Annotated in this window: 52 protein-coding genes and 1 tRNA gene; 24 read left to right on the top strand and 29 right to left on the bottom strand. The window is 59.9% G+C overall.

Annotation, left to right across the window (positions count from 1 at the left end):
- Positions 1-521 precede the first annotated feature (521 nt).
- Entirely contained in the window at positions 522-971 is a 450-nt protein-coding gene (locus tag BN1129_RS22945; protein ID WP_084204728.1) for an antitoxin Xre/MbcA/ParS toxin-binding domain-containing protein, read from the top strand.
- Between the two features lie 71 nt (positions 972-1042).
- On the opposite strand, the gene BN1129_RS22940 is transcribed toward BN1129_RS22945, so the two are convergent.
- A complete protein-coding gene (locus BN1129_RS22940) occupies positions 1043-1360 on the bottom strand; it encodes an addiction module antidote protein (RefSeq protein ID WP_084204727.1) in 318 nt (105 codons plus the stop codon).
- A gap of 63 nt (positions 1361-1423) precedes the next feature.
- Positions 1424-1675, bottom strand: coding sequence for a plasmid stabilization protein (locus tag BN1129_RS21330; protein WP_042039297.1), 252 nt, complete (start codon positions 1673-1675; stop codon positions 1424-1426).
- A gap of 416 nt (positions 1676-2091) precedes the next feature.
- Here BN1129_RS21330 and BN1129_RS21325 point away from each other — a divergent pair, with 416 nt between their 5' ends.
- Complete coding sequence (locus BN1129_RS21325; RefSeq protein ID WP_042039296.1) at positions 2092-2310, top strand: hypothetical protein; 219 nt, start codon at positions 2092-2094, stop codon at positions 2308-2310.
- 75 nt (positions 2311-2385) lie between these two features.
- Here the strand turns inward: BN1129_RS21325 and BN1129_RS24420 are convergent, their stop codons facing one another.
- Complete coding sequence (locus BN1129_RS24420; protein WP_098981751.1) at positions 2386-2508, bottom strand: hypothetical protein; 123 nt, start codon at positions 2506-2508, stop codon at positions 2386-2388.
- A 452-nt stretch (positions 2509-2960) separates the two neighbouring features.
- Between BN1129_RS24420 and BN1129_RS21320 the strand changes: the two genes are divergently transcribed.
- The 4 genes from BN1129_RS21320 to BN1129_RS21305 all read left to right on the top strand — a co-directional run bounded on the left by BN1129_RS21320 (position 2961) and on the right by BN1129_RS21305 (position 7350).
- Positions 2961-3839: a cation diffusion facilitator family transporter gene (locus tag BN1129_RS21320; protein WP_042039295.1), complete on the top strand. Its 879-nt coding sequence runs from the start codon at positions 2961-2963 to the stop codon at positions 3837-3839.
- A 170-nt stretch (positions 3840-4009) separates the two neighbouring features.
- A complete protein-coding gene (locus BN1129_RS21315; protein WP_011899186.1) occupies positions 4010-4294 on the top strand; it encodes a YjbD family protein in 285 nt (94 codons plus the stop codon).
- Between the two features lie 493 nt (positions 4295-4787).
- Positions 4788-5000, top strand: coding sequence for a transcription antiterminator/RNA stability regulator CspE (cspE, locus tag BN1129_RS21310; RefSeq protein WP_005316548.1), 213 nt, complete (start codon positions 4788-4790; stop codon positions 4998-5000).
- Between the two features lie 406 nt (positions 5001-5406).
- Positions 5407-7350 carry a ligand-gated channel protein gene (locus BN1129_RS21305; protein ID WP_157013515.1) on the top strand — a complete coding sequence of 648 codons (1944 nt, stop codon included), beginning with the start codon at positions 5407-5409 and terminating at the stop codon, positions 7348-7350.
- Between the two features lie 46 nt (positions 7351-7396).
- On the opposite strand, the gene BN1129_RS21300 is transcribed toward BN1129_RS21305, so the two are convergent.
- The 3 genes from BN1129_RS21300 to BN1129_RS21290 form a co-directional block, all read right to left on the bottom strand.
- A complete protein-coding gene (locus BN1129_RS21300) occupies positions 7397-8797 on the bottom strand; it encodes a diguanylate cyclase domain-containing protein (protein WP_042039291.1) in 1401 nt (466 codons plus the stop codon).
- 174 nt (positions 8798-8971) lie between these two features.
- Positions 8972-10357 (bottom strand): ATP-binding protein, encoded by a 1386-nt coding sequence (locus tag BN1129_RS21295; RefSeq protein WP_042039314.1) that lies wholly within the window; start codon positions 10355-10357, stop codon positions 8972-8974.
- A gap of 10 nt (positions 10358-10367) precedes the next feature.
- Complete coding sequence (locus BN1129_RS21290) at positions 10368-11090, bottom strand: response regulator (protein ID WP_042039288.1); 723 nt, start codon at positions 11088-11090, stop codon at positions 10368-10370.
- 615 nt (positions 11091-11705) lie between these two features.
- Here BN1129_RS21290 and BN1129_RS21285 point away from each other — a divergent pair.
- On the top strand, positions 11706-12047 hold the full coding sequence (locus tag BN1129_RS21285; RefSeq protein ID WP_042039286.1) for a hypothetical protein: 342 nt from the start codon (positions 11706-11708) through the stop codon (positions 12045-12047).
- 163 nt (positions 12048-12210) lie between these two features.
- Here BN1129_RS21285 and BN1129_RS21280 read toward each other — a convergent pair whose 3' ends face one another.
- From BN1129_RS21280 to BN1129_RS21235, 10 genes are all read right to left on the bottom strand, one after another.
- Positions 12211-12630 carry a hypothetical protein gene (locus tag BN1129_RS21280; RefSeq protein ID WP_042039285.1) on the bottom strand — a complete coding sequence of 140 codons (420 nt, stop codon included), beginning with the start codon at positions 12628-12630 and terminating at the stop codon, positions 12211-12213.
- Between the two features lie 154 nt (positions 12631-12784).
- On the bottom strand, positions 12785-13786 hold the full coding sequence (locus BN1129_RS21275; protein WP_042039284.1) for a sensor domain-containing diguanylate cyclase: 1002 nt from the start codon (positions 13784-13786) through the stop codon (positions 12785-12787).
- A gap of 262 nt (positions 13787-14048) precedes the next feature.
- Positions 14049-14528, bottom strand: coding sequence for a GNAT family N-acetyltransferase (locus BN1129_RS21270; protein WP_042039283.1), 480 nt, complete (start codon positions 14526-14528; stop codon positions 14049-14051).
- Positions 14529-15096: 568 nt separating this feature from the next.
- Complete coding sequence (locus BN1129_RS21265; protein WP_042039282.1) at positions 15097-15849, bottom strand: hypothetical protein; 753 nt, start codon at positions 15847-15849, stop codon at positions 15097-15099.
- 92 nt (positions 15850-15941) lie between these two features.
- Entirely contained in the window at positions 15942-18005 is a 2064-nt protein-coding gene (recD, locus tag BN1129_RS21260) for an exodeoxyribonuclease V subunit alpha (RefSeq protein ID WP_042039281.1), read from the bottom strand.
- Complete coding sequence (gene recB, locus BN1129_RS21255; protein WP_042039279.1) at positions 18002-21637, bottom strand: exodeoxyribonuclease V subunit beta; 3636 nt, start codon at positions 21635-21637, stop codon at positions 18002-18004. The genes recD and recB overlap by 4 nt, the downstream gene beginning before the upstream one ends.
- Positions 21637-25026, bottom strand: coding sequence for an exodeoxyribonuclease V subunit gamma (gene recC, locus BN1129_RS21250; protein ID WP_042039278.1), 3390 nt, complete (start codon positions 25024-25026; stop codon positions 21637-21639). The genes recB and recC overlap by 1 nt, the downstream gene beginning before the upstream one ends.
- 231 nt (positions 25027-25257) lie before the next feature.
- Positions 25258-25650 carry a DoxX family protein gene (locus tag BN1129_RS21245; RefSeq protein WP_042039277.1) on the bottom strand — a complete coding sequence of 131 codons (393 nt, stop codon included), beginning with the start codon at positions 25648-25650 and terminating at the stop codon, positions 25258-25260.
- Between the two features lie 40 nt (positions 25651-25690).
- Positions 25691-26377, bottom strand: coding sequence for a pirin family protein (locus tag BN1129_RS21240; protein ID WP_042039276.1), 687 nt, complete (start codon positions 26375-26377; stop codon positions 25691-25693).
- A 30-nt stretch (positions 26378-26407) separates the two neighbouring features.
- A complete protein-coding gene (locus tag BN1129_RS21235; RefSeq protein ID WP_042039275.1) occupies positions 26408-26734 on the bottom strand; it encodes a hypothetical protein in 327 nt (108 codons plus the stop codon).
- A gap of 263 nt (positions 26735-26997) precedes the next feature.
- Between BN1129_RS21235 and BN1129_RS21230 the strand changes: the two genes are divergently transcribed.
- Entirely contained in the window at positions 26998-27912 is a 915-nt protein-coding gene (locus tag BN1129_RS21230; protein ID WP_042039274.1) for a LysR family transcriptional regulator, read from the top strand.
- Positions 27913-28350: 438 nt separating this feature from the next.
- Positions 28351-29115 carry a helix-turn-helix domain-containing protein gene (locus BN1129_RS21225; RefSeq protein ID WP_042039272.1) on the top strand — a complete coding sequence of 255 codons (765 nt, stop codon included), beginning with the start codon at positions 28351-28353 and terminating at the stop codon, positions 29113-29115.
- A gap of 151 nt (positions 29116-29266) precedes the next feature.
- Here the strand turns inward: BN1129_RS21225 and BN1129_RS21220 are convergent, their stop codons facing one another.
- Complete coding sequence (locus BN1129_RS21220) at positions 29267-30097, bottom strand: UTRA domain-containing protein (RefSeq protein WP_084204726.1); 831 nt, start codon at positions 30095-30097, stop codon at positions 29267-29269.
- Positions 30098-30280: 183 nt separating this feature from the next.
- Here BN1129_RS21220 and BN1129_RS21215 point away from each other — a divergent pair, with 183 nt between their 5' ends.
- The 6 genes from BN1129_RS21215 to BN1129_RS21190 all read left to right on the top strand — a co-directional run bounded on the left by BN1129_RS21215 (position 30281) and on the right by BN1129_RS21190 (position 35653).
- A complete protein-coding gene (locus tag BN1129_RS21215; RefSeq protein WP_042039269.1) occupies positions 30281-31327 on the top strand; it encodes an ABC transporter substrate-binding protein in 1047 nt (348 codons plus the stop codon).
- 9 nt (positions 31328-31336) lie between these two features.
- Complete coding sequence (locus BN1129_RS21210; protein WP_042039268.1) at positions 31337-32170, top strand: alkaline phosphatase family protein; 834 nt, start codon at positions 31337-31339, stop codon at positions 32168-32170.
- A complete protein-coding gene (locus tag BN1129_RS21205; protein ID WP_042039267.1) occupies positions 32170-33069 on the top strand; it encodes an ABC transporter permease in 900 nt (299 codons plus the stop codon). The genes BN1129_RS21210 and BN1129_RS21205 overlap by 1 nt, the downstream gene beginning before the upstream one ends.
- Before the next feature lie 68 nt (positions 33070-33137).
- Positions 33138-33914, top strand: coding sequence for an ABC transporter permease (locus tag BN1129_RS21200; protein ID WP_042039313.1), 777 nt, complete (start codon positions 33138-33140; stop codon positions 33912-33914).
- Between the two features lie 6 nt (positions 33915-33920).
- The gene (locus tag BN1129_RS21195) at positions 33921-34928 is read left to right on the top strand and encodes an ABC transporter ATP-binding protein (RefSeq protein WP_042039266.1); all 1008 of its coding nucleotides are present in this window, start codon (positions 33921-33923) and stop codon (positions 34926-34928) included.
- 65 nt (positions 34929-34993) lie between these two features.
- Positions 34994-35653, top strand: a complete 660-nt coding sequence (locus BN1129_RS21190) for an HAD family hydrolase (protein ID WP_042039264.1) — start codon at positions 34994-34996, stop codon at positions 35651-35653.
- A 60-nt stretch (positions 35654-35713) separates the two neighbouring features.
- Here the strand turns inward: BN1129_RS21190 and BN1129_RS21185 are convergent, their stop codons facing one another.
- Entirely contained in the window at positions 35714-37279 is a 1566-nt protein-coding gene (locus tag BN1129_RS21185; protein ID WP_042039263.1) for a sensor domain-containing diguanylate cyclase, read from the bottom strand.
- Between the two features lie 109 nt (positions 37280-37388).
- Between BN1129_RS21185 and BN1129_RS21180 the strand changes: the two genes are divergently transcribed.
- Together BN1129_RS21180 and BN1129_RS21175 are read left to right on the top strand one after the other, a co-directional pair.
- Positions 37389-37829, top strand: a complete 441-nt coding sequence (locus tag BN1129_RS21180; RefSeq protein ID WP_042039262.1) for a DUF2214 family protein — start codon at positions 37389-37391, stop codon at positions 37827-37829.
- 167 nt (positions 37830-37996) lie between these two features.
- Positions 37997-38896: a DMT family transporter gene (locus BN1129_RS21175; RefSeq protein WP_042039260.1), complete on the top strand. Its 900-nt coding sequence runs from the start codon at positions 37997-37999 to the stop codon at positions 38894-38896.
- 115 nt (positions 38897-39011) lie between these two features.
- On the opposite strand, the gene BN1129_RS21170 is transcribed toward BN1129_RS21175, so the two are convergent.
- On the bottom strand, positions 39012-39869 hold the full coding sequence (locus tag BN1129_RS21170; protein ID WP_042039259.1) for an AraC family transcriptional regulator: 858 nt from the start codon (positions 39867-39869) through the stop codon (positions 39012-39014).
- Positions 39866-40351 carry a GNAT family N-acetyltransferase gene (locus BN1129_RS21165; protein WP_042039258.1) on the bottom strand — a complete coding sequence of 162 codons (486 nt, stop codon included), beginning with the start codon at positions 40349-40351 and terminating at the stop codon, positions 39866-39868. The genes BN1129_RS21170 and BN1129_RS21165 overlap by 4 nt, the downstream gene beginning before the upstream one ends.
- A gap of 158 nt (positions 40352-40509) precedes the next feature.
- Here BN1129_RS21165 and BN1129_RS21160 point away from each other — a divergent pair, with 158 nt between their 5' ends.
- Positions 40510-41958: a catalase gene (locus BN1129_RS21160; RefSeq protein WP_042039257.1), complete on the top strand. Its 1449-nt coding sequence runs from the start codon at positions 40510-40512 to the stop codon at positions 41956-41958.
- A gap of 640 nt (positions 41959-42598) precedes the next feature.
- On the opposite strand, the gene BN1129_RS21155 is transcribed toward BN1129_RS21160, so the two are convergent.
- The gene (locus BN1129_RS21155; RefSeq protein WP_084204725.1) at positions 42599-42916 is read right to left on the bottom strand and encodes a YnjH family protein; all 318 of its coding nucleotides are present in this window, start codon (positions 42914-42916) and stop codon (positions 42599-42601) included.
- A 222-nt stretch (positions 42917-43138) separates the two neighbouring features.
- Here BN1129_RS21155 and BN1129_RS21150 point away from each other — a divergent pair, with 222 nt between their 5' ends.
- Complete coding sequence (locus BN1129_RS21150; protein WP_042039255.1) at positions 43139-44101, top strand: hypothetical protein; 963 nt, start codon at positions 43139-43141, stop codon at positions 44099-44101.
- Between the two features lie 111 nt (positions 44102-44212).
- Positions 44213-44986: a substrate-binding periplasmic protein gene (locus tag BN1129_RS21145; protein ID WP_042039253.1), complete on the top strand. Its 774-nt coding sequence runs from the start codon at positions 44213-44215 to the stop codon at positions 44984-44986.
- A gap of 54 nt (positions 44987-45040) precedes the next feature.
- Here BN1129_RS21145 and BN1129_RS21140 read toward each other — a convergent pair whose 3' ends face one another.
- Positions 45041-45421: a hypothetical protein gene (locus BN1129_RS21140; RefSeq protein ID WP_042039252.1), complete on the bottom strand. Its 381-nt coding sequence runs from the start codon at positions 45419-45421 to the stop codon at positions 45041-45043.
- 194 nt (positions 45422-45615) lie between these two features.
- Here BN1129_RS21140 and BN1129_RS21135 point away from each other — a divergent pair, with 194 nt between their 5' ends.
- Positions 45616-46995 carry a bifunctional NUDIX hydrolase/phosphatase PAP2 family protein gene (locus BN1129_RS21135; RefSeq protein WP_042039309.1) on the top strand — a complete coding sequence of 460 codons (1380 nt, stop codon included), beginning with the start codon at positions 45616-45618 and terminating at the stop codon, positions 46993-46995.
- The gene (ydiK, locus tag BN1129_RS21130) at positions 46992-48080 is read left to right on the top strand and encodes an AI-2E family transporter YdiK (protein ID WP_042039250.1); all 1089 of its coding nucleotides are present in this window, start codon (positions 46992-46994) and stop codon (positions 48078-48080) included. The genes BN1129_RS21135 and ydiK overlap by 4 nt, the downstream gene beginning before the upstream one ends.
- 312 nt (positions 48081-48392) lie before the next feature.
- Here the strand turns inward: ydiK and BN1129_RS22935 are convergent, their stop codons facing one another.
- The gene (locus tag BN1129_RS22935; protein ID WP_084204724.1) at positions 48393-48974 is read right to left on the bottom strand and encodes a cold shock domain-containing protein; all 582 of its coding nucleotides are present in this window, start codon (positions 48972-48974) and stop codon (positions 48393-48395) included.
- Positions 48975-49517: 543 nt separating this feature from the next.
- Between BN1129_RS22935 and dhaR the strand changes: the two genes are divergently transcribed.
- Entirely contained in the window at positions 49518-51419 is a 1902-nt protein-coding gene (gene dhaR, locus BN1129_RS21125) for a dihydroxyacetone kinase operon transcriptional regulator DhaR (RefSeq protein ID WP_042039308.1), read from the top strand.
- Positions 51420-51513: 94 nt separating this feature from the next.
- Here the strand turns inward: dhaR and BN1129_RS21120 are convergent, their stop codons facing one another.
- The 5 genes from BN1129_RS21120 to BN1129_RS21100 form a co-directional block, all read right to left on the bottom strand.
- A complete protein-coding gene (locus BN1129_RS21120) occupies positions 51514-52596 on the bottom strand; it encodes a glycerol dehydrogenase (protein ID WP_042039249.1) in 1083 nt (360 codons plus the stop codon).
- A 159-nt stretch (positions 52597-52755) separates the two neighbouring features.
- Positions 52756-53472, bottom strand: coding sequence for a dihydroxyacetone kinase phosphoryl donor subunit DhaM (gene dhaM, locus BN1129_RS21115; RefSeq protein ID WP_042039247.1), 717 nt, complete (start codon positions 53470-53472; stop codon positions 52756-52758).
- Between the two features lies 1 nt (position 53473).
- Positions 53474-54103: a dihydroxyacetone kinase subunit DhaL gene (dhaL, locus tag BN1129_RS21110; protein ID WP_042039246.1), complete on the bottom strand. Its 630-nt coding sequence runs from the start codon at positions 54101-54103 to the stop codon at positions 53474-53476.
- Between the two features lie 9 nt (positions 54104-54112).
- Entirely contained in the window at positions 54113-55183 is a 1071-nt protein-coding gene (dhaK, locus tag BN1129_RS21105; RefSeq protein WP_042039245.1) for a dihydroxyacetone kinase subunit DhaK, read from the bottom strand.
- A 230-nt stretch (positions 55184-55413) separates the two neighbouring features.
- Positions 55414-56772, bottom strand: a complete 1359-nt coding sequence (locus tag BN1129_RS21100; RefSeq protein ID WP_042039244.1) for an NCS2 family permease — start codon at positions 56770-56772, stop codon at positions 55414-55416.
- Between the two features lie 227 nt (positions 56773-56999).
- On the opposite strand from BN1129_RS21100, the gene BN1129_RS21095 reads away from it, so the two are divergent.
- Complete coding sequence (locus BN1129_RS21095) at positions 57000-57332, top strand: cupin domain-containing protein (RefSeq protein ID WP_042039243.1); 333 nt, start codon at positions 57000-57002, stop codon at positions 57330-57332.
- A gap of 150 nt (positions 57333-57482) precedes the next feature.
- On the opposite strand, the gene BN1129_RS21090 is transcribed toward BN1129_RS21095, so the two are convergent.
- Positions 57483-57559: transfer RNA gene (locus tag BN1129_RS21090), tRNA-Asp, on the bottom strand.
- Between the last annotated feature and the right edge of the window lie 112 nt (positions 57560-57671).

The following is a 57671-nucleotide window of genomic DNA, read 5'->3' as shown; positions in this document are numbered from 1 at the left end:
GCTAAAGACGGCTACGTTCCACCCACAAGCACCACTCTGTGCACCATACGGGAGATCAAGTATGGGAAACACCTAAAGTTCTTAGCCTCCGACAAAACCCATAGGGAACGTCTGATGTAGTGCGTAGCCAAGATTTCCGGTCAAAACGATGGATCTATGGGGAGGCCACTGTTGGAAATGGCTAAAGTTGTGGGAAAGGCAGTATGGGAAATACCTAAAGTTCTTAGCCTCCGGCAAGGCCCGTAGGAAAAGGCTATTGTAGTGCGTAGCCAAGAAGAACAACGGATCTATGGGAAGGCCACTGTGGGAAATAGCTAAAGTTGTGGGAAAGGCAGTATGGGAAAGGCCTAAAGTTTAAACTATTGTTTTTAAAGAAAATTACTTGGAAGTAGATGGAGGTGTATGGAAAGCACCTAAAGTTCTGCGCATCATCCGGCCCTAATGCCCCTCCATAGCCTTCCCGCAAGATCTTTTTATGGTTATTTTTAAAGCTATCTCTGGATAGTTGGAGCACAACCATCATGACTTTCTCGGCACGATCTAACAACCCACGCTCAACGGCCCATAGCCTTACTCTATCCCTAGGAATTCCGAGCGACCCATTGGGCATTCACTCGTGGATTGTGGCAGGTATCGCACCAGGCATTCTCGTTAGACTCATTGAGTCAGTCAGGTCTGATATGAAAACGATTTGCCATCTAACCGGGATTAGTCAGAGTACCGTAAACCGCAAGCTGAGGCATGGAACCCCTCTAACTCTTGTGCAAGGAACTAGGGTATACGGTGTTATACAAGCCCTTGATGCGGCAATTTCGCTACACGATGGTGACCTTGCTATGGCGATGTCATGGTTACATTGTTCGGCAAAAGGGCTGGGGGGTGAGAAGCCTACCGATGTCTTAGCGACGCCGATGGGAGTTCAGGCGGTGGTCGAGCTCATTGGTCGGATCGAACATGGTATTGTGCCATAAATCCTGACTACATATCAGTTAGACACCGTCTTATAGAGGACATGGCACAAAAGTGCTGGAGTAGCTAAAAGTTATCGTTCCACAGGCCGACTAACTGAGTTTTGCATTAGCTCTATCCGAAATCCCATTACATTTGCCAGTTTTGCTATTGTGGCGAAATTTGGGCTCCCTTGACCTGACAAAACGTCAAGGATGCTATCTCTGCTCATTTTGGCATCCATCGCAAGTTGGCTAACGCTCCGAGAACGGGCGATATTGCCGAGAGCAACACCAATCATCGAAGGATCACCATCCTCTAATACAGCTTCCAGATAAGCTTTTATGTCTTGCTCATTTCGCAGATAAACCGCTGCGTCATAACGGCTAAATGTTAAATCTTTGCCTCTCATTACACCCCCTCTACACTTTAGCTAAGACATTTGTAAACAAGTTGTGAAAATGTGCAATTGTCGTCATAGGTCATCCAGCGAGACGTTGACCCTGTCGAGTGAGGCCATGCGTTCCTCAACTATCCGGTTAAGCTCGGCGTCTTCGACCAGCTCGACATAGCAGGCAAAGAGTTCGGGGGGCACACAGTAGAAGGCTGGTTCGTTGCGGTCGAGGATGGCAACGGCAGAACCATTGCCCTTCTTGAGTGTGCCCATCGGGTTGCGTTTCAGTTCGGTGATGCTGGCCGCAGTCGCGGAGAGAATCTGATTGCTCATAGTCGGGGCCTGATGGTTTGGGTACCAATTACAGCACTGCTAATTGCACCTTCACAGGCGCCTTTTAGTGTACTCGTAGTGTACTTGCCCTGCCTCGCTACGCTTGGCAGCCAAAAAATGGATGACAGATGATGTTAGGCAGTCCCTGTGCATGTCAGTATACAACACTGATTGTTAGAGACAGGAATTGTGTAAACAACTCCCCAGTAATTGAATGTTTGTTTACACAAAGGAATGTTAAGCTTGCAAAATAATCCAATAAACCATTGATTTACAAAGAAAATTTATTTTATTTACATGGGCTTGGTATATGCAACCTTTTTGATCGGCAACGCATTCCCAGAAGGCCCTGTTGATTCAGGGCTTTTTTTTGCCTGTTATTGACACAGGCTCGCCATAGAGAAAGAGAACAGCGGGTGTTTTACCACTATCTGGTGCAATTGGCCGACAGCAAATATGGCGCCGATATCTATGCCCCCGACCGGGTCAGGCAATATGATCGGTTTGCCCCTACCCAGTATCACTTTACCTTTCGCCTGGCGGTACACCAGCGCTGGTTTGATCGCCAGCTGAACGCCATGCGGGCTGATGGCCGGTATCAGAAGATCGTCGATACCTATGGCGCCACGCCTTAAGCCAGAAACATAAAAGCCAGCCTGTGACAGGCTGGCTTGATACTGGCTCCGGAGGAACGACAGCGTGGAGGAGCGTTACTTGATCGCGCTGCCGTTTTTCAGATCTGCTTTCTGACGTTTGGCTTCGCGTTTCTCTTTCAGTGACAACTGCGGCTTTTTCTTGGCATCTTTGCCGTTGTGATGTTCTTTGTTACTCATCATCAAACTCCAAAAATGTTACCCAGACAGTTGGAACCCAGGTTCCAGCATGCCATCCGAATCGTAGACTTCAGTACGCTTTCAGTGACGACCTGTTGATCGCACTCACTCCAGCATACCCTCAATCTTGTGCAAGAATCCACCCTCATCCGTCAGGCTTCATTCTGGGCCAGGAGCGGGCGATCTCAAGGCGTGACGAGCAAGGGTATGAACGGCCGGAAAATCTGGATATTCCTTATAAAATTCGGCCCCTTTCGATTTATTTAATCACCAACTGAAATAAAAAACCAAAATCAGAAGAAAACTATTAATTAAATGAGGAGAGATAATTTAGATAAGCATTCTCACTCTCGCCAGAAACAAAACGTTACAACCTGCCGCAGCCGTTTAATTTTCAAGCTGATATTATCCAACCCTATTTGTGAAAATATTATATAAAAATAGGATATCCCATGACCAGAAAAAGCAGAGCGGCCTTGGTCTCAGTTTTCTCCAATATCACCTTGATTATCATGAAGATATTTGCCGGGGCCTTGAGTGGCTCCGTCAGTATTATTTCCGAAGCCATCCACTCAGCAATGGACCTGGTTGCATCGCTCATCGCGCTGTTTGCGGTACGTCGGTCGGATATTCCACCCGATCAACGCCACCCCTATGGTCATGACAAGATCGAAAACGTCTCCGGCGTCATAGAAGCCCTGTTAATCCTGCTGGCTGCGGGCTGGATCATCTTCGAAGCCATCGGCAAGTTGATCACACCCACACCGGTCGAAAGTGTGGGCTTTGGCGTGCTGGTCATGCTGATCTCGGCGCTGGTCAACAGCGGTGTTTCCACCTATATCTACCGGGTGGCGAAAGAGGAAGAGTCCATCGCGCTGGCCGCCGATGCCTTGCACCTCAAGGCAGACGTACTGACCTCTCTCGGGGTCGCAGGCGGCCTGCTCGGTATCTGGATCGCCGACGGGCTGGGCTACAACCTCTATTTGCTCGACCCCATAGTGGCCATCTGCGTGGCAATATTCATTCTCCGGGAAGCCATCGCCATGCTCAATCAGGCCTTTCAGCCCCTGCTGGATCACAGCATGAGCGAGGAGGAGCTAGCCATCACCACTCAGGTGATCGAGCAGTGCTGCCCCGAGCATGGTGGCTTTCACGCCCTGCGTAGCCGTCAGGCCGGACGCCGTCGTCATATCGATTTCCACCTGACCCTGCCCAAGGAGATGAGCATAGAGCTCTCCCATGCCATCTGTGATCAGATAGAGCAGGGCATCATGCACCACCTGCCCCATGCCATAGTGCTGATCCATGTCGAACCGAACGGCCACGGTTGAGAGACGTGCCATGCAACCCGGAAAATGCGATAAATCTGTAGTGAACAGGCAGATAAATAACGAAAAAAAGCGTGGAACCCGCACTTTTATGGCCGTGGAGCACATTGCGTAAGAAATAGTCGACGAAAATGTGTTAGGGTATCCCATCCCCCAGCCGCCAGGAGCGCGCCGTGAAAAAGTTGGAAATGAAAGACCTCACCGAGGCCGAAAAGGCCGAGATAACCCTGTTGCTCCAAAAAGCCCAGGCCAATGCTGACCATCAGCTGACCAACGCAGAACGTAACAGGATCCGTGAGGAAGGCCGGCTTAAAATCGTGGCAGATCGTGCAGAGGCAGCCAAGGTGGCCTCCAAACTGGCTCGGGAAAAGGCCAAAGAGCGGGCCAGAAATCAGGTGCTGCCAGAAACCTTCAGCTGGATCGACTCCGTCAGCAACAAGTTCCGCAGCAAGCGCTGAGTTCGCTCACTCTTGATGAACGCCCGCCCACACAGCGCTGTGTGGGCGGGCGTTGATCGTTATGGCTCTCTCTACTTGATGAGGGCACCATCTGTACAAGCCCGACCGGCAAACGCTCATCATGTTCACCAAGAACACGTGACTGAGACAGGCCAAACACCTGTCCCGGCAAGGAGATACGCCCAACCCCGCCCCACATACCCGATGGTTCACATGGCAATATGAGTAGGTAGCACTTGGCTAACCGAAAATTAATATTGAGATAAAGTTTGCTTTAAAAAAGAGAGCGTGTTTTAATCTCTCTCGATGGTTCGGTAGTTCAGACCTGATTATGTTAGGCAGTCATTTTAGTAAAGCAGTGATTAGCATAAGAGTTATCTAAGGATAGTTCTTATTAAATAATTCTCCTTCTTTAGTGCTCCCCATACGTATTGCTGACGAAAAATCATAGATTGCCATTTTGGCACTTCAAATACTATTCAAGGAAATTATTATGTCTAACAAAATGACTGGTACCGTTAAGTTCTTCAACGCTGAGAAAGGTTTTGGCTTCATCTCCCCGGCTGACGGCAGCAAAGATGTGTTCGTACACTTCTCCGCTATCCAGTCCACCAGCTTCAAAACCCTGGACGAAGGTCAGCGCGTTGAGTTCACCATCGAGCAAGGCCAGAAAGGCCCGGCTGCTGCCAACGTAGTTGGTCTGTAATTCAAGCAAGAAAGCCTTCACGCTCGCTAACGCCTGCTGAGAAGACCTTCTGCAAGAATTAAAAAAACCCGCCTAGGCGGGTTTTTTGTTGCCTGAGATTCAGCATTTCCCCTCCCCCAGACTCTTTTTACCTCTCCTTCGCCATTCCGCCTCACCCCTTTTTCTTCCGTTCTCTCCTTCTGTATCTCCTGGTTGGCGATAGCATGACCACACAACTGTAATGATATTGATTATCATTTGCATATAATCTCGTGATCATTACAATGCCTGCCGGCAAACGGGAGGATTGTCCTACTGAACCTGCCCGAGCCCGATTTCACGCAGGATGCGGTGAAACCACCCCATAGATTGACACAAAGGATGAATGCATCTTCTTACTCAAAGAGTTCAGGCCAACATGATAAAAATGCACCGCAACAAGCTGACCACGTTCGTTCTCGCCGCCCTCACCCCTCACGCCTATGCCATCGAACAGGAGGTCATGGTCGTGACCGCCTCCGGCTTCCAGCAGAAGATCGAGGATACCGCAGCCTCCATCTCGGTGGTGACTCGCGAGCAATTGGAAAAACGCGCCTATCGCGACGTGACCGATGCCCTGAAAGACATACCGGGCGTGGTGATCACCGGGGGTGGCAGCAGCAGCGACATCAGCATTCGTGGCATGGGCTCCAAATACACACTGATGCTGGTGGATGGCAAGCGGGTCGACAGCCGTGGCACTCGTCCCAATAGCGATGGGCCGGGCATCGAGCAGGGTTGGTTGCCTCCGTTGCAGGCCATCGAACGGATTGAGGTTGTACGCGGCCCCATGTCATCCCGTTATGGATCGGATGCCATGGGCGGCGTGATTAACGTGATTACCCGCAAGACCACCAGTCTGGACTGGCAGGGTGCTGTTCACGCTGATTCGACCTTCCAGGAGAACAAGGATGCCGGTAACAGCTTCCAGACCAACGCCTATACCGCAGGTTCGCTGATAGATGGCGTGTTGGGGCTGCGCGTCAATGGCCAACTGGCTCATCGTGGCGAAGACCAATTTCCCCAGGGCTTTGCCGAGCAGGAGACCCGCAGTGGCACGGCGGTGCTCAGCTTCAAGCCCGACGACCATAACCGCTTCGATCTGGAGGCCAGCCGCAGCCTGCAGGATCGGGATCGCACGGCAGGCAATTCGCTGGATGCCAAGGCAAAAGACAATCTCAATCGTTATGAGCGGACCAACTTCGCGCTGACCCATGATGGCCAGTATGATTTCGGCTCGTCCAGCAGCTATCTGCAGCAGGAGACCAATACCAACCCCGGTCGCAAGATGGAGCTCACCAACACCATCGCCGATACCCACACCCAATTTATGCTGGGGGATCACTATCTGAGTGTCGGTGGCCAGTATCGCTATGAGGATCTGCACGATCAGGGCAATACCCTGAAAGTGGCCAATCCTGCTGAGCAGTTGACCCGCTGGAGCTGGGCGATGTTTGTCGAGGATGAGTGGTCGCTGACCGACAGCTTTGCCCTGACGGGTGGTGCCCGCATGGATCGGGATCAGAACTACGGATCTCACTGGAGTCCACGTCTCTACGGTGTCTGGCATCTGGACCAGAGCTGGACCCTGAAAGGGGGCGTCTCGACCGGTTATCGGTCGCCGGACTTGCGGATGTCTGCGGCCAACTGGGGTCAGGCCACCGGCGGTGGCAGCCTGGATGGCATGCTGGTCGGCAACCCGGATCTCAAACCTGAAACCAGCGTGAGTAAAGAGATCGGCCTGCTGTGGAATGGCCATCAGGGCTTTAACACCGGGGTTACCCTGTTCAATACCGACTTCAAGAACAAGATCTCCGAAGTGCGTCGTTGTACCAGCAAGAGCGATCCGGCCTGTACCCTCAATGGTCACAGCTATGACTTCATCAGTGACCGCGTCAACATCGACAAGGCGAACATGCGCGGGGTCGAGGGGATGATGGATTGGACCATCAGCGAGGATTGGTCGGTCGGCTCCAGCTACACCTTCCTCCAGTCCGAGCAAAAGAGCGGCCCGCTGGCAGGCAAGGCACTGAACCAGATGCCGCGCCACATGTTCAACACCACGGTCGACTGGCAGACCACAGAAGCGGTCAGCCTCTGGTCACGGGTCAACTTCCGCAGCAAGACCTCTGATTACCTGAGCCGGGTCAAGATGGCAGAAGGCACACCTTCTTACACCTTCTTCGACACGGGTCTGGTCTACAAGGCCAACAAGCACCTGAATGTGACAGCCGGCATCTACAACCTGTTCGACAAGACGGTGGATTACACCAGCTTCGGCACAGTGCTGGATGGTCGTCGCTACAACCTGGGGATGACCTACAACTTCTGATGACGAGCCGCCGCCCCCCCGGGGCGGCGGCCTACGCTTCTGCTGCCTAATCCTCTTCCTCGGCATAACACGCCACCTGCCAGGTATTGCGCCCCAGCGACTTGGCGCCATACATCAACCTGTCTGCCTGCAACAACAGTTGTCTGCCATCGGCTCTGATGCCATCCGGCACCCAAACGGCCCCAGTACTGATAGAAAACCCCAGCTCCCCGGCACTGGTCTGCAACTTGCGCAGACTCACTGCCCGGCCGATCCGGCTGGCCCACTCCTGCAGCGCCGCCATATCCGCCATTGGCAGGCAGATGCAGAACTCCTCCCCCCCGATACGGGCAAACAGCGCCCCGGCTGGCAACACCAGCCGCACCCGTTCGACCAGAGCCGAGATCACCTCGTCACCCACCCCGTGACCGAAGTGATCGTTGATCCTCTTGAAGCGATCTATGTCGAACAGCAGCAAGGCCGAAGCCTGCCCACAGGCCAGCCGCTGTTCAAACTCGGGTAGAAAGGCGCGCCGATTCCGGATCCCCGTCATGGCGTCGGTGCCGGCAAGGCGCTCAAGCCGCGCATTCGCCTGGATCAACTCGGCGGTGCGGCTCGCCACCGCCCGTCGCAGCTGCACTATGTAGACCAGCAGCACCATGCCCCCCAGCGCCAGTAACCAGGGCCAGAGGTGACGTGGATAGACGGTCTCGATATGCATCCACTTGTGGATGATCCGCTCCCTATCCGCCGCACCCAGGCGGGAAAACCCCTTCTCCAGCTCCTGCAACAGAGCCTGATTGCCCTTGGCGACCGCAAAGCGGATCTCGTCGCTGTAGAGGTGACGCATCGGGATAAAGCGGCTGGGATCCGCCGAGGTGTAGATATAGAAGTTCGCCACTTGCAGATCGGCGATGAAGGCACCCAACTTGCCACTGAAGGCGGCACGCATCATGGCATCGTTGTCCGTGAAGGTTTGCAGGTGCGTGGTGGGGAAGTGCTTGCGGGCGTAGTACTCCTCATACCCCCCTGCCACCACCCCCACACTCTCGTGCAGCAGGTAGTCGTTCACATCCGAGCCGCGCAGGGCGTTGGCAAAGAACAGCTGGGCATCGAGACGGGAGAGCCCCTGACCATAGTCATAGAGCAGATTGCGCTCCGGCGACCAGAGCAGGCCGCCGTGGACATCGGCCTTGCCGGTACGCATCAGGTCCAGCGAGGTCTGCCAGTCCACCAGTTTGAACTCGACCGGGCGACCGGTGACACGGCCATACTCGCGCCAGAGATCGATCAGCAGGCCATCCGGCTGCCCCTCCTCATTGAGGTAGGAGAAGGGCTGCCAGGCCTTGGAGTTGGTCACGATCAAAGGTTTGGGGGCTGGCGAAGCCCTGGCGGGCAACCACAGCAAACAGAGCAGGAGGAAGCATCCACTGCACACCCGCCATCCAAAACCAGAAGAGACCACCATTCCTGTACCAACCTTCCCATTAGCCGTCTACACGGCCATTTATTATCGCCATCTTCAAGCTGGAAGAACAAGCATGACCGAGTATGAAATTGGCGTGATGTCAGTCAGATAACGGCAAAATAAACATGAGAAGGGCGCCTCGTCGGCGTCCTCCCCACACAGATCTCATCAGGCTCACAGCGGCAGGCTGATCCTGGCCTCCAGCCCACCCTGCGCGCGGTTGTGCAGGGTCAGCTCGCCACCGTGCTGGTGCACCAGGGTGCGGGCGATGGAGAGCCCCAGCCCCACGCTGCCGGATTCGGTATTGCGGGCCTCATCGAGCCGTACGAAGGGTTTGAAGACATCCTCCAGCCGCGCCGGATCTATCCCCGGTCCGTTGTCACAAACCCGGATCAACAGCTCTTCTTTGGTACGCTCCAGCGATACCTCGGCACTGCCGGCATATTTGATGGCGTTGCCGATCAGGTTCTGCAGTACCCGGCGCAGGGTATTGGTCCGGCAGGCGTAAACCTCTTTGCCCTCCGCCAGACAGGTGACCGGCTGGCCGGTGTCGGCATAGTCATCGCACAGGCTGACCAGCAGGCTGACCAGATCCAGCTCGCGGGTCGCCTCCTGCTGACCTTCCTCCCGGGCAAAGCTGAGGGTGGCGGCCAGCATCTGCTCCATCTGCTGCAGAGTCTGCTGGATACGCTCCTTGTCCTCGCCATCGGCCAGAAACTCGGTGCGCAGCCGCAGGCTGGTGATAGGGGTGCGCAGGTCGTGAGAGATGGCCGCCAGCATTCGGGTTCTGTCCTGCACGAAGCGATCTAGCCGGGTATGCATGCGGTTGAAAGCCTGAATCGACTCGCGGATCTCGGTCGGCCCCACCTCTCGCAGCGGCTCTATGTCTTCCCCACGTCCCAGTCGCTCGGCATTGCCTGCCAGTTGCTTGAGCGGGCGAGTGGCGCGGCGAAACAGCAGCACCATCAGCCCGATCACCAGGCTGGCGACCAGCATCAGGTTAAGCGTGGTCTGCCACGACCAGCTGCCCACCTCCTTGTCGACCAGCGAGCTGAACTGTAACCAGCCCCCCTGAGGCAGCTCGATGGAACCATAGAGCCGCATATCCCGTGGCGGTGGCGGCCCCTTGCGGTCCTTCATCATGCGGGCATGGTGCTCCCACGCCTTGCTTCGCTGGGTATCCTCTTTCAGCTCGGCGCTGATCTCGACGGCGAGGCCAGCAGGATAATTGAGGCGCGAACGTACCAGCTGCTCGAAGCGGGGGCTGCGATTGTCCGGTTGCAGCGGTTCGTCGGAGAGGCGCAGCAGCAGGGTTTCACTGCGGCTCGCCTTGAGAATTTCGTCATAGAGTGACGGTGGAGAGAGGGAGAGCAGCCGCACCACCGCAATAATCCGCTGCATGGCGTTGCGGCTGTTGACGAAGCCAAGCGCCTCCTCCCGATCCGTGCGGTAGATCTGGATACTGAGCAGCTGGATCAGGATCAGCCCCGCCAGCGCCACCAGGATGATCTGGCCGGTCAGCCCCTTGGGCCACAGTCGGGAGCAGAGTCGCTTGATCATGACCACGGCGTTACACCTGGGTCACATCGGCGGCGAACAGATAACCGCCGCCCCAGATGGTCTTGATAAGTTGAGGGTTCTTGGGATCCCGTTCCAACTTGCGCCGCAACCGGCTCACCAGGGTGTCGATGGCGCGATCGAACGCTACCGCCTCGCGGCCCCGGGCCAGATCCAGCAGTTGATCCCGGCTCAGCACCCGCTGGGGGCGCTCCAGAAACACCCGCAGCAGGTCGAATTCGGCAGTGGAGAGACTCAGCCCCACACCATCCTCATCCACCAGTTCGCGGCGATTGATGTCGAGCAGCCAGCGAGCGAAACGCAGATCCCGGGTCAGGGTCTCGGCGGCGGGTTGCGGCTCGACCTGGGAGCGGCGCATCACCGCCTTGATGCGCGCCAGCAGCTCGCGCGGATTGAACGGCTTGGCGAGATAGTCATCGGCCCCCATCTCCAGCCCTATGATACGGTCGGTCTCCTCCCCCATGGCAGTGAGCATGATGATGGGCAGGCTGGATTTGGCCCTCAGCTCGCGGCACAGGGTCAGGCCATCTTCCCCCGGCATCATCAGATCCAGCACCAGCAGATCGAACTCCCGCTCCTCCAGCAGCCGCTTCATCTCCTTGCCATCCCGGGCACAGCTGACCCGCAGGCCATGCTGCTCCAGAAAGCGTTTCAGCAGATCGCGGATCTCGCTGTGATCGTCGACGACCAGAATGTGGGTGCTGTTTTGGTTCATGAGGGCCTCTCCTGTTAGAGCTGGCACGAGTATACGAAAATCTGCCGGACGGTTTGTGTCAAAGTGTGCCGGATCAGCAAGATGCCACACTCTGCTACAAAAATGCGGCCACTCGGTAAAATTGAGACACAAGACGAGGATTTACTGGGGACATACCGGACTCGTCCATACTCGTTCATTGCAGGAGACAGGCCATGCTCACCCTCACCACACTGATGCCGCTGCCAGCGGCCACACCGCACAGACCGCCAGCCTGACGCAAGCTTCCCCCGGATGACGATGAAGCCGGCCTCTAACCGACCGGCGAGACACCCTTAGCTTCCCCATGATGCCATGCCCGGTTAGGGCCACACATGGCACCATAACACACAATGGCGGCATCCTTCGGCGATCCATACCCAGGAAACTATGATGATGAAAACAACCTGACCCTGATCGCACTGGCCGGATTGGCCCAGATCGGCATGGCACAAGCCAACCTGTCACACCGCCGCACAGTGTCACACTCTGCTACAAAATAGGCTTCAACTGGCAAAGTTCAGACACCAGTCGGGTGTTTACTGAGGGTCAAGGCGAGCAAGCCGAACCCGAACTCAATCCGCGAGGAGATAGACCATGAAAACCCTGACCAAAACCCTGCTGACCGCCACCCTGATCCTTGGCCTGCCGCTCGGCGCCTATGCCGCCAGCGAAACCGTTGCCACCACCCAGGCTGGCGCAATGACCGACTGCCCCGGCGGCATGATGGGCGGCAAGCACCACGGTAGCCGCCATGACAAGATGGCCCGTATGCAGAACATGACTCCGGAGCAGATCCAGGCCAACCTGCAGCAACGCTTCGACAAGATCGAAGACCCGATCAAAAAGGCCGAGTTTGTGAAGAACCTGACACTGCGTGCCGAGGGCATGACCAAGCACGCCGAGGCGATGAAGCTGTTCGCCGAAGCACACCAGTAAACGCGTCTCGACCTGCAACAGGGTGGCCTCGGCCACCCTTTTTCGTTTATCCCGCCCCTTGGCCAGCCGCCCTCTTCGCGGGATACATGGCGCTGAGGCGTGATGAGGAACGCCAGCCAGCAAAAAGGGGCCAAGGGCCCCTTCTCATACACCTATTTCAGACTCAGGCCTTGGCTTTGTCGACCAGGTTCAGGGTCTTGACGGTGTCGCCTTCAAACTTGATGACGACGCTCTTCTGAGCGGCTTCGGCATCCTTGAACAGGGTGTTGGTGGTCTCTGCCAGTATGGGAGATACCTTGTTCAGGGCGCTCAGGTCATAGGTCCACACTTCCAGACCGGCTTCGGTCTTGGTGCTGGCCGGGGCGCCCAGCTTGTCTTTGATGGCCTGCTTGCTGGAGCCGCCTTCTTTGATATCCAGTGCCTTCTTGATCGCTTCGTTTGAGGCGCTGTCCATGGCGCTACCGGCCATCTCTTTGACACTGCTGGTGACGCTGCTGGTCACTGTCTCGGTCAGGGAATCCATCAGGCCAGCGTGGGCAAACAGGGGCAGTGCAGTCAGGGCAATCAGGATGCTCTTTTTCATTGATTAATATCTCGTGGGGATTAAAGAGCGCGCATCAGACCAGTGCTCTCAGGCGGAGTCAAGGCTATCGAACGGTCAATACGCATTCGGGGGGGAAAGAGAAAAATCCGACCGCTGGCACGCCAGGGCCAACCCGCTGGCCCCGTGGTGACAGCTATTCGCAGATCTGGTTCTTGCCCGCCAGCTTGGCCTGATAGAGCGCCCGATCCACCCGCACCATCAGCTGGCTCATGGGCTCGTCAGGCTGGTATTCGGCCAGCCCGAAACTCAGGGTGATATCGAGCTGTTCGCAGACCCGCGACCGCACGATCAGCTCTCGCAGCTTGTCGGCAACCAGTCTGCCATCGGCCAGACCGGTATTGGGCAGCACCACCATAAACTCGTCACCACCCCAGCGCGCGATGAGGTCAATCTCGCGAATGTGCGTCCGCACCAGCGCCACTATCTTGACCAGCGTCTGATCCCCGGCGCTGTGGCCGTGGTTGTCATTGATCTGCTTGAAGTCATCCACATCCATGGCGATGACGGAGAAAGCGTACTTAAAGCGCCGGGACCGCTCGCACTCCAGCTTGATGACCCGCTCCAGCCGATAGCGGCTGGCGGCGCCGGTCAGGGCATCGGTCTCTGCCAACTGGCGATTCTCTTCTGCCTTCTGTTGCAGCGCCTCGTTGAGCCGCACCAGCTCGGCGGTGCGCTCTGCCACCTGCTGCTCCAGCGAATGATTGCGCCGCTCCAGCTGTGCCAGCAACAGCTTGCTGGCGTGGATATCGCGATGGGCGCCGATCATCCGCGCCACAGAACCATCGGGATTACGTTCAATGATTCGGCCGCAATCCTCAATCCAGAGGTAACTGCCATCGCAGGTGCGGCACCGATACTCGGCGCGATATTCGTGAACGCTGTCGCTCAGGCAGAGATCGAACTTCGCCATCACAGCCGCCAGATCGTCGGGGTGGATCAGGCTCTCCCAGGTGAAGACGGTATTGTCGAGGGTATGGGGCTCGTAGCCCAGCATCCGGTACCAGCCGGTGTTGCGATAGACGAAACCTGTATTGGCATGCCAATCCCAGATGCCATCGCTGATCACCTCCAGAATGCCGTGCACCACGGCTTCGCTGACATCCGAGATCCTGATCGTGTCACTGTCCTGCAGCATAGCGGTTATCCTTGTTCTTCTGCCCCGAGCCACCACGGGGAATCGCTGTTCTGTCGTGAAACGCTACCTTGGCATATTGCCCAAAATCTGTCAGCCATAACCCCACAACACCACTGCTTTTTCTTTGGATATCGGCCGCCAGCGGCCTACGCAGTGTGCCCGCCCGTATGGCTCAAGTCTGCCTCATTGGCCGGATGTCACTCACGATTGAGCAAGGTGGGGATAGGATCATCGGGCGGGATGCGGGGCTCAACAGCCGAGCTCAATCTGCCAATGCCAGCCGATAAAAATCCGTCTCCTGATGTTTCGGATTGGGGCGCAGGAATACCCAGCCAGATCGCCGGTAATGGGTCAACGCCCGCACATTGGTGCGACTGACAGAGAGCAGCGCCCATTTGCAGCCCGCCCCCAGCAACTGCTGGCGGATATAGGCCTGCAACCCGGCAGCCAAACCGGTGCCACGATATTCGGGAAACAGATAAATCAGCTGCACATAGCCGGTCTCGGGCTCATCGGAAAAACTGCGAAACTCCAGCTGGCCCACACGTTGTTCACCCGCCCAGACATGGAGGTAGTGCCATTGCGCCTGCCCCAGCCTTTCGCGGATCCGCTCCCGATAACCGTCGATAAAGTCGGCAAAGCCATCATGGGTATGAAAGCTGCAAAAATAGGCATCCCTGCGCGCCTGCACGCAGAGCTCGTAATCCCGATCCAGATCGATGGTGTTAAATTCAAGTCTCAAGCAATGACATCCTGTCGTGTGTGGGTAGGGTGTAATAAGCGAAGCGCATTACACCTTTTGGCAGATAAATAGCAGCGGTGCAATTCACTTCGTTCATTGCACCCTACCCGATTTTACGAAACGAGCGAAGTGGACATTGTGGAAGCCAGCTCCCTCACCCTGCCCTCTCCCAAAGGGAGAGGGGATGATGCAGCATCGGGGATATGGCGTTGGCAATCGGGGGAACTTCGAGAGTAGCGGGTTTAACGATATTTCTATGATGCGATGTTGGATTGTCTGATTTTCGATTACCCGATTGACCAATTACGCGATCGTCCGATTATGCTTCGCTAATCGAACCTACAAATGCCAGATAATCCCGTGGTGCGAACCAGACCAAAGGGAGCTCAATCTCCCTTCTCCCGTTTATTAAAAAAGGAGGCGAAGGGCTGGGGATGAGGGGAAGGGAAAAAGAGATTTCGCGGTAAATGTTGGGCTTCGCTACGCTCAGCCACAACCTACACAATCGGTAGGTTGGCGCTGAGCCTGCGAAGCCCAACATACGAGATAAACTACAAGCCATGAAAAATCAGAATGGTATATCATCATCCCATACATAAAATTTATTTCTAACATCGGATAGTTCATTTCTAATTTTTTCTATCTCATCAAATCTTGTATCACTTACGATTTTATTCTCAAGTGAATTCAATGCCTTGCCTAGATTTGTAACAACTCTCCCAATATAATCTCTTTGTTCTGAATCTTGTGCTGACAAGCGTTTATTAGAATGTTCCAATTGTGCAACAGAAAGACTTAACTTATTACTCTCAGCGCGGAATTCTTTCGATTTAAGTTCGAAGTCAGAAAGCAATTTCGAATACTTACTCTTAAGATTTATTATTTCACGAATGAGCTCTAATTTTTGATCTGCCCATAACTCTAATTCCTTGTCTTTTAACTTAACAACATATTCATCAGTTGACTCAATTTTTGCACACACGGTCTCCTTCCTTCTAATAAAGGCATCTTTCTGCGCTTTATTGCTATTTTCATCTCTAATTTTATCAATGCAATTATCATGTATAAAGCTGTAGGCCGTATTTAACACTGGAAGTACTACTAAATATCCGACAGATACTAAAAATGGGATTAACAGATCATCTGTAACCCCCCAACTTTTGCTCTTTATAATGTCAAGTTTCCCTTGGTTACTTTCCAATATAAACCTAGCCACTCCATTTATATTCAAAAACATCCAAGACAAGACGAAAGCGCCGATAATAGGATTGTTTAGTCTAGATGTTGCATTATCTTTCAATGACTTAAGTAAATCCTTCATCAATAACCTCTAATCAGAATCGATTCATGATAATAAGTAGCAAACTTCTTTTCCCATGGCGGTAAATCCCTTTACCGCCGCCATCCAATCGCTTACTCCCCCAACCTCTCCGCCAATCCGGAATAACGCTCGGTCTTTTTCCGTACCGCTTGGGCCAGCAGGGCCCGATCGCCGTAGAGATCGAGCCGCGCCTTGGCGCGGGTGATGCCGGTATAGACCAGCTCGCGGGTCAGCAGCGGGCTGGGGCTGTCGGGCAGCACCAGCACGGTATGGGCAAACTCCGAACCCTGGGATTTGTGGATGGTCATGGCGTAGACCGTCTCGTGAGGTGGCAGCCGGCTGGGCAACAGGGCACGCAGGGTGCCGTCCGGCTGCTCAAACCATACCTTCAAACGGCCACTTTCATCGGGCAGGCAGAGCCCCATATCACCGTTATAGAGGCCGACCCCGTGGTCGTTGCGCACCACCATCACAGGGCGACCGGCATACCAGTCGCCATCGCGGGCAATCAGCCCGGCCCGTGACAGGGCCAGTTCGAGCCGCCCGTTAAGCCCCTCAACCCCGAACGGGCCGCCCCGCAGGGCGCAGAGGATCTGGAAGCTGTTGAATGCCTTGAACACGGCGGCGGGATCTTCCCCCGCGCGGGCCGCCTTCAGATAACTGCCGTAACCGGCCACCCCCTGGGCAATCAGGGCGTCGTAAGCCTCCCCCGCCCAGGGGTGCAGGCTGATATCGCTAAAGCCCATGCCCCAGACCGATTCCACCGCCGTGGCATCGCCGCTGTTGCAGGCACGCGCCAACTGGCCGATGCCGGAATGCTGATCAAAGCGCCAGCTCTTGGCCAGCAAACAGAGGCTGTCGCGCACCGGTGCCCCCGCTGGCGTGCCCTGCAAGCGGTAGCCGGTCTGGCGGGAGAGCCAATCCGCCTGCGCGGGGCTGATGCCCTGCTCGATAAAGCTGCAGATATCGCCGAGCACGGCCCCCGCCTCCACCGAGGCGAGCTGATCCTTGTCGCCGAGCAGGATCAGGCGGGCGTGGCTCGGCAGCGCATCAAGCAGGCGTGCCATCATCGGCAGATCGACCATGGATGCCTCATCCACCACCAGCAAGTCGAGGTGCAGCGGGTTGCCCGCGTGGTGGCGGAACTGGCTGCGCCCCGGGATCACCCCGAGCAGCCGGTGCAAGGTGCCCGCTTCGGTGGGGATCGCCTCGACCCACTCGGGGGGCAGATCGAGAGCTTGCAGGGCAGAGCCGATACTCTCGGTGAGGCGCGCCGCCGCCTTGCCGGTGGGGGCCACCAGCCGGATCGCCGGGGCCTTGCCTGCTTGCAGGCCGGTCTCCACCAGAATGGCGAGCAGTTTGGCGACCGTGGTGGTCTTGCCGGTGCCGGGGCCGCCCGAGATCACCGCAAAGGGGCGCGCCGCCGCAGTGGCCGCCGCCAGCTTCTGGCCGTTGCAGCAGAGCGCCTCGGGCACCAGCGCATCCAGCTTGCTCAAGTCGCTCGCCGCCTGCGCACTGGCCAGCAGCCCTTCGATGGCGGGCCAATCCACCTCGTTCGGGAACACCAGATCGAGATACTTCTCGATAAAGTGGCGAACCGAGAAGTCGGGGGCGAGGCGGGCCTTGAGCAGCGCCGCGAACACCAGCCCGTAGTCGCGGGCAAACAGCCGCGACAGGGCGGGGGCTATTTCGGGCCATTCGGCTCTTTCACTCAAGGCACGCAGATGGCGGGCCACCCCCTGCTCATGATCGTGGTAGCGGGTGAGGTAGAGCCGCCCGTGCCACAGCCGCAGCGGCCAACGCGGGGCGAGCCCCTCATCCTGTTCCGTACCAACGAGCGGGCTGGCCGCAAACAGGGCGGGCCAGCGGGCAGGATCCGCCAGATCAGCCAACAGATCCCGGCTCTGCTGGGGATCCAGCCCGAACGGCCGCAGTGAGCCGGAAGCTAGCATCTCCAGCGGCAGGCAGACATGGCCGCGCCCCAGCTCGAAGCAGGTGAGCGCCGCCCCCAGCACCAGCTCGGGGCTGCCGCCCAGATCGGCCACCAGCTTGGAAAATTGCAGATCCAGCTGGCGGATGCGGCCAGCCAGCGCCAGTGTTTTCAACCGTTCAACCATCATTACGCTGGTCGCCGTGCTGATCATGGTGTCGCTCATGCCTCTACCTCATTCAATGGGTGGGATCCTGCTGCTGGCGACTCGCTGCCTGCGCTAAACAAGGTGTCGAGCCCCAACACCAGTTCACGGCTCGGGCGGGTATGGAAAATGCCCCCCTGCGGCATGCCACGCAGGAACAGATAGAAAACCCCGCCAAAATGCTGCTCGAAGTCGTAGCCCGGCAGGCGCAGGGTGAGCAGCCGGTGCAGCGCCAGCGAGTAGAGCTGGTATTGCAGGTCGTAGCGATGCTCGGCCATGGCCCGCTCCAGCGCCGGACGGCTGTAATCGGCGGGGCTCATGCCGAGATGGTTTGATTTGTAGTCGAGCAGATACCAACGCCCCTGCCACTCGAATACCAGATCGATAAAGCCCTTGAGCATCCCCTGCACGGTGGCAAAGCTGAGCGGCTTGTTGCCCCGCGACAGCGGGTCGTGCTGCTGGCAGAGCGCGGTCAGCGCCGGTGCCGTCACCCGCCCCATGGGCAGGAAGAACTCCAGCTCCACCTGCTTGCGCTCGGGGGCCAGATCCCTCAGTCGCACTGGCTCGCCGCTCTCTGCAAGTAAAGCGGTCTCCAGCGGGGTATCGAGTACCGCCTCCACCTGCTGTTGCAGCACCTCGGCCCAGCTCTCGTCAAAGCCATCTTGCGCCAGCAGGCCAGCGATATGGTGCGCCAGCGACTCGCCAGCGGCGCTTTGAAAGTCGATGGTCTCGAACAGGCTGTGCAGCAGGGTGCCGGGGCGCGCCCCTTTCGGGAAGGTGAAGATGGAGGGCTGGGGCGCCTCGTCCGGTTGCTCGGAAGCCAATGCAGCCGCCTCGGTCACTACCTCATCATCGAAGCCGGGGTTGGCCAAGACCCCCTTGCTGTGACCGTGACCCTGCGCCGCCAGCCCGGAGTAGGAGCTGATCCACCAGTCCCGCTCCAGCCGCCCGGTAAAGTGGCGCACCTGCGGCTCGCCCAGCTGCTCCTCCTCTGGCGGCAACGGGGCCGGACGAGTGAGCGAGGGCTCACCGACGGCCACCCCGGGCAGCGCCTGCGACAGCTCGGTCAGGGCGGTGGCCAGCGTGGCAGCATCCCCCTCTTCGCCCTTTTGCAGCAGGTAGCCAATGGCGGTGTGGTGCAGGTCGGTCTTCTCCGACTTGCCCGCACCCGCCCGCACCGGCGCCAGCCCCAGCCAGGTGGCGTAGACGCCCCGGGTCAGTGCCACATAGAGCAGCCGCAGATCTTCGGCAAGGCGCTCGCGGTCGGCCTCCGCCAGGGAGCCCTCGGCGCCGGTCAGATCGAGAATGGTGCGATTGCCCGCCTCGTCCGCCTCGTGATAGAGCGGGGTCTCGGCGGTTCTGTGGCTGCAGATAAAGGGCAGGAATACCAGCGGATACTCCAGCCCCTTGGATTTGTGGATGGTGACGATCTGCACCAGCTTGCGTTCGGATTCGAGGCGAAGTACCTGCTCAGCATCCTGCCCATTGGGACGGCTCACCGCCTCCCCCAGCCAGCGCAGCAGGGCATATTCCCCGTCCAGCTCGCTGCTCACCTGTTGCAGCAGCTCGCCGAGATGGAGGAAGTTGGTCAGCCGCCGCTCGCCATAGGGGCTCGCCAAAAGCGAAGAGGCGAGATTGCGCCGGTGCAGCAGGGCCCGCAGCATCGCCAGCACACCGCGGCGATGCCAGATCGATCGGTACTCCATAAACTCCTGCACCGCGCTCTCCCACGCCCGCTCGTCGCTGGCCAGCCCATCGAGCGCCTTGGCGTCGAGATCAAACAGGCCGGTGGCGAGCGCCGCCCGTAGGCTGCGCTCTTCGCTCGGGTTCTGGCAGGCGTGCAAAATCAGCAGTATCTCCCGCGCCTCCACCTGCTCCAGCACACTCTCGCGGTTCGACAGATAGACGGAGGCGATGGCAAGCCGCGCCAGTTCCTGCTGCACCAGCTTGCCCTCGGCGCCGGTACGCACCAGCACGGCGATATCCCCGGCCTTGACCGCCTTGTCGCCGATCAGCGCCTTGCCCTCGCGGGCCAGGGTCAGCAGGCGGTGGATCTCGGCGGCGGTGGCGCGCGCCATCTTGCTCTGGTAATCCCCCCGGTTGAAGGTGGGCTGGCCGGTCAGCTGCCAGCAGTGGAGCACGGGCGCGGTGGCGCCACCCAGCAGCAGCGCCTTGCTCTTGCCCTGCGCCTCGACCGGCAGGAAGGGGATATCCGCTTCGTAGATAAAGGGATCTTTCGCCCGCTCGAACAGGCCGTTGACCGCACCCACCAGCGCACTGCTGGAGCGCCAGTTGCGCCCCAGGGTGTAGTGGGCGCTCACATTTCGCCGCGCCTGAATGTAGGTAAAGATGTCGGCGCCGCGAAAGCCGTAGATGGCCTGCTTGGGGTCACCGATCATCAAGAGCGCCGTATCTGTGTGGCCGCCACTCTCTTGCAAACCATAGAGCCGATGGAAGATGCGGTACTGCTGGGGGTCGGTATCCTGAAACTCATCGATCATCGCCACCCGATAGGTGGCACGAATGCGCTCGCAGAGCCGCTCGCCAAGGCTGGAACCGAGCGCCCCGTCGAGATCTTTCAGCAGGTCATCGAACGAGAGCTGATGGGCCTGCCGCTTGCTCGCCTGCATCCGGCTGCACACCACCTTGGCCGCCCGTTGCAGGATAAGATCCGTAATACCGGGGCGACTCGCCAGCAGCTGGTCGATCTGGCTAAACAGCGGCAGGGTCGGCACTGCGCCCCCCTTCTTGAGGTTCTCTTCCAACACCGTCTGGCCGAAGCGTTCCAGCTCCTTCGGGATGGCGTAGCCACTGCTCTCGTCCTGTGCCCAGTCGGCTATCTTGGCGAGCCACCCTTCGTAGTTCTTGCCGGTGTAGCGGCTTACTTGCCCATCCGTCTGGCGGCGGATCTCGTCCGTCTGCGCCAGCCAGCCATTTTTCACCGCCTCGATGCGGGCCATGGCCGCCTGATGGCGGGCTGCGAGGGTCTCGTCCCCCAACGCGGGGTGGATCTCCAGCTCGCTGTTGTCGAGCCAGCTGCCCATCTCACGCAACAGGGCGGCGGGGCTCGGCCAGAGCGCACGCACCGCACTGGCGAGGGTTTTATCCACCGGATAGAACTCGGCGCGCCAGTAGTCGCTCACCGCCTGCAGCCTAAGCTGGCTGTCGTCGGTGAGAAATTCGGTTTCAAAGAGGGCACCCGACTCGAAGGCGTTCTGCTTGAGCATCCGCTGGCAGAAGCCGTGGATGGTAAAGACCGCCGCCTCGTCCATCTGCCGCTCGGCGGCCAGCAGGCGACGGGCCGCCAGTTCATGATCTTCCACCTCGACCAGCAACTGGGCCAGCAACGCATCCTTGCTCTCACCGCGCATAAAGGCGAGCCGCGCCTCGTGAATGCGACCGCGGATCCGTCCGCGCAGCTCGGCGGTGGCCGCTTCGGTAAAGGTCACCACCAGAATTTCGGTCACAGACAGCGGCCGCTCGTGAGCACTCGGCTGACCGGCATCGGCGCCCTCCTCAATGAGCGGGCCGTGGCCCAGCAGCAGGCGCAGGTAGAGACCCGCGATTGTGTAGGTCTTGCCGGTACCGGCAGAGGCTTCAATCAGTCGTTCACCATGGAGGGGAAAACGCAGGGTATTGAGCGGGTTAGCCATTATTTCAGCTCCTCCAGGGTCTTGAGCAGCGGGGTCAGGTGTTCACGGGCCAGCGCCTGCAACTGCCCCAGCACCTCGTCATCGAGTTCGGGGAAGCAGCGAGCAACATAAGGGTCTTGCCCTTCCCCCTTGATCATCCAGCCGCCGTTAAAACGGGTGAGGGCCGCCTTGTCGGCTGCCTCCGGCTTGTCCGGATCCTTCTCGATCGCCTTGAGCCAATCCCAGGCAGTATTGGGGAAGAAGGGCAGCGGCCGCTTCATCCCCTGCGCCCAGCACGCCACCAGCGCCGCCAGCTTGGGCCGCGCCTCGTCGGCAGCGAGTGCAGGCAGGCGCAGACTCTGTTTGGCATCGAACAGCAGGGTGTCGCCGGGGGCGCAGCTCAATGAGAGGCAGAGGTGCTGGATCCAGCCCAGCAGCAGATCCTTGCCGTTGAAGCTGCCGGGTTTGACCACCAGCAAACGCCCCTTCTGGGTGTCGATCCACCCTTGCAGCTGGCCCTGAGTGAGGGAGATATCGATCTCCACCGCCTGTTTTTCTGACTCATTGGCCGCAACCCAGGGCCGTAACCGATCGGCCAGCTTGCCCATCTCTGCATCCAGATCGTCCAGCAGCAGGCTGCCGAACCACCCTTGCGGCAGCAGGCCGGTAAGCTGCAACCGCTCGCGGCGTTTGCTCACGCTGTCGCTCCGCTCTGGACTATCCCCCTCTGCCAGATGGGCATCGAGCAGCAGATCTTTCAGCTGATAATGTTGCAGCCCATCCAGCTCGAACGGCTCGCTGTCCTCGATGTTGGCCTCATTCAACTCAAACCAAACCTTGAGGCGACGGTTGAGGAAATATTTGGTGGGCTGCCGATAGAAGCGCAGCAGCTCCGCCAGCTCCAACCCCTGCTCCTTGCCCCATTCGGGGGGCAGCGGCAGCTCGCCGCTCTGGAAGTTGGCCGCGCCGCGCTCTGGGTTAAGGGCGGGCAGCCAGTCGGCGGCATAGGTAAAGAGCCGCGATCCCGCCTCCGGATAGAAGTAGTTGCGGCTGTAGGGGGTGAGCGGATGCGCCACCATCAGGTGGTTGAGCAGCCGTTTGCCGGAGGTTTCGTCATCGAGCTCTTCATCCCCCGCCAGCACGAAACCCTGCCGCACATAATCGATCAGTTCCGCCAGCAGCACGGAGGGCACCTTGTCGCTGTTGTCCTGCGCGCTGAAGCCCTGATAACTGATATAGAGCCCCTGCTGGGCACTCAAGAGCGCCTCAAGGAAGAGGTAGCGGTCGTCATCACGACGGGAGCGATCCCCGCGCCGCGACGCCACCGCCATCAGATCGAATCCCATGGGGGCCAGGGTGCGCGGGTAGACGCCATCGTTCATACCGAGCAGACAGACCTGCTTGAAGGGGATGGAGCGCATCGGCATCAGGGTGCAGAAGTTGACCTGACCGGCGAGGAAGCGCTGGCTGGAGCGGGACTCCCCCAGCACGCTGCCGAGGTAATCCTGCAACAAGTCGGCGGTGATGGGCTGCTCGAAGCGGGCCTCGCCAAGCCGGGTCTGCCACTCGGCCAGCTGGCTGCGAATCAGCTGGAGCTGACGCTCTTCATCCTCGTCGGCCAGATAGAAGCGCTCCAGCAGCGCCAGCAGGCAGGCGTTCCACTCGGCCAGCGGCTGCGCCTGTTGCAGGCGGGGCAGGAATTCGGCCAGCGAATCGACAAACCAGGCGAGCTTGCCGAGTGCCAGCCCCTGCTGACCCTCGATATCGGCGTAGGGCAAGATGCCCGCCACCGGTTCACCGTCACCCATGGCAAAGCCGAGCAGCATACGGCGCAGGCCGAACAGCCAGCTGTTGCCGGACATGGGTGGCAGATCGAAACGGACGGGGTAGCCGTCATCCAGCCCCCAGCGAATGCCGGTCTCCTGCACCCAGACCCGCAGCTGGTTGAACTCGTCGTCATCCAGCTCGAAGCGGCGCAGCACGGCGGGCACCTCGAGAATGGCGAGCAGCTCGCCTGCCCCGAAGCGGGCGTTGGGCAACTTGAGCAGGGCGAGGAAGCTCTGCAGCAGCGGGCTCTCCTGACTCGCGGCCCGATCCGAGACCGCAAACGGGATCTGGCCCCGCGCCCCACTCTTTTCTTTACCAAACACGGCCTGAATGTAGGGGCCGTAGCTGTTCACGTCCGGCATCATCACCACCACATCTTTCGGGGTGAGGGACGGGTCCTGCTCGAACAGCGCCAGCAGCCGGTCGTGCAGCACTTCAAGTTCCCGCATCGGGCCGTGACAGGCGTGGATCTGCAAGGATCCATCCGCCGGATCGATCGGGCTCTTGTGATGGCTGCTATCGAGATCAAATTGGCCCTCGCCCCGTGAACCTAGCTCCAGCACATCCTTCTGGATGGCGCGCAACAGGCTGACATTGCCCTTGGCGTCTACCTCGTCGATATCGACGAAGGCCTCGATTTGCGGCACCTCCAGCTCCATCAGCTGATGCAGATAGTCGCGCCCCAGCTTGCCCATGGAGGCGAGCAGCGGGTTGGCGGGGCCCTGCAACGTCTCGATATCGGTGCCGGGCTTGAGCTTGTTTTCGAGCCGCGCCAGGGTTTTGCGATCGAGCAGATCCCCCCAGTAGTAGCGGCAGGGGTTGGTGACGAACAGATGCACTTCCACCTCAGGCCGACTGCCGAGGGCCAGCAATGCCTCCACATAGCGCGGCGGGAGCGCCGAGATGCCGAACACAAAGACCCGCTGCGGCAGCTTGCCTGGCAGATCCAAGGTGCGTTGCAGCTCGTGGATAAACTCCTCGTAGAGGTTGGCGCGGTGGTAGCCGCTCGGGGAGAGCGCCAGGGTGCGGGCCACCAGCTCGCGCCACAGCTCGGGCTGCCAATCCTGACCGCTCACGTCGGCCAGTTCCAACCCCAATCCTTCGCCCTCTTCCCAGCGGGCGATCCAGTCCGACCGGTAGACCAGATACTGGTCAAACAGATCCGCCACCTTCTGGCAGAGCTGCCACAGCCGCACCTGCTCGGGATCCTTGGCGGGATCCGCGTCATCCCCCCCGCCCAGATAGGCGGCCAGCGGGGCAAAGGCGGGCCTGTCCAGCAAGGCGGGCAGAATGGTCATCAGCTGCCAGCTCATGGATCCCTTGTTGTAGGGGCTTATGCGAGGCACATCCGCCAACACCCGGGTGAACATATCCCAGATGAAGCTGGCGGGCAGCGGAAAGTCGATATTGGCGGCGATGCCGAAGGCTTTGGCCAGCTCCAGCTTGAGCCACTGGGCCATGCCCGGACTCTGCACCAGGATCTGCTCCCGATCGAAAGGATGAGAGAGAGGAGCCTGCCGGATGCGGCTCACCAACAGCTCCTTGAGCAGATCCAGCTGATTGGAGTGGTAGAGGGTAAACATGGACGACTCCCGCCAATTCAAAAGAGGGGTGAGTGCGAGAAAAGGTGAGTTATTCCCGTCACTTCACACGAAATGGGATTGTCGGGGATCGGGGGGGAAGATGCAAAAGGCGCTTGTTGCCGCAGATCACGTCGCCATCATGCGGGGCGGGAGAGGGTCAATGGCGGAGATAAAAAAGCCGGTGCTGCTGCACCGGCCAAAAAGCGTTGGAAAACTCCCGCTATCCGGGTATTACCAGTTCTTGCCGAGGCGGGCATCCAGACTGAAGGCCCCTGCACCGGCCGCCGCCAGGGCCAGGAAACCACCGGCCACGGAGACGTTCTTCATAAACATCAGCATCTGCATCTGATCCGCAGGCTGATAGTGGAAAATAAAGGAGGCCATCAGGGTGAAACCGGCCATCAGCACCGAGATGCTGCGGCTGAACAGACCCAGCATGATGGCAAGGCCACCACCCAGCTCCAGCAGGATCACCAGCGGCAGAATGAATCCGGGCACACCCATGGCTTCCATGTAACCCTGGGTACCGGCATAACCGCCGATCTTGGCCCAGCCAGCCTTTACGAACATCAGTGCCAGCAGTACACGACCCACCAGCAGTGCCAAATCTTTCATCTTGTCCATTTCAAACTCCTCGTTTTATGTCAAATCACCGCTGACTGCTTCAGGGTAGGTCAAATAACAGGGCTTGGCTGGCACTCATTGCCACCAGATCCCAGTTGGGTTCATCACGACTGAGTACCCCGTCGCCGGGTCGGGCAGTCAGACCATTGGCGGTCAACTCCCCTGAAATCATCTGCAGATAACCGTATCGGCCGGCCAGCGCCCAGGTAAGACTCTCACCGGGTTCAAGCTGCAGCCGCCATATGCGGGCCTGCTGGCGGATCCTGAAGGATCCCGCTTCGCCATCCGGGGACGCCACCAGCGTCAGACCGGGTCTGGCTTCAATCTTCTTCTGCTGATATCCGGGTGTCGTGCCGTGTTCATTCGGCTCTATCCAGATTTGCAACAGGGAGAGCGGCTCGGTCTGCGAGGGGTTGTACTCGCTGTGCCGGATGCCGGACCCTGCGCTCATCAGCTGGAAATCCCCTGCCGGGATCTGCTCGGCGTGGCCGAGGCTGTCCTTGTGCTCTATGGTGCCTTGCAGCACGCAGGTCAGGATCTCCATGTTGGCGTGAGGGTGAGTGGCGAATCCGCCACCCGGTGCAACCAGATCCTGATTGATGACCCGCAGCACCGAGTGTCCCATCCAGTCAGGGTCATAGTAGTGCCCGAAGGAGAAACTGTGGCGCGCATCCAGCCAGCCGAAATTGGCCTTGCCACGCGCTTCTGAGGCTCTCAATGTCATCATGGTGTGCTCCTCACGTTCCGAAACGGTTGATTAACGCTGTTTGCCGCTGCCGATGCCAAACGGGATGCGGTAGTCACTGCTCTGATCCCCGAGGCTGACAGTCAGCGTACCCTGAGTGCGGCTCGGAAGCTGCACCTGCTGGGTCCCAGTCAGGTTGGCGTGGACTGATGCCAGCACATCGCCAGACTCGTCACGCACTTCCAGCATGGGGTTGGCCTTGCCATCCACAGTGGCGGTCGCATGCCAGTTCACAAACAGCACACCCGGGGCGGCGTTGAGATCTGCGGGAACGGAAGCCTGTGCAAAACCAGCGGTCATCAGGCCTGCAACGGCCAGCATCTTGATTACATTTTTCATGTTCGTTCACTCTCTTGGTTTTTATGTCATTGCCAAGGCCGACTCGGCCAGAATCAATGCATCCATGCAAGAGGTTATTCAAATAGTATGTTGTTCTTTCACCGACATCAGATATCACTCTTTATGATATCACAGCCCGGAACTACCGTTTATTTGGCCGCCAGGCCTTCCTGCCTAAGCGTTGATTGAATATTAAAGACACTTGGCCTAAGTTGTTAGCGAGATAAACTGGTAAACATGTTCAAAAAAATTGAAGGTATGAAATGGCCAAGGAATCGAACAAGGAACGGGCGCTGACCCTGGAAGCCATCCGGGTACTGGATGCTATCGATCGCCGTGGCAGCTTCGCGGCGGCCGCCGACGAGCTGGGCAAGGTCCCCTCGGCGCTGAGCTACACGGTACAGAAGCTGGAAGACGAGCTGGACGCCATGCTGTTTGATCGCAGCGGTCACAGAACCAAGTTCACCCCGGCCGGCCGCATGCTGCTGGAGCAAGGCCGGGTACTGCTGGCGGCCGCCGAGCATCTGGTGGGTGAAACCCGGGCGCTGGCCCGTGGCTGGGAGACAGACATCACCATCGCCGTCGATGCCCTGATGCCGCTGCAGACGCTCTATCCCCTGGTCGAAAGGTTGGCCGAGCTGACGGATACCCGGTTGAGGTTTCGCGCCGAGGTGCTGGCAGGCAGCTGGGAGTGTCTGGAAGATGGCCGCGCCGACCTGCTCATCTCCTCCCTCAACCCCGATATCATGCTGACAGGCGTCAAGCATCAGGTGCTGCAGGAAGAGGTGATGCTCTACGTCGCCCACCCGGATCACCCGCTGCACCAGGAGCCCGAGCCCCTGGCGGACGAAACCCTGCGCCGCTACCGCGCCATCGCAGTGGCGGACTCTGCGCTGCGCAAGCCGGTGCTCACCTATCGCCTGCTCGACAAGCAGCCACGCCTCACCGTCAGTACCATGACGGAGAAGCGCGATGCCCTGCTGGCGGGGATAGGCGTCGGCACCATGCCGCTGAGCTGGATAGAAGAGGACATCAAGGCGGGCCGCCTCAAGGTGATCAGCCCCGAATATCGTCACCAGATCCAGGTCGTGCTGGCCTGGCGGCGCGATACCATGGGCAAGGCCAAGAGCTGGCTGGTACGGGAGATCCCCAAGCTGTTTCCCGGCAAGGGGGAGTGAGGCCGGGGAGCCTTTGGTATGACAGATGGAGGCGGGGCCCGCCTCCGCTTGACGGTAGGTGCACATTCGGGGAAAAGAAAAAAGCGGACCTCTTGCGAGTTCCGCTCAATGCCAGGAAAGAATAAAAACCTTTCGGTTTAAAAAACCCTTAAATTGGAAGCAAACAATCGATTTCTCAACCAGGAAGGTCTTGAATCCGATTCGTTTTGAATTATGCGCGATGTTTTATGCACCACCAGAAAAATGTTGAATGGTTGAAAGATATGCACCGCAGAGTATCACTATCTGCAACCTTCCCCCTTGACTGGTCTGGCCATTTCAATCGATTACGACGGGTTTATTTCCTCTGGTTTTTTTAAGTGTCAATATCTGAGACCACAACGACAAAATCACTCAATTTCTGACACAACATAAAGATGCAGATAAAGGAATAGTTGCATGACCTACAGCCAGACCCTGGCCAACAATATTCTCAACACTCTGAAGAAGACCCTGACCGACAAGGGGATCCGCTATCAGACCCTGGCAGAGGCGATGGGCGTCTCCATCGCCACCGTGAAACGGATGATGAACAAGCCCTCCCTGCCGTTCGATACTCTGCTGGAGATCTGTCACTTGGTGGGGCTGTCATTCGAGGAGCTGCTGGATCGCACTCAGGACGCCCAGAGCCGCCGCGCCGTCTTCACTCAGGAGCAAGATGAGGCGTTTCACAACGAGCCGGGGCTCTACGCCTTTCTCGCCAATATCTTCTGGCGCGACAAGACGTTGATCGATCTCAAGCGGGAGTACAGCCTGACCGATGCCTCCTGCTACCTCTACCTGCGCAAGCTGGAGAAGCTCGACATTTTGCAGCTCGGCATCGACAACAGTTACCACTTCCTCATCAGCGAGCGCATCAGCTTCGAGCAGCACAGCCGCTTCGCCCGCCAGCAGGCACGGCAGGCAATGTCGGTGCTGGGGGAGTATCTGGTGGAGAACATGCACAAGCCGAACAATTACATGGCGCTCTGCCAGCTGCACCTCAACGAGAGCGAGGCGATGGCGCTGATCGATCGGATGAAGGAGTACTGGCATCAGGAGCTCAAGCTCAACCGCCCCGCCATCGGTCAGCAGGAGCACGCCAAGACCTACACCATGTCGCTGCAACTGGCGGATTGTGGCTATCACAGCTTCGACGACATGATCCCCAATATCGACAACTGATCACGGCGGATCCTGCGGGATCCGCCGTGTTGGTTGGGCTCTACTCGGTGAGTTGAGGTACTTGCAGCAATCTGCCTGCGGCCGGTTGCAGCGCTTGGGTATCGAGACAGATGCGGATGGCCACTGTGTTCGACAGTGCTCTGGATATTCCCTAATCGGCGCGCCGGGTTTGTTGCAGTTTGCCTGCGAGCGGCTGCAACGCTCGCGTATCCAGACAGATGCGGATGGCATCTGGCCGCCAGTGTTCGATATCACAATCCACCAGCCCCCCTCGCTCGTCATAGTTGACCCGCACCAGCCGCAGCACGGCACTCCCCTCCGCCAGATTGAGGGCGCGGGCGATGGCGCCCCGTGCTGCCGAGGGGGTGATCTCCATACTCGCCCCGCCCTGGCCTATGCCATAACGCTGCTGATAGAGCTCGGTGAGGGAGCTGGCCAGCGGCGCGCTGGCGATATCGGGAAAGCGGCTGGCCAGCAGGTGGTGGCTGACATGGAGCACAGGTCGCCCATCGATCAGCCGCAGGCGGCGGATCTCATAGAGCGGGGTGAAGGGATCCAGCCCCATCCAGCGGCACAGTTCGCTGCTGGCAAGCTCGCTGCCGTGGGCCAGCACCCGGGTTTCGGCGGTGCGTTGCTGCTCGCCGATCCATTGGTGAAAGTGGGTGTGGATGGCAGGATCGTAGGTGAGTCTTGGCGGCGCCACGAACCAGCCGCGCCGCTCGGCCCGGTAGATGAGGCCGTCTGCTTCGAGGCTGGAGAGCGCCTCCTTGATGGTGATGCGGGTGGTGGCGAAGCGCTCGCTCAGCGCCCGTTCGGCGGGCAGCTGCTGCCCCGCCACCAGCTGGCCGCTGCCGATATAGCGGCGCAGGGTCTGGCAAATCTGTTCGCACTTGGAGGAGGAGCGGCCATCGGCCATTCTCTGTTCGTTCAATATCTGCTCGCTCAATCTCGGCTCGGTCACACTCATATCCCTGTTGGTCATTCCGGTTTGCACCCGCCTGGAGTAGACCAGCGGCTGTCGACCCTGAGTTGTAACCGTTCCGGATGACAGCGGCGTGACAGGGCGATTGTCATCAAACTGCCATCAAAGCGCCCCGCCACCGTCATATTTCCCCTCTAGCATCCCTCTCGAACCTTAACTGACCTAGTCCAGAAGGATGGGATAATGAAAAGCGTGATCGCAAGTGCACTGGCCCTGGTGGCCATCAGCCAACCACTGTTTGCCGCCGAAAATATCGCGGATCTCGAAAAGGCCGCCCGTGGCGAAGGCCAGCTCAGCAGTATCGGCATGCCCGACAGCTGGGCCAACTGGAAGGATACCTGGCAACAGCTGGGCAGCATCTACGGCATCAAGCATCAGGATACCGACATGAGCTCGGCGCAGGAGATCGCCAAGTTTGCCGCCGAGAAGGCCAATGCCACCGCCGATATCGGTGACGTGGGCGGCGCCTTCGGTCCGGTGGCGGTCAAGCAGGGGGTCACTCAGCCCTACAAGCCCTCCACCTGGGCAGACATTCCCAACTGGGCCAAGGATGCGGACGGTCACTGGATGCTGGCCTATACCGGTACCATCGCCTTCCTGATCAACAAGGATCTGGTCAAGGCAGCCCCCACCAGCTGGCAATCCCTGCTGGGTGGTGACTACAAGGTGACCCTGGGTGATGTGGGTGTCGCCTCCCAGGCCAACAACGGCGTGCTGGCGGCGGCCTATGCCACCGGCGGCAGCGAGAAGAACCTCAAGCCCGCGCTGGAGCTGTTCGGCCAGCTGGCCAAGCAGGGTCGTCTGTCGCTGAATGACCCGACCATCGCCAATATCGAGAAGGGCGAAGTGGAAGTGGGTGTGCTGTGGGACTTCAACGCCCTCAACTACCGCGACCAGATTGACCCCAAGAAGTTTGAGGTAGTGATCCCGAGCGACGGCTCCGTCATCGCCGGTTACACCACCATCATCAACAAGTGGGCCAAGAACCCCAACGCCGCCAAGCTGGCGCGGGAATACATCCTCTCCGATGCCGGTCAAATCAACCTGGCCCGTGGCTATGCCCGCCCCATCCGCAGCAACGTGACCCTGCCGGATGACGTGAAGGCCAAGTTGCTGCCCGCCGAGCAGTATGCCAATGCCAAGCCGGTCAGCGACCATGCCGCCTGGGAGCAGAGCTCCAAGGCCCTGCCGCGCCAGTGGCAAGAAACCGTCATGATCAACATGCAGTAAGGGAATCCAGTGCAACACAAGGTGATAGTGGTACTTGTGGATGGTCTGGCAGCCGAGGTAGCCCACACCATGGGCTACCTCGGTGGCATGGTGGAGGCGAAGCGCGGCTTGTATACGACCCTGAGCTGTGCCCTGCCCTCCCTCTCCCGACCGCTCTACGAGTGCATCCTGACCGGCGTGCCGCCGGTGGCAAGCGGCATCACCCACAACGGGGTGAGTCGCCTGAGCCAGCACGACGCCATCTTCCATCTGGCCCGCGCCGCGGGTAAACGCACCGCAGCGGCGGCCTATTACTGGGTGAGCGAACTCTACAACCGCAGCCCCTGGCTGGCGCTGCGAGATCGTTACACCCATGACGAGCAGTTACCCATCCAGCACGGCTGCTTCTACTGGGATGACGCCTACCCCGACAGCCATCTGCTGATGGATGGCGAGTGGCTCAGAACCCAACATGATCCCGACTTTCTGCTGATCCACCCGATGGGGGTGGATGACGCTGGCCACCAGTGTGGCCTCGATTCGCGCCAGTACCGCAATCAGGCGCGCCGGATGGACAGCCTGCTGGCCGATCTGCTGCCCCAGTGGCTGGTAGAGGGGTATCAGGTGGTGATCACCTCGGATCACGGTATGAACAACGACTTAAGCCACGGCGGCACCCTGCCCGAGGAGCGCACCGTGCCGCTCTGGCTGTTTGGCGATGCCTTTATCGAACACTGGCCGGATGGCGTGGTGATCGCCCAGACCCAACTTTGCGCCCTGATGGCCGACTTGCTGGGCGTTCCCCACGATAAACCGGTTGCTCCCCCGCTGCTCAAGGCGGCCTTTATGCGTGAGGTGCACTGATGATGCCCGCCACCACCGAGATCCTGCTGGATCAACCCGTGGTAACCCGGCACCGGGTGCGCCGTCACTGGCTGCCCGCGCTGGTATTGCTGCCGTTTATCCTGCTGATGATCCTGTTCCAGCTTGCCCCCATGGTGTGGGTGCTGGTGGGCAGCTTTCAGACCCCGGATGGCTGGGGCCTCGACTACTACCGGGAGATCCTGAGCTCCCCCTTCTATCTGCAATCCTTCGCCAACTCGTTGCGGATCGCCGGTATCGCCAGTCTGGCGGGGCTTGCCATCGGCACCCTGGGTGCGGCGGCGCTACGCCACAGCGGCGAGCGGGTCAAACGGCTGCTGCTGGCCTTTGTCACCATGACAGGCAACTTCAGCGGGGTGCCGCTGGCGTTCGCCTTCATCATCATTCTCGGCATCAATGGTGCTGTGACCCTGCTGCTGAAATCCTGGGGCCTCATCGACGGCTTCAACCTCTACTCGGGGTCGGGCCTCATCCTCATCTACACCTACTTCCAGATCCCGCTCGCCTTGCTGCTGCTCTATCCGGCGTTCGATGCCTTGCAGGATGAGTGGCCGCAGGCTGCGGCACTGCTGGGGGCGAGCAAGCGTCAGTATGTGTGGCACGTGGCGCTGCCGGTGCTCACACCCGCCCTGCTCGGCACCCTGATCATCCTGTTTGCCAACGCAGTGGGTGCCTATGCCTCCGCCTACGCCCTCACCACCGGCAACTTCAATCTGGTGACTATCAGGGTGGCCAGTCTGGTCTCCGGCGACATCTTCCTCGAGCCCAATATGGCGGCGGCGCTGGCGGTGATCCTGATGGTACTGCTGGGGGTGGTGACGGCTGCCAACCAGTGGTTGCTGAAAAAGAGCTATGTGAACAAGGGGCAGTCCCATGCATGACCTGACACCCTGTACTGGATCGAACAAGCCGGGTGCAGCTGACCTGCATCCTGGCGGGAGACGACAAGATGCATGATTTGACACCGCGCTGGCCAAAGTGGGTGCTGGGGGCGCTGGTCGCCACCCTGCTGCTGCCGCTGCTGGCCACCTTCCTCTATTCCATCTCCACCCGCTGGGGGGCGACCATGCTGCCGGATGGCTTCACCCTCGACTGGTATCTGAAGCTGTTGGGCGATCCGCGCTTTCTCGCGGCGTTTGGCCGCAGCCTGCTGGTCTGCTTCGCCACTCTGCTGCTGGGGACCCTGGTGCTGGTGCCCACCGTGTTGGTGGTGGCCTACTACTTCCCCAAGCTGGATCCCTGGATGAACCTGCTGATCCTGCTCCCCTTTGCGGTGCCGCCCGTGGTCTCCTCGGTGGGACTGCTGCAGATCTACGCCGACGGCCCCCTGCCCATCGTCGGCACGCCGTGGATCCTGATCGGCACCTGGTTCACTGTGGTGCTCCCTTTTATGTACCGGGCGCTGGCCAACAGCCTGCAAGGGGTGCCGCTCAAGGACCTGATGGATGCTGCCCACCTGCTGGGAGCGAGCAGTCGCCGCGCCTTCCTGTTGGTGGTGATCCCTTGCCTGCGCAAGGGATTGCTGGCGGCGCTGTTTCTCTCGCTCTCCTTCCTGCTCGGCGAGTTCGTGTTTGCCAACATGCTGGTAGGCACCCGTTACGAGACCCTGCAGGTCTACCTCTACAACATGCGCGCCACCTCGGGCCACTTCACCAGTGCGCTGGTGATGAGCTACTTCCTGCTGACCCTGCTGCTCACCTGGGCGGCCAACAGATTTCATCGGTGATCCAAGATGTTTCATTTAGAAGTCAATCAACTGCACAAATCCTACGGCGATACCCCGGTGTTCGAGGGGATCGAATTTGGCATTCGCAAGGGGGAGCTGGTGACCCTGCTCGGCCCCTCCGGCTGCGGCAAGTCCACCCTGCTGCGGGCATTGGCCGGGCTCACTCATGTGGATGGCGGTCAGGTGCGGGTGGCCGGTGAAGACATTACCTGGCAGGCGCCCCAGAAGCGGGGCATCGGCATGGTGTTCCAGAGCTATGCGCTGTTCCCCAACATGACGGTGTGGGACAACGTCGCCTTCGGCCTCAAGATGAAGCCCCAGCCGGGGCGGGAGCTGGCGGCCAGCGTGCAGGAAGCACTGGAGCTGGTGGAGCTGACCGGCTTCGAGCGCCGCTATCCGGGTGAGCTCTCCGGCGGTCAGCGCCAGCGGGTGGCGCTGGCACGTGCTTTGGTGGTGCGGCCAAGGATCCTCTTGCTGGACGAGCCGCTCTCCGCGCTGGATGCCCGCATCCGCCGCAGCCTGCGCCAGCAGATCCGCGAGATCCAGCAGCGCCTTGAGCTCACCACCATCTTCGTGACCCACGATCAGGAGGAGGCGCTCACCCTGTCGGATCGGATCTTCCTGATGAACAAGGGATCCATCGTGCAGAGCGGCACGCCGGAGCAGATCTACACCCGCCCTGCCAGCGAGTTTGTGGCGAGCTTTATCGGCAACTACAACCTGCTCGGCGCAGAGCAGGGCAAGTCGCTGTTCGGCCCCCATTTTCAGGGCAAGCTGGCGCTGCGCCCAGAATCCATCACCCTGCTGCCCGCAGGGGCGACCAGCAGCGAGCCTTGCCTGCCCGGCATAGTGCGTCAGCAACAGCTGCTCGGCAACGTCATCCGCTATCAGGTGGCGTGCGAGGCGGGGCTGTTGACGGTGGATTGCCTCAACCGCTCTGCCGGCGATCTGCTGGCAACCGGCAGCGCCGTGACCCTGGTGGTGGCCCGGGATCAGCTGTGTGAGGTAGCATAAAGCCATGTATCCCATTCTGTTTTCGACCGGCATCATGATGCCGGTCACCAACCCAAGGAGCCGTCATGGCACTCGCACTGTTTGATCTGGATGAGACCCTGATTGCCGGGGATTCCGCCAGCCTCTGGCTGGAGTACATGGTGGCCCAGGAGCTGGCCCCGGCGGACATGATTGCCGAAGAGCAGGCCATGATGTCCCTCTACCATCAGGGCAAGATGGACATGCACCAGTACATGGCCTTCACCCTGCAGCCGCTGGCAGGCAAGTCACGTCAGTGGCTCAGCCAACAGTGCCACCGCTTCGCCGAGCAGGTGCTGCGGGCGCGGATCTACCCCGAGGGGTTGGCGCGCATCGAGTGGCACCGCAAGCAAGGGGACGAGCTGGTGCTGATCTCGGCCTCCGGCGAACATCTGGTGGCGCCCATGGCGCAGATGCTGGGGATGGATCACTGCGTTTCCATCCTGCTCGATGAGGAGGAGGGGATGCTGACCGGCCAGACTCGCGGCACCCTGAGTTTTCGGGAGGGCAAGGTGGCCCGCATCGACCAGCTCTTCGCCGGAGACGACAACCTCTGGCAGGGGAGCTTTGGTTACAGCGACTCCCACAACGACCTGCCACTGCTGCGGGCGGTGAGCCATCCTCATGCGGTCAACCCGGCTCCCAGCCTGCGTCAGATCGCCGCCGAACACGACTGGCCCACCCTGGACTGGCAACTGAACGGCTAAATGAAGAAGAGGCCCTCGGGCCTCTTCTTTACTCAACCGCCAGCCTGTTGGCAAGATCCCCTATCCGGCCACAAGTTCCTGCGGGGTGCCCAGATAGATGCGGTTCTTGCCATCACGCTTGGCGCGATAGACCTCGGCATCCGCCACCTCCAGCAGCGTCTTGCCGAGCGTCACCCCATGGCTGGCCACAAGCCCGCCACTCAAGGTGATTTTGAGGCCAGGCTCGCGCCAGTCCAGTGACTCCACCCCCTTGCGGAACTGCTCCAGCAGCATCAGGCAGAAGTGGGGGTCCGGGTTGACCATCAGCACCACCAGCTCCTCCCCGCCGTAACGGCAGACCCAGCCATAATCCCCCAACAGCAGCCTGGCCAGCTGAGCCACCCGCTTGAGCACCACGTCCCCGGTCTGGTGACCATAGTTGTCATTGACCCGCTTGAAGTCATCGAGATCGACCATGGCCAGGCAGAAGGGCTGCTGTTCAAGCAACAACCGGGTCAGGCGTTCGTCAAAGAAACGGCGGTTGTAGAGCGCAGTGAGCTTGTCCAGATTGGCCTGCTGGCGGGCCTCGTGATAATCCTTGCTCGCCTCGGCAAGCTCGGCGTAAACGTGCTTGAGCTCCCGCATCCCGCCCTGGGGCACATCATCGGGTTGAGTCCGGCTGGCCCGGATCATGGAAGCGATCTCGTCGAGCATGCGCCGGAAGTAGCGGGACCACACCAGCGCCAGCACGAGATAGAGCACACAGGCCAGCACCACCATCAGTTGCACGTTAAGGGAGACCCGGTTGATCGCGGCCTGGACGCTGGCCGCCGGTTGCACGCTGATCAGCACCCAGTCGTGATCAGGCAATTTGCTGTAGGCCACAAACAGCTGGGAAGCCTTGTCCAGGAAGATGCCCTCCCCCTGATTGAAGCGGGAGAGCCACTGGGGATGGTCCATGGGCTTGAGCAACTGAGCGGGATCCGGGTGCACCAGCACCTTGCCGGACTGATTGACGATCATCTGGTAACCGCTGTCCGCCTGGCGGTTCAGCTGGGCCGAGAATGGTGCCAGGATGGCATCGACCGCAAACACCCCCTGCACCTTGCCGTTGGCATCGGTCAGCGCTCGCGCCAGGGCGATCACCAGATTGCCATTGATGTAGTCATAGTAGGGCTCGGTCCAGACCATCTTGCCCAAATGCTGGCTGGCCAGCTGATACCAGGGGCGCGCCCTGGGATCAAAATTGGCATCCGCCTCCCACTTGGGATAGATCAGCATCTGGCGCTCGGCCGTGCCGACATAGATATAGAGCAGGTCGGCCATCATCCCTTTGTAGAGCTGCCATGTCTTCAGATAACTCTCGGTATTGTGCAGGTGTGGGCCGCTGATATCTTCCACCTTCACCTGGTCGTAGATAAGCGTAAACTGCCGTTCCATCTCCTGGAGATAGGGCTCGATGAAGACGTGACGCAACTGGTGATTGGTGGCGAGCAGACGCTGCTGCAACTCGTTTTGCAGGCTGCGTTCCATGTGCAGATAGTAGATGCCGCCCAGCATCAGTACGGGAATGAACAACAGCAACAACCCCAGCCGCATCCGGGCAACCAGAGACCAGGCTTTCTTGGGGACAACACGCTTATCCAACCCTGACTCCTGCTACCGTCAGACACGAGGTAGTGTCAGAATATCAGCACCACGGGATGGCGTCCAAAAGGAAGCGGGTTATGTGCTCAACAAGAGGTAATCGACACAGATGTTGAACCCGGACCTGCTGATGGCGCTGCACTATTGCGCCGTGATTATCCTGACCGGGGCCATCACCTCCGAGTATTTTCTGTTCCGGCGCGGCATGTCCATTGAACAGGTCCGCAAGCTGCTGCTGGCCGACGGCCTGGCGGCGCTGGCCCTGCTGCTCATCTTCATCACGGGCGTGTTGCTGGTGCTCGCCCACTCCGAACAGCCCGCCGTACTGTTCGCCAACCCCGGTTATCGCACCAAGCTGCTGCTGTTTTGCCTGATGGTCATCAGCTTTGGCTATCCCAGCCACCTCTTCTATCGCTGGCGCCGCTCCCTGCGTCAGGGTCGGGCCCCCATGGTTTCCATCCAGCAGCAGTTCTGGGTGATCTGGATCCTGCGCGGCAACCTCTTGCTGCTCGCCCTCATCCCCTTGCTGGCCACACTCGCCAGCAGTTGAAGGCGACGTTTATTCAGCCGCGATAAGGATTAATCCCCTCTGCACGACCTGCTGCTGCTGACCAAACTCGCGAGCGCTAAAGACAAATCCCCCCACACACGGTTATCTTGGTGGCTTGAGCTTTACGGACGGGCGCCTGCCCGCCACCTTTTCAGGGATGAATTCGTATGCGTTCGAACATGATGTTACTGATGGCCGCTGCCATCTGGGGGCTGGGCTTCGTCGCCCAGCGGCTGGGGATGGATCACATGGGGCCTTACACCTTCAACGGTCTGCGCTTTCTGCTCGGTGCCGCCTCCCTGCTGCCGTTGCTGTGGTGGCTCAAGTCACGCCAGCCTGTGGGTCAGCCCGGTGATCGCCGCCTGCTGCTGACCGGGGGCCTGCTCGCCGGTCTCGTGCTGTTCAGCGCCGCCTCCCTGCAGCAGGTGGGACTGCTCTATACCACGGCCGCCAAGGCGGGCTTCATCACAGGCCTCTACATCATACTGGTGCCCGTCATCGGCCTGGCCCTGCGCCACAAAACCGGGGCCAACACCTGGGTCGGCGCCCTCATCGCCATGGCGGGGCTCTACTACCTGAGCGTGACCGAGGAGTTCACCATAGGCTACGGCGACCTGTTGCAGGTGATCGGCGCCCTGTTCTGGGCCATTCATCTGCTGGTACTGGATCACTACTCGAGCCGGGTCGCGCCGATCCGCCTGGCTGGCGTGCAGTTCCTGGTGTGCGGCCTGCTCAGCCTGGGGGTTGCCTTCACCATGGAGACGCCAACCATGAGCGGCGCCGTGGCGGGCTGGCAGGCGCTGCTCTATGCCGGTCTGGTTTCGGTCGGTATCGGCTACACGCTGCAGGTGGTGGGGCAGCGCGGTGCCCATCCGGCCCACGCTGCCATCATCCTCAGCCTGGAGACAGTGTTCGCCGCCATCGGCGGTGTGCTGCTGCTCGGCGAAATCCTGGATGAACGCGCCATAGTGGGCTGCGCCCTGATGCTGGCAGGCATGTTGATCTCCCAGATCCGACTGCGCTGGTGGTGGAAATCGCGGCGAGACAAGGTGCCCAACCAGCCTTGATGCGAGCAGACATCTTGCTCTCCCGGGAGCGGCTTTGCCGAGACAACGTGACCCATCCGACATAAAACGAGGCGCCTACAGGCGCCTCGTTTTATTGCCACTGGTTGCCACATGGCTAACGCACGCAGGAACAGAAACTGACATCGTCCTGCACGGGATCATCACTCATGCTGTGATAAAGCTCGAAACAGGGGCCATTGCCAAACTCCAACCCGGCAGCAACGATGTCGCCGATATGCTCCTGCCAACGCGGGCCATACTGACTGCGGTCGGTAATTAGATAACGGGACTGGGCGTAACGACCGGCGGGAATAAGCTGGATCTCGACCGCCCCCATCCCCACCGTCCCCGCTGGCACCGTCACACCTATGTCAGTGCGACACTGGGCTGGCGGGGTCACCTCGGGGTTATCGTGATAGATGAAAATCCACTCGCCCCCTTCCAGTCCTCGGGCACTGGCCCACTGATGCAGTTGACCGCAGACCGGTTCATATCCCTCGCCATAGGGGCCGGTGACACGAATATAAGCCAGGGTGCGGGCGTCCATCTCGACAGTTTTCATGGTATTGCTCCTTGCTGATGAATGACTTTCAGCATAAGGGGACGAGCCCTCCCATGCGTGTCCATCCTTGCTCTCCAGGTGTCCATTCTTGCGCTTGTCGCGACGAAACTCGCCAGGGGGGCAACCGTAATGGCGGCGAAACGCCTTGGCAAATGCCTGTGAGCTGGCAAAGCCCGCCCCCAACGCAATGGCCGTGACGCTGGCGTCTGTGTAGCAAAGCTGCCAGGCCGCTCGCTGCATGCGCAGCCGCCGACACATCTCCCCGGGCGTCTCGCCTGCCACGGCCGTGAACACCCGGTGAAAATGGTAGAGGGAGAGGCAGGCGCGGCTCGCCAGCGCCTCGATGGAGAGATCCGGATCCCGCTCCAGCGCCCGCAGCACAGGGATGAGACGGCGGCGGTAGTCGATCACGGGCGGATCCTCGCCATGTAGATCGCATCCACATAGCGCCCCTGCCGGAAAGCGAAGTCGCGGGCCCGCCCCTCTTCCACAAAGCCGAACTTGCGATAGAGCGCCTGCGCGGCTTCATTATCGGGATAGACGGTCAGCTCAATCCGGTGCAGGTTGAGCCAGTTATCGGCCAGGTCCAGCGCCGCGGCCATCAGGGCAGAGCCCACCCCCTTGCCAGCCCAGTCATCCCGTACCCCCATGCCAATACCTGCCACATGCTTGCGTCTGGGATTGGGCTCCACATGCAATGCTATCTGGCCCACCAGCTGCCCCTCTACCTCCGCCACCAAGGCGACCACATCACTGCTCTCCAACCGCTGTTGCCACAGCCCCAGTGTCGGATAGGGCAGTTGCAAGGTGCCCGCCTGAGCATTGGGCATGGCGTAAAGATCCCGCAAGGCGGGGGCATCGGTGGGTTCGGCATGACGGATAGTAATCTGCATATGAGGCTCCTTCTCGAAACCCCCATCATGCAATATCCGGCGCGGTTACACATCCCCCCGCACCCATTTGTCTTGCCTATCAAAGGGCTAGGAAACGCCCATTGGCCCATCACTGCGCAGATCCGTAGGCTGGCCCCATATCAACAAGGAGAGAAGCCATGACTGACAAGACCCTGCACAGCGCCAACGGCGCCCCCGTCGTCGACAACAACAACAGCCTCACCGCCGGCCCGCGCGGCCCCGTGCTGATGCAAGATATCTGGTTGATGGAAAAGTTGGCTCATTTCGATCGGGAACGGATCCCGGAGCGGGTGGTTCACGCCAAGGGCTCGGGCGCTTATGGCACCTTTACCGTGACCAATGATATCAGCCAATTCAGCAAGGCCGACCTGTTCAACACCATCGGCAAGCAGACCCCGGTCTTCCTGCGCTTCTCTACCGTAGCTGGTGAGAAGGGTGCCGCCGATGCCGAACGCGACGTGCGCGGCTTCGCCCTCAAGTTCTACACCGAGCAGGGCAACTGGGATCTGGTGGGCAACAACACCCCGGTCTTTTTCATCCGCGATCCGCTGAAATTCCCCGACTTCATCCACACCCAGAAACGGGATCCACGCACCAACCTGCGCAGCGCCACCGCCGCCTGGGACTTCTGGTCCCGCCATCCGGAATCCCTGCATCAGGTCACCATCCTCTTCAGTGATCGCGGGATTCCCAAGAGCCTGCGGGAGATGAACGGCTACGGCAGCCACACCTTCAGCTTTATCAACAACGCGAACGAACGCTTCTGGGTCAAGTTCCACTTCAAGACCGAGCAGGGCCACAGCTTCTACACCGATGAAGAGGCGGCCAATGTCGTCGGCCAGGATCGGGAGACCAGCCAGGCCGATCTGTTCAATGCCATCGAGCGGGGTGACTTCCCGCGCTGGAAGGTCTATGTGCAGGTGATGCCGGAGGCCGACGCCCAGACTTACCAGATCCACCCGTTCGACCTCACCAAGGTGTGGCCGCACAGCGACTACCCGCTGATCCCGGTCGGCATGCTGGAGCTTAACCAGAACCCGGACAACTACTTCGCCCATGTGGAGCAGGCGGCGTTCACCCCGGCCAACGTGGTGCCCGGCATCGGCTTCTCGCCGGATCGCATGCTGCAAGGGCGGCTGTTCTCTTACGGTGACACCCAGCGCTATCGCCTCGGCGTCAACCACGGCCTGCTGCCGGTCAACGCCCCGCGCTGCCCGTTCCATCACGGCGCCCATCGTGATGGCGCCATGCGGGCGGACAGTAATGGCGGCGCCAGCCCCAACTATCAGCCGAACCGCTTCGGTACCCAGCAGCCGAGCGAGCAGCACGAACCGGCGCTGAGTCTGGAAGGGGCCGCCCTGCACTACGACTTCCGTGACTACGACAGCGACTATTACAGCCAGCCGGGCAAGCTGTTCCGCATCATGGACGAAGGGCAGCGTTCACGGCTCGCCGCCAACCTGGCGCGCTCCCTCATCAATGTGGAGGATGACGCCATCATCGCGGCCCAGCTCAAGCACTTCGAGCAGGCCGACCCCGAGTACGCCAAGCGGGTCGAACTGGCACTGGCCGCCCTGCAACGCTAAGTCGCAAGCAGGCAACATCTGCAAAAGCAAAACGGGGGCCTTTCGGCCCCCGTTGTGATGCAGCTAAGGGTAATAAACGCAAAAACGGAGCACGAGGCTCCATTTTTCAATACGTTATCAATCCCGGACGGAACGCGCTTCGCGCTCTTCCCGCTCCCTTGCCAACAAGCGTTTGTACCACCCGTTACGGCAACCAAGCTGTGCATTGGAAGAGCACCGCCGAGTTCCATCTGCGGTGATAAATACAAAACGGAGCCCGAGGCTCCGTTTTTCAATGCAGTATCAATCCCGGACGGAACGTGCTTCGCGCTCTTCCCGCTCCCTTGCCAACAAGCGTTTGTACCACCCGTTACGGCAACCAAGCTGTGCATTGGAAGAGCACCGCCGAGTTCCATCTGCGGTGATAAATACAAAACGGAGCCCGAGGCTCCGTTTTTCAATGCAGTATCAATCCCGGACGGAACGCGCTTCGCGCTCTTCCCGCTCCCTTGCCAACAAGCGTTTGTACCACCAGCTACTGCGACGACGTTGTGCATTGGAAGAGCGACGAGCCATTTCTTAGGTTCCAGCCAAGAGAGGAAAAGAGCCGCATTATGCGATAGAGGTCATGTCCATGTCTTTAGCTGGATCAAGAAAAGCCTCACTGGCCCACGGTAATGGTGCTGCTCCTGGCCGCGTTATCGGCAACATTCGACGCCCTTTCAGGTTCCCGCCAGGCCAGCGGCCCGTTGCTCTCCTGCGCGTTCTGCGGGCTGCACTCTCGCCAGCTATCGCCCTGTTTAATCCGGGCACCCAGGGAATATTTCTGATCCTGATACCAACAGACCCGCTCCGGCAACGACCCCAGCGGCAGCACCAGCTTGGGGCTCGCGCGCTCCCCTGCGATAGTGGTGTGGGTGGCGGCCAAAGCCGGCACCCACCAGCAGGAGGCCAGCAGGCAGAGCAATATTTTTCTCATGGGTAGATCCTGTTTTGTTGTGGGGCACTCTCGATGGATCGACCACTCCCGGGGTTTACTTGACTGGCCATCATACTGCCTGCTGGCATTGTGGAGCCAATATGGTAGCCTGCCAGCGCCTACGGGCAGGCTCTCGCTGCCACGCGCAAACTTCCGGTGAATTTGTCGTTTCCAGACAACATATAACCTTATCTATCAAATCGTTATTTGGATATTATCCCAATGCGTATCATGCCATTGCTTCAGGCTGCCTGCCTGAGCCTGACGCTGTCCGCCTGCGTCGCCCCCCTCTTGATGATGAGCCCTACCAGTCAACTGATGTGGGCCCTGCTCAAACCGCTGGTCGGCTTTGACCCGAACGAGGTCAATCTGTTCGAACAGCCCCTGATCAAGGAGCGGATGACCGACATTCTGGGCCCCAATTACGACAGCACCATGCAGTTGCTCAAGACAGCCAACGAGCTGCAGCAGGAGGGCCCGCTGTTCTACGTGGTCTCCCGCTACGCCCCCATACCTGACGTTGCCAAGCAGGCGGGCATGGTGTGGAACTCGCAAACTAACCAGCTGTCTGTGTTGCTGCAAAAAGGGGATGGCACCACCCAGGCCTTTGGCGAAAACCTGGCGGGCACAGCCCCGCTTTGGCCAACGGCCATGCAGGGCTGGCAGAACCCGGACAGTCAGGTCATCCCGACGGCCAATGCCCTGACCGGCGCCGCCCCCTTCTCCCTCGGCAACGCCCTGAGCACAGTGATCAGTGGCACCACCAGCAAGCTTGCCGAGGAGGCCACTCAGGCCGCGACCAATGGCGTCAACAACGCAGCCAAGAGTGCCACAGCCGCCGTTACCACGCCTGCCAAGCAGACTGTCAGCAGCACTACCGCGACCGTGACGCAAGAAGCGGCCAAGGCCGTTGCCACCCCCGCCAAGCAGACCGTCAGCAGCGCCGCCACAACGGCGACTCATGAGGCCACCAAGGCCGTTGCCGCTCCCGCCAAGCAGACCGTCAGCAGCGCTGTCACAACGGCGACGCAAGACGTCACCAAGGCCGCTCCTGCCAAACAGGCGGGCAGCAGCACCAGCGCGGCATCCCATACGGCAGGCGAAAGTATCGCCGATGCGGCCAGAGCGGCGGAAGCCAAAGCCCGGGCCAAGGCAGAAGACGAGATGGAAGCCCTGCTTAAATAAACCGACAGGCCACCGCAAGGTGGCCTGTTGTTTTATCCCGCCACCGGGCCATGAACTTGTGACAAAGGCCACATAGACTGTTAGGTAACCAACCTGCACAAGGAGTGCATCATGCACCATCTGCTCTCTGTCCTCGCCTCTCTCGTTCTGTTTATCGCACTCCCGGCTCCGGCACTTATCTACTATTCCGAGCAAAATATGCCGATCAATGGTCAGGATAAAAATGGCCAGCCCACTGGCCTGGCAGTCGAGCTGCTGCGCCTGATGTGGCTGGAAATGGGTGAGCCGGAGCAACCGATCCACTTTCTGCCCTGGGCCCGTGGCTGGTATCTGCTGACCCAGCAGAAAGAGGCCGTGCTGTTTACCACGGCCCACACCAAAGAGCGGGCCCCCCACTTCCTCTGGGTCTGCCCCATCAGCCACTCGCGGGTAGCGCTGGTTGGCCGCAAGACGGATGCACCCAGCGTCAGCAGCAAAGCCGATCTCGCCAAGTTGCAGATCGGCGTCATGCAAGCAGATGTAGGAGAGCAACTGCTGCTCAACCGGGGTATCAGCCCCGCCAACCTGATGGCGGTGGAGCGGATGGATCAGGTGGTACGCCAGCTCATCATGGCCCGTACCGATCTGGTGGCGGGCAACGAGGTGATGTTGCGCCATCAGGCAAAAGAAATGGGTTTTCCCAGCGAAAATTTTGTCACCGTCGCGATTCTGGCGGAGCAGGACAACTGCTTTGCCTTCAACCCGGCGGCCGACAAACAACAGGTCGCCCGCCTGCAAGAGGCGCTCGACAAGGTCAGAAAAGGGGAGGCGTTCAAACAGCTGCTCGCCCGCTATCAGGATGTGGTGCAGCCCCTGCCAGCAGATAACCTGCCGCGGATCGAGTAAAGGCACAATGCAAGCAGGCCACCCCGGGGTGGCCTGCTTCATCACATCGCCTGCTTACTGGAAGTCGCTGTCGTGATCGGACTTCTTGGTCTGGGCGCCTTCGCTGTGCTCTATGGCGGTGCGGATGAGATCCACCCCGGCGCGGATGATCAGCACACCCATGTTGACCAGCTTGACGCAGACCCACATGAAGGTAATCAGCAGTATCAGCTTGAGTACCGTCTGGAACGCCTCCAGGAAATTCTGCTCCAGCTGGCTGGTGAGGCCGCTCGCGCTGGTCATCAGCCAGGTGTAGACCTCGCGCACGAACGGGATGCGGCTCGGCATCTCCAGCACGTCCAGGGCTGCGGGCAGGGCCTGGAAGATGACGATGCTGCCGAACAGTATCAGAATGACGCCGATGGCGATGCCCAGAAAAAAACCAAACTGTTTCATGGAAGGTCCCAAGGTTTGCTGCATGAAAATAACATAGCTGCCAATACTAGGGACTGCCTCACCACAGGGCAATCCTTGTGCGCAGGCAAGGCCAGTGCCCAACCCGCCAGCCGGTGGACCCACGCAGGAAACCATTGCCCCACTATCTGATTTCTGTGACCCTTGCGCTCATAGTCCCCCAACGCTCAGGCACCATGCTCCGCTCCTGTTTTTTACTGCTCTGCGCCCTGCTGCTGACACTGCCTGTCTCGGCCACTCCCACGGCTGCCGTCTGCGTGATCAAATATCAGCAACAGCTGCTGCTGGTGCAGGACAGGATCTCTTCCCGCTACAGCCTGACCGGCGGTTACATAGATGCAGGGGAGACGCCCCGGCAGGCGGCGCTGCGCGAATTGTTTGAAGAGACAGGTCTGCGAGGCCAGATCATCGCCGAGCTGGGACCATGGCAGCGCGCCGTCCTGTTTGCCTGCCAGACGCTGGAACCCATCCGGGCGCAGACAGGCTCTGGCTTCGTCTCCCTGCTGCAAGCCCCCAACCTGGGTGGCGAAATCCTCAACGCCAGGCTGATAGAGCCATCCCGGCTGCCTGATGGGCAGCGCCGCTTTCCGACGCAGCTCGACTGGCTAACTCCCCAACTGGCTGACATCCCCGACAGCCCTGTTCTGTGGCTGCCAGATTTCAGTGGCGAAGGCAATGCACTGCACCGGGCGGAACTCCCGCTGATACAACGCTTGCAGGAGTGGATCGGGGCAAGGGCGCCCTGGCTTGATGCCAGCAATCTGTTTGGTTCAGCCGCCTTTCAGCTTGCCCTGCTACCTTTGCTGCTGCCGTGGCTGGGCTGGTCCCGTCTGCGTCAGCTGTTGCTGGCCATGCTGACCCTTACCCTGCTGATCCAGGTCGCCAAAGAGGGCCTCGGCTGGCCCAGACCCTCCCATCTCGATCCCGCACTGACACAAGGGAGCGCCCAGGGCTTTGGCATGCCGAGCGGTCACGCCGCCTCGGCGCTGCTGTTCTGGGGCCTGCTGCTCAGGTGGTGCTGGCCCGCCAACCCCTGGCGCGGCGCCGTGCTGGCCCTGCTGCTGGCAACCCTGACCGGGTTGGCCCGGGTCTGGCTCGGCGTCCACTTCCTGTCGGATGTGGCGGCGGGATTGGTGCTGGGCGCCCTGATGCTGACGATCAGTCCCGGTTTGTCCGGCATGGCTACCCGGCCATGGATCTGGGGCGGGCTCACCCTCATCTGCGCACTGGCCACCTGGTGGAGCCAATCCTCGGCACTGGCAGGCCTGGCCATGTTCAGCCTGGGTCTGACCCTCGGCATGCGACTACCCTTGCCGCGAGAGCGGCGAAAAACCTGGCGCACCCTGGCGATCACCCTGCTCGGCAGCCTGCCCCTTGGGGCCTTGCTGTGGGCACTGCCATGCTGGCTGACCAGCTCCTGGCTCATCCTGCTAGGCCAGTGGCTACTCTATTGTTGCCTGGGGCTCTGGTTGAGCGCCGGCCTCTGGTGGATACTCTCACTCATGAACTCCGACCCGCTACCCAAGGGCTCAGGCCCCGACAAGGGATTGCTATGAATATGAAAAAAGTGGATTTGGCCAAGATAACCCTGGGGGTGCTGTTTCTCAGCATCCTCATCATCTCGTGCTTCTTGGTGCTGCGCCCCTTCCTGCCCGCACTGGTGTGGGCCACCATGATCACCATCGCCACCTGGCCGTTGATGTTGATGATGCAGCGGCTGCTGTGGGGCAAACGGACGCTGGCGGCCATGTTCATGACGCTGGTGTTATTGCTGATGTTCGTTATTCCGCTCTTTATGACGCTGGCCAATGTGACAGAGAAGGCACCCATGCTGATCGAGCTGGGCACCAGTATCAGTCACTCACCGCCGCCGGAGCTGCTCTGGCTGCAACAGATCCCGCTGGTGGGCGACAAGCTCTATGAGTTCTGGCAGCAAATTCTGGCGAGTGGTGGTCAGGTGCTGTTTGCCAAGCTAGCCCCCTATTTTGGCCAGACCGCCCGCTGGTTCGCCTCTCAGGCCGGCAATCTGGGCCTGCTGTTCGTCCATTTCCTGCTGACGGTCGGTATCTGCGGTGTGCTCTACCACTCGGGTGAGAAGGCAGCCGACGGTATCCGTCGCTTCGCCCACCGGCTGGCGGGGGAGCGCGGTGACAATGCCACAGTGCTCGCTTCCCAGGCGATCCGCGCCGTGGCCATGGGGGTGGTGGTCACCGCTCTGGTGCAATCTTCGGTAGCCGGGATCGGCCTGCTGATTGCTGGCATCCCCTATGCCATGGTGCTGGTGGTGGTGATGTTCCTGCTGATCGTCGCCCAGATTGGCCCCTTCCCGGTGCTGATCTCCTGTGTCGGTTATCTCTACTGGAGCGGCGACACCACCTGGGGCACCTTCCTGCTGGTGTGGTCACTGATTGCGGGCACCATGGACAACTTCCTGCGCCCCTTCCTGATCAAGCGTGGCGCCAATTTGCCGCTGATCCTGATCCTGGTGGGGGTTATCGGCGGCCTGCTGGCGATGGGGATCATAGGTCTGTTTATCGGCCCCGTGGTGCTGGCTGTGGGCTACACCCTGCTGGATGCCTGGATCAAGGAAAATGACCAACCGGCGGCCACCGCTGTTGTTGAACCGCCCAAGGTTGAGTGACGATTCAGTAATAAGACGAGTCAGCCATCCATCGCTGATACCAAGAGCCGCCCATCGGGCGGCTCTTTGGTTTTTAACGATCGTGATTTATGGCGATGGCGTCAGATTGGCTGATCCGCACCAACCTGCATTCACCACATATTACCGTCTCATGTAGGTTCGATTAGCGAAACGTAATCGGACGATCGAGATGCCGCTGTCCCTGAGTTTCCGTGAATTAGCGGTGCCTGCCAGAGGGGAAATACGGGTGGCCGTTATCGCGGGAGAATTGATTTACGCGAACGTCCGATTACGCCTTACGGCTAATCGAACCTACGGGCTAGTGGTATTTGTTATGTGCTTTACTACAAAATTTAGGATAGCCCGTACTTGGCCTGATAAAGCAGGTTTAGTTATTAACCAGTCGGCTATTGCTGGAGATACTTTGTAATAGGTCCTCACAAAGGCTCTACCCAAGACACTTCTTAGTAACGTTTCATCTCTATATTTGCACAACTCTCTTACTTGGTAACACGAAGGATCGCCATAAACAGCAGTAGCAATGAAGCACTTACTGAAAGTTTTTACTGTTGCCGCACAATAGGGGCAAACCGACTTTTTTGGGCTGCCTCCATAAGTAATGAGTCTAGGAACAATTTTTTTATCACAACTTGGGCAGTTGATTCTGTCATCAGCAGGCCGAGTGTTTTGCGAGGATGCTTTCGCAGTAATTGTGATATTGATTGCTCTCGGGCCTTTATTACCGGACTTTGACTCAAACTGAACCGAATCGCCACTTGATGGCAGCGATGCGCCATTGATGCTCTGAACATTGAAGTAATGATCTTCACCGGCTTCAGACGTAATGAAGCCGTAACCCTTCTCTGAACTGAACCATTTTACAGTGCCTTGCACGACATCTCCTTTTTCTTATTGCACATAACAGTGATTAGATGGAAGGTGGTTCCAATCCGTTAATAGAGCCTTCCATATAACTCCGGTTCGCCCTGATTGCCGCCACGAAAAATACATTTTACATCACAACATTACCGACCAGCCTACGGTGCTGAACGCATTCGCCAGCCATCCTCTTTTGGCTCTGTTTTTTGATGCTGAGCAAAATACACGTAAGGGGCGGCAATGGAAAGCGCCACCCTGCCTCCTTTTCGTGAACACGCCATTAGTGTGAGCGGGGCAGCATATCTGGTTCGAGGGAATGCCGGAGTCCCGCGCCTTCTACCACTGGCTCGGCCAGCAATGTGCCGGGAGCGAACCCGACCTGGATGAGGGCGGGGTTGCCACCCTCTGAGGCAGGTCACTGAATCGGGCGCGCTGGCATGGTTAAATGGTCGGCTCACATCTTGCCGGATATTGCTGTGACCATGCCATCTGACCTTCAGCCGCTCCTGACTATGGGGATGCCTTCTGGCTGCGTGCTTACTGGATACTGCCGTGACCATGCCATCTGACCTTCAGCACCTTCAGCCTTGGCCCGATTATCTGCAGGCATCCTGGCTGCGCTGCGCCCACCAGACCAGTGCCACCCTCTGGCATCCGCCCCACAGCGCCAAGGGGCAGACCTTGCAGAGCCTGCGCCAGCGCAAGCGGGACCTGCTCACCACCGGCGAGATGGCCCTCGAAGATCTCTACGAATTTATGGAGGGGCGCCCCTGCGCCCTGCTGCTCACCGACGAGAGCGGCTGCCTGCTGGCCCAGACCGGCCACCCCGATACGCTGCGCGAGCTGGCGGCGCTGGGGTTTGGCCCCGGCGCTTTTTTTAGCGAGGGGCGCATCGGCACCAATGCCATCAATCTGGCGGCGCTGGAGGGGGTGCCGCTCTGCGTCAGCGGCCCCCAGCACTTCAATCAGACCCTCCACCCGTGGCACAGCTGCGCCAGCCCGGTCTACAACAGCAATGGCCGTCAGGTCGCCATCATCGCTTTGCTCTGCAAGGTGGAGGAGGCGAGCGCTGGCGATCTGGCGCTCACCGTCAGCGCCGGGCGCGAGCTGGCCCATCTGCTGCAGATGGAGACCCTGATGCAGGAGTCCCAGCACCACCTGAGCGAGCTCTACGCTCTGCTGGACGGCATGGATGACGGCGTACTGGCCTGGGATCCGCAGGGCCGACTGCGCTATCTCAACGCGTTGGCGGCCCACCGGCTGCGGCTCGATCCGGCGCTCTGTCTCGGCCAGCCGCTGGAGCAGCATCTGCTGTTGCCGCAGCGGTTGCAGCTGGCCATCAAGGGGCAGACACCACTGAGCCATGTGGAGGTGACGCTGGAGCGGCTCGGCGCTCAGGAGGGAGAGTTCATCAATGCGCTGGTAAGCCTCAAGCCGCTGCCGGGGCCGGAGGGGGTCAGCTTTATCGCCCTGCTGCACCCGGTCGATCGGCTGCGGGCCATTCACCAGCTGCGCCAGACGGTGCCCGAGCTGTCGGCGCTGGTGGGGGAATCGAGCGCCATGCGCAAGCTGCTGCGCTATGCCCGGCAGGCGGCCCAGAGTCAGGGGCCGATCCTGCTGCGCGGCGAAGAGGAGGTGGGCAAGGCCCAGCTGGCGGAGGCCATTCACTTTGGCAGCGAACGGGCTGCCGGGCCGCTCATTACCCTCAACTGCAAGGCGCTGCCGAGTGAGCGGATGGCGCTGGAGCTGATGGGCTCCGACGAGGCGGGGCAGGAGCGGGCGGGCAAGTTCGAGCTGGCCCACGGCGGCACGCTGGTGCTGGAGCAGGTGGAGTGCCTCTCTGCCCCCATGCAGGCGGCGCTGCTGCAACTGCTCAAGACCGGCCGCATCCAGCGCTTCGATTCGGCCCGCATCTTGCCGCTCAAGGTGCGGATCGTCGCTACCAGTAGCGCCCCGCTAGAGCAACTGGTGCAGGAGGGGCTGTTTGGCCGCCAGCTGCTCTATGCGCTGCAGGCGTGCGAGCTGTGGCTGCCGGGGCTGCGCGAGCGCGCGGCGGATCTGCCGGGCCTGATCAGCCAGCAGTTGGCGGCGCAGGGGCGCGAGCCGGTGCGCCAGTTCAGTCCGGCGGCCCTCGATTGTCTGCTCGCCTATCCCTGGCCCGGCAATCTGGGGGAGCTGCGCAGCGCGGTCGAGCATGCCCTGCTTCATGCCGGTCAGGGGCTGATCCCGCCGGAGGCGCTGCCCGCTGCCATTCGCCACGGCTATCAGTTGGTGGCGGACGAGGTGGTGGGGCAACCGCTGCTCACCTTGGCAGAGCTGGAGCGCCAAGCCATTTTGCGCTGCGCCCACGCCTGCAAGGGACAGGTGAGCCAGATGGCCCAGCATCTTGGCATTAGTCGCACCACCCTGTGGCGACGACTGAAGCTGCTCGAAATCGATCCTGCCGACTATCACGGCTAACGCTGACCCGAGCCGTCGCCAACCGGCCCGCAGAAAATGAAACGGCCCCGCAGTTGCGGGGCCGTGTTATATGGCAAGGTCAGTAGTGGCGCAGTTACAGCCCCAGCTGGTGGGCGGTGACGATGGCCGCCAGCACATCCTCGGCAGTGACCTTGAACGGCATGTTGTGGATGGTCTCCCCTTCGGCGGTGGAGGCTTTGGCCACCGCCATCAGGCGCGCCATATCCAGCTCCTTGACCCCCATCATATGCAGGTTGGTCGGCAGGCCGATCGAGCGGCAGAAACCCAGCACTGTCTCGATCTCCGCCATCGGGGCGTTCTCCAGCACCAGCTGCACCAGAGTACCGAACGCCACCTTCTCACCGTGATAGAGGTGGTGACACTCGGCGAGCTGGGTCAGGCCGTTGTGGATTGCGTGGGCGGCGGCCAGACCGCTGCTCTCGAAGCCGATACCGCTCAGGTAGGTGTTGGCCTCGATGATGTTCTCCACCGCCTTGGTGCAGAGCCCCTGTTCCACTGCCAGCTTGGCCTTGTAGCCGTCGGCCAGCAGGGTCTTGTAGCAGAGCTCGGCGATGGCCTGCGCCGCCAGCGTAGAGGCGCCACCGGCCATGGTTTGGCAACCGGAGACCTTGTTGGCGCGCGCCTCGAAATAGGTGGAGAGCGCATCCCCCATGCCGGAGACCAGCAGTCGCACCGGGGCGCGGGAGACCACGCCGGTATCCATGATGACCATGTTGGGGTTGGTCGGGATCATCAGGTATTCGCTGAACTGCCCCTCCGGGGTGTAGATGACCGCCAGTGCGCTGGTGGGCGCATCAGTGGAGGCGATGGTGGGCACTATGACCACCGGCACCTTCTGGTAGAAGGCGACCGACTTGGCGGTATCCAGCGTCTTGCCGCCGCCGATGCCGATGATGACGTCAAACGGGGTCTGGTTGCAGCGGACCAGCAGGCGGTCGATCTCCGGGCGGGAGCACTCGCCGTTGAAGCAGTCGAACTCCGGTTTGATGCCCACACTGTGGAAGCTGGTAGCAACCGTGTCGCCAACCAGCTTGGTGACCAAGGCATCGGCCAGAATGAGCGGTTTGGTGCCGAGCGCCTTGACGTAGTTGCCGATATTGGCGAGTGCCCCGTTGCCTTGCACGTATTTGCTGGGGCTGATGATGATGCGATCCATTTTTTATCCCTCTCTCTAGTTCATAAGACTTCTTTTGAAACTAACAGGGGCGAAGGGGCGGCAGTGCCGGGGACTCCTTCGTCTTTACTTGCACGACAGTTGCGCGGCAGCTGGCCCATTCGGTCGGTGCCGCGCTTGGAAACGGGTTGGCGTGCAGCGTCAGTCGCCGAAACGCTCGGCGGCCAGCTGTTGGAAGCAGGCCAAGGCGGCGGTGGCATCCTCTCCGCGCGCCAGCAGGGTGAGCCGGTCGCCCTGACGCACGTTGAGCATGGTGAGCCGGGTCAGGCTGCGGGGGTTGGCCTCTTTGTCCCCCTTTTGCAGCTTGAGTTCAGCGGCAAAGGGCTTGAGGGCGGCCACCAGTCGGGCGGCGGGGCGCACATGCAGGCCGTGGGGGTTATCCACCACCACTTCGCAGCGCAGCCAGCCATCGTCGCTAACGGGAGCTGTGTCAGTGCAGGCATGCGAAGTGGTGGCAGGCAGCATCGCCTGTTTCGGGCCCAGCGCGCCGAGTGCCTCGGCGGCTACCTCATCCAGCGTCATGCCAGAACCGGCCGCCACCACGGCGGCCAGGGTGCCCTCGACCAGCGGGGCGGGACAGAGCCGCACCCGGGCGCTTAACTCGGGGGGCAGCAGTTCGAGGGCGGTCTCGGCGCTGAGCAGAGCGCTGCCCAAGTCCATCAGTACCAGCACACCGCTGCCGTCATCTGCCTCTTCAATCGCACTCATCACCGCGATGGCATCTGTGCCTATGGGGTGGTCGGGGTCATCGACCCCGGCCGCCAGCAGCAGTTTGGCCGGGCTGCCCAGCTGGTCGGCCAGTGCTTTCAAGCCGGCCGCCAGTATGGCGCTGTGAGAGACAACTACGATTCCGATCATGTCACAACCTCGCTCTGTCACGCAGGGCGGTCAGCAGCAGCAGGGTCGAGGTGGCCCCGGCATCCTGATGGCCTATGCTGCGCTCGCCGAGATAGCTGGCGCGCCCCTTGCGGGCCTGCATCTGGATGGTGGCCTCGGTGCCGGCTGCCGCGGCCGCCAACGCCTTGTCCAGCGCATCGTTGAGGGGCAGATCTTGCTGCTGTGCCTGTTGCAGGGCGGCCAGTGCTGGCCACCAGGCATCGCACATGGTCTTGTCACCCGGCTCGGCGCGGCCGCGGGAGACGATCCCCTCGACTCCGTCACTCAGCATTTTGCACAACTGACTCAGGCTCAGGCTCTGGCAGGCATCCGTGCTGGCCGCCGCCCGGATAAAAAAGGTGCCGTAGAGCGGGCCACTGGCGCCGCCGACCGAGGAGAGCAACGTCATGCCGGTGGTTTTCAGCACCTGGCCGATGTCTTTGTCTGCTACCGCTGGCAGCTTCTCAGCCACCTTGGTAAAGCCGCGCTGCATGTTGAGGCCGTGGTCGCCATCGCCGATATCGGTATCCAGCGCGGTGAGGTAGTCACGCTGCTCGGTAAAGATGTGTTCGCAGTCGAGCAGCCAGTTGACGATGTGATGCTTGCTTAACATGGGTTCTCCTTAGCAACCGCGACGCAGGGCGGGGGTGTGAACGGGGGCATCCCACAGGGTCATCAGCTCATCATCCACCTTGAGCAGGGTGATGGAGATGCCGGTCATGTCGAGGGCGGTACAGTAGGGGCCGATCAGGTTACGTACCAGATGAATGCCCGCCTCTTCGCACAGGGTGGCGAGGCGGCCATAGACGCCATACAGCTCTGAAATCGGGGTGCCGCCGAGGCTGTTGACCAGCGCGATGACCCGATCGCCCGCATTCAGCGGTTCGATAAAGGTGTGCTCTTCCTGCCAGCTGCCGGAGGCTCTGTCCCAGTGGCGCAGAGTGCGGCCATAGGGGGTGTTGTCAGCCAGCTCGCTGAACATGTCGTCCACCAGGGTATTGAGGTCGGTGAAGGGGCGGCGCTCGATGCCGGGTTCACCGTGGATACCCACGCCAAACTCCATCTCGTTGTCTGCCAGGGTGAAGGAGGGCTTGCCAGCGGCAGGCACAGTGCAGGCATGCATGGCAACGCCAATGGTGCGGCTCTGGTTGTTGATGCGACGGGCCAGCGCTTCGCAGCGGGTCAGGTCATAGCCTGCTTCGGCAGCGGCCCCCACCAGTTTTTCGCACAGCACTGTGGTGGCGACACCACGGCGACCGGCGGTGTAGAGGCTGTCTTTGACCGCCACATCATCATCGATCAGCGAGAAGCCGACCTTGACCCCGTCACCGTGCAGCAGCTCGACCGCGGTCTCGAAGTTGAGCACGTCGCCGGTGTAGTTCTTCACCAGAAACAGCACGCCCGCGCCGCCATCGACCGCCTGACCGCACTCGTACATCTGATCCGGCGTCGGGGAGGTAAAAATCTCGCCGGGGCAGGCGCCATCCAGCATCCCCTTGCCCACCAGACCGCCGTGCATCGGCTCGTGGCCGCTGCCACCGCCGGAGACCAGCGCCACCTTGCCCATCACGGGGGAGTCGGCGCGGGTGATGTAGTGGGGTTCGATACGGACCTTGAGCTCGGGGTGGGCGGCAGCCATCCCCATCAGTTGTTCACGGACCACGGCATCGACGGCATTGATCAGTTTCTTCATGGCTCACTCCTTGGCTTGCCACCGCTCGGGTGGGCAAATGGTTGATGGAGCCAGTCTAACGGGATAAATCGGGAGCAAAATGATGGCCGGTTCGGTTCGGATTTGAAACAGCAGAGGGGATGTTGGCGTTTCAATCTGAAACGGCGCGGAACACACGGGCGGGAAACTGTTAGCCGCCTCACAGCCAATGAAAAAGGGCCCCGCAGGGCCCTTCGCTATAACCGGATGGGTTAGATGGCCCAACCCCCGGCATAGAAGACCACCAAAGCCACGGCGATGATGACGGTACCAACGTTGAGTTTCTTCCACTCGGCGGCAAACAGACGACCCACGACCAGCGCCACAAAGCCCAGCATGATGCCGGTCACTATGTTGCAGGTGAGCACGATGAAAACGGCGCACAGCATGCCAGCGAGGGCATCGACCGAGTCGTTGAAGTCCAGCTTGGTGACGTTGCCCAGCATCAGCAGGCCGACGTACATCAGCGCCGGTGCGGTGGCATAAGCCGGCACCAGATAGCTGAGCGGGGAGAGGAAGATCATCAGCAGGAACAGCACACCGACCAGCGCAGCGGTCAGACCGGTCTTGCCACCGGCTGCTGTGCCTGCGGCAGATTCGATGTAGACGGCGGCCGGAGCCCCACCCACCACGCCAGCCACCATGCTGCTGACAGAGTCGGCAGTCAGGGCCTTACCGCCGCTGATGATGTGGCCACGCTCATTGATGAGCCCCGCCTGACCGGCCACGGCTCGTATGGTACCGGTAGCGTCGAACACGGCCGTCATCACCAGTGCCAGCACTGTGGGGATGACCACCGGATTGAGGGCGCCTAGCAGATCCATGCTGCCAACCAGCGAACCTTTTTCACCGGTCAGGCTCGGCATGGCGAAGAAGCCCTGCCAGGTTACGTTAGGGTCGAAGATGAGGCCGAGGATGGATATGGCGATGATCACCATCAGGATACCGCCCGGTACCTTGCGACGCTCCAGACCGAAGATGGCGGCCAGACCCAGCACCGTCATGACGACAGGAAAGGAGGTCACCTCACCCAGTTGAACCGGCAGACCGGCCCCTTCGTTCTTGATCACCATACCGACACCGTTGGTGGCGATCAGCAGCAGGAACAGACCGATGCCGATGCCGGTGCCGTGGGCAATGCCGGAGGGAAGGTTGTCCAGGATCCACTGGCGCACGCCTGTGATACTAATGAGGGTAAACACCACCCCCATCAGGAAGATGGCGCCAAGGGCAACCGGAATGCTCAGTCCCTGACCCAGTACCAGACTGAACGCGGTAAAGGCGGTGAGGGAGATGGCGCAACCGATAGCCATCGGCAGCTTGGCCCAAAGCCCCATCAGCAGGGAGCCGAAGGCGGCGATCAAACAGGTCGCCACGAAGACAGGCCCCTGCTCAAAGCCGGCAGCGCCCAGCATGTTCGGCACCACTATGATGCTATAGACCATGGCCAGGAAGGTGGTCAAACCGGCCAGCAACTCCTGGCGCACGCTACTGCCGCGCGCAGAAATGGAAAAATAAGAGTCCAAAAAGCCGCCTTTTGCTCCGTTGGCGGCCATATCTTGCTTTGCCATAACTTATCCTGAAAGTGTGAAGGAAATCGTTTGCTTTTGTGGCGCGCAAAATAGCAAGAATTTGTCGAAATTGCAGCGAATTCCCTGACTTTTTCATCAAAATGGCAGAAATTGTTCTCGTTCGGACACAAATTTGCATACCCGCTTGCTACAGCCCTCACCTTCATCCACGAGGAACGCCTCTATACTGCAGAGAACTATTCGCACTGCAAGACGGGAGATGACCCATGCACACGCGCAATCTGCTGAACGATATTCCCTCGCCACTGCCCACCGAACTCTTTCAGAGTCTTGTCAGTACCAACCACCTGCGAATCGAGCGCATTCTCTCCCACGGCCATCAGACGGCGCCGGGAGAGTGGTACGATCAGGATGAACATGAGTGGATCCTGGTCGTGCAAGGAGAGGCCAGCCTGCTGTTCATCGATCCGCAGACCCAGGAACAACAATCGGTACAACTGGGCCCGGGCGATCACATCAATATTCCCGCCCGCCAGAAACATAGGGTGGAGTGGACTCACCCAGACATGACCACAGTCTGGCTCTGCGTGTTCTACTGAGGTGGATAAGGGGACGGGAAGGGTAGGCTTTAGACCTTGAATGATTTTGAGTTGATACCAAAAAGAAAAGTGGAGGCGGTTAAAGCAGATGAACTTGAGGCATTGGAAAAGCAAAAAGGCCTTCCCGATTGGGAAGGCCTTTCAATTTATTGGCGGAGCGGACGGGACTCGAACCCGCGACCCCCGGCGTGACAGGCCGGTATTCTAACCAACTGAACTACCGCTCCGCTATTTGGCTAGCTTTTCGCTAAATCTGTTGCCGATTATCAGAGGTGTCATCCTCTCGGCCAATGACGTGATTCTTCACATCACTGTTTAATTGGGTGCCTGGCAGTGTCC

The sequence above is a fragment of the Aeromonas popoffii genome, assembly GCF_000820025.1.
In the GTDB taxonomy this organism is placed as follows: Bacteria; Pseudomonadota; Gammaproteobacteria; order Enterobacterales; family Aeromonadaceae; genus Aeromonas; species Aeromonas popoffii.
Note: the sequence above shows the minus strand (reverse complement) of the source record. Positions and strands in the feature narration are given on the sequence as shown.

Excerpts from the sequence above, each read along its gene's own strand:
- BN1129_RS22945 (WP_084204728.1), top strand. The coding sequence starts at position 522 with ATGACTTTCTCGGCACGATCTAACAACCCACGCTCAACGGCCCATAGC.
- BN1129_RS22940 (WP_084204727.1), bottom strand. The coding sequence starts at position 1,360 with ATGAGAGGCAAAGATTTAACATTTAGCCGTTATGACGCAGCGGTTTAT.
- BN1129_RS21330 (WP_042039297.1), bottom strand. The coding sequence starts at position 1,675 with ATGAGCAATCAGATTCTCTCCGCGACTGCGGCCAGCATCACCGAACTG.
- BN1129_RS24420 (WP_098981751.1), bottom strand. The coding sequence starts at position 2,508 with ATGAGTAACAAAGAACATCACAACGGCAAAGATGCCAAGAAAAAGCCG.
- BN1129_RS21320 (WP_042039295.1), top strand. The coding sequence starts at position 2,961 with ATGACCAGAAAAAGCAGAGCGGCCTTGGTCTCAGTTTTCTCCAATATC.
- cspE (WP_005316548.1), top strand. The coding sequence starts at position 4,788 with ATGTCTAACAAAATGACTGGTACCGTTAAGTTCTTCAACGCTGAGAAA.
- BN1129_RS21305 (WP_157013515.1), top strand. The coding sequence starts at position 5,407 with ATGCACCGCAACAAGCTGACCACGTTCGTTCTCGCCGCCCTCACCCCT.
- BN1129_RS21300 (WP_042039291.1), bottom strand. The coding sequence starts at position 8,797 with ATGGTGGTCTCTTCTGGTTTTGGATGGCGGGTGTGCAGTGGATGCTTC.
- BN1129_RS21295 (WP_042039314.1), bottom strand. The coding sequence starts at position 10,357 with ATGATCAAGCGACTCTGCTCCCGACTGTGGCCCAAGGGGCTGACCGGC.
- BN1129_RS21290 (WP_042039288.1), bottom strand. The coding sequence starts at position 11,090 with ATGAACCAAAACAGCACCCACATTCTGGTCGTCGACGATCACAGCGAG.
- BN1129_RS21285 (WP_042039286.1), top strand. The coding sequence starts at position 11,706 with ATGAAAACCCTGACCAAAACCCTGCTGACCGCCACCCTGATCCTTGGC.
- BN1129_RS21280 (WP_042039285.1), bottom strand. The coding sequence starts at position 12,630 with ATGAAAAAGAGCATCCTGATTGCCCTGACTGCACTGCCCCTGTTTGCC.
- BN1129_RS21275 (WP_042039284.1), bottom strand. The coding sequence starts at position 13,786 with ATGCTGCAGGACAGTGACACGATCAGGATCTCGGATGTCAGCGAAGCC.
- BN1129_RS21265 (WP_042039282.1), bottom strand. The coding sequence starts at position 15,849 with ATGAAGGATTTACTTAAGTCATTGAAAGATAATGCAACATCTAGACTA.
- recD (WP_042039281.1), bottom strand. The coding sequence starts at position 18,005 with ATGAGCGACACCATGATCAGCACGGCGACCAGCGTAATGATGGTTGAA.
- recB (WP_042039279.1), bottom strand. The coding sequence starts at position 21,637 with ATGGCTAACCCGCTCAATACCCTGCGTTTTCCCCTCCATGGTGAACGA.
- recC (WP_042039278.1), bottom strand. The coding sequence starts at position 25,026 with ATGTTTACCCTCTACCACTCCAATCAGCTGGATCTGCTCAAGGAGCTG.
- BN1129_RS21245 (WP_042039277.1), bottom strand. The coding sequence starts at position 25,650 with ATGGACAAGATGAAAGATTTGGCACTGCTGGTGGGTCGTGTACTGCTG.
- BN1129_RS21240 (WP_042039276.1), bottom strand. The coding sequence starts at position 26,377 with ATGATGACATTGAGAGCCTCAGAAGCGCGTGGCAAGGCCAATTTCGGC.
- BN1129_RS21235 (WP_042039275.1), bottom strand. The coding sequence starts at position 26,734 with ATGAAAAATGTAATCAAGATGCTGGCCGTTGCAGGCCTGATGACCGCT.
- BN1129_RS21230 (WP_042039274.1), top strand. The coding sequence starts at position 26,998 with ATGGCCAAGGAATCGAACAAGGAACGGGCGCTGACCCTGGAAGCCATC.
- BN1129_RS21225 (WP_042039272.1), top strand. The coding sequence starts at position 28,351 with ATGACCTACAGCCAGACCCTGGCCAACAATATTCTCAACACTCTGAAG.
- BN1129_RS21220 (WP_084204726.1), bottom strand. The coding sequence starts at position 30,097 with ATGACCAACAGGGATATGAGTGTGACCGAGCCGAGATTGAGCGAGCAG.
- BN1129_RS21215 (WP_042039269.1), top strand. The coding sequence starts at position 30,281 with ATGAAAAGCGTGATCGCAAGTGCACTGGCCCTGGTGGCCATCAGCCAA.
- BN1129_RS21205 (WP_042039267.1), top strand. The coding sequence starts at position 32,170 with ATGATGCCCGCCACCACCGAGATCCTGCTGGATCAACCCGTGGTAACC.
- BN1129_RS21200 (WP_042039313.1), top strand. The coding sequence starts at position 33,138 with ATGCATGATTTGACACCGCGCTGGCCAAAGTGGGTGCTGGGGGCGCTG.
- BN1129_RS21195 (WP_042039266.1), top strand. The coding sequence starts at position 33,921 with ATGTTTCATTTAGAAGTCAATCAACTGCACAAATCCTACGGCGATACC.
- BN1129_RS21190 (WP_042039264.1), top strand. The coding sequence starts at position 34,994 with ATGGCACTCGCACTGTTTGATCTGGATGAGACCCTGATTGCCGGGGAT.
- BN1129_RS21180 (WP_042039262.1), top strand. The coding sequence starts at position 37,389 with ATGTTGAACCCGGACCTGCTGATGGCGCTGCACTATTGCGCCGTGATT.
- BN1129_RS21175 (WP_042039260.1), top strand. The coding sequence starts at position 37,997 with ATGCGTTCGAACATGATGTTACTGATGGCCGCTGCCATCTGGGGGCTG.
- BN1129_RS21165 (WP_042039258.1), bottom strand. The coding sequence starts at position 40,351 with ATGCAGATTACTATCCGTCATGCCGAACCCACCGATGCCCCCGCCTTG.
- BN1129_RS21160 (WP_042039257.1), top strand. The coding sequence starts at position 40,510 with ATGACTGACAAGACCCTGCACAGCGCCAACGGCGCCCCCGTCGTCGAC.
- BN1129_RS21155 (WP_084204725.1), bottom strand. The coding sequence starts at position 42,916 with ATGAGAAAAATATTGCTCTGCCTGCTGGCCTCCTGCTGGTGGGTGCCG.
- BN1129_RS21150 (WP_042039255.1), top strand. The coding sequence starts at position 43,139 with ATGCGTATCATGCCATTGCTTCAGGCTGCCTGCCTGAGCCTGACGCTG.
- BN1129_RS21145 (WP_042039253.1), top strand. The coding sequence starts at position 44,213 with ATGCACCATCTGCTCTCTGTCCTCGCCTCTCTCGTTCTGTTTATCGCA.
- BN1129_RS21140 (WP_042039252.1), bottom strand. The coding sequence starts at position 45,421 with ATGAAACAGTTTGGTTTTTTTCTGGGCATCGCCATCGGCGTCATTCTG.
- BN1129_RS21135 (WP_042039309.1), top strand. The coding sequence starts at position 45,616 with ATGCTCCGCTCCTGTTTTTTACTGCTCTGCGCCCTGCTGCTGACACTG.
- ydiK (WP_042039250.1), top strand. The coding sequence starts at position 46,992 with ATGAATATGAAAAAAGTGGATTTGGCCAAGATAACCCTGGGGGTGCTG.
- dhaR (WP_042039308.1), top strand. The coding sequence starts at position 49,518 with ATGCCATCTGACCTTCAGCACCTTCAGCCTTGGCCCGATTATCTGCAG.
- BN1129_RS21120 (WP_042039249.1), bottom strand. The coding sequence starts at position 52,596 with ATGGATCGCATCATCATCAGCCCCAGCAAATACGTGCAAGGCAACGGG.
- dhaM (WP_042039247.1), bottom strand. The coding sequence starts at position 53,472 with ATGATCGGAATCGTAGTTGTCTCTCACAGCGCCATACTGGCGGCCGGC.
- dhaL (WP_042039246.1), bottom strand. The coding sequence starts at position 54,103 with ATGTTAAGCAAGCATCACATCGTCAACTGGCTGCTCGACTGCGAACAC.
- dhaK (WP_042039245.1), bottom strand. The coding sequence starts at position 55,183 with ATGAAGAAACTGATCAATGCCGTCGATGCCGTGGTCCGTGAACAACTG.
- BN1129_RS21100 (WP_042039244.1), bottom strand. The coding sequence starts at position 56,772 with ATGGCAAAGCAAGATATGGCCGCCAACGGAGCAAAAGGCGGCTTTTTG.
- BN1129_RS21095 (WP_042039243.1), top strand. The coding sequence starts at position 57,000 with ATGCACACGCGCAATCTGCTGAACGATATTCCCTCGCCACTGCCCACC.